At 64.6% G+C, this 55,505-nt stretch carries 59 protein-coding genes and 1 tRNA gene (1 of these 60 running past the window's edge); 38 read left to right on the top strand and 22 right to left on the bottom strand.

The features are described from left to right. Both AC3WN8_RS12340 and AC3WN8_RS12335 read right to left on the bottom strand, forming a co-directional pair. A protein-coding gene (locus AC3WN8_RS12340) for a PAS domain-containing protein (RefSeq protein WP_492669818.1) crosses the window boundary here: on the bottom strand, positions 1-1,085 show its 5' portion. It extends 406 nt beyond the left edge of the window; the window shows 1,085 of its 1,491 coding nt (coding positions 1-1,085); it begins with the start codon at positions 1,083-1,085; its stop codon lies off the left edge, out of view. Positions 1,086-1,170: 85 nt separating this feature from the next. Next, positions 1,171-1,656, bottom strand: coding sequence for an RNA pyrophosphohydrolase (locus AC3WN8_RS12335; protein ID WP_492669817.1), 486 nt, complete (start codon positions 1,654-1,656; stop codon positions 1,171-1,173). 270 nt (positions 1,657-1,926) lie between these two features. Between AC3WN8_RS12335 and AC3WN8_RS12330 the strand changes: the two genes are divergently transcribed. Both AC3WN8_RS12330 and AC3WN8_RS12325 read left to right on the top strand, forming a co-directional pair. Then, on the top strand, positions 1,927-2,280 hold the full coding sequence (locus AC3WN8_RS12330) for a hypothetical protein (RefSeq protein ID WP_492669721.1): 354 nt from the start codon (positions 1,927-1,929) through the stop codon (positions 2,278-2,280). Positions 2,281-2,282: 2 nt separating this feature from the next. Then, positions 2,283-3,164: a FecR family protein gene (locus tag AC3WN8_RS12325; RefSeq protein WP_492669720.1), complete on the top strand. Its 882-nt coding sequence runs from the start codon at positions 2,283-2,285 to the stop codon at positions 3,162-3,164. Here the strand turns inward: AC3WN8_RS12325 and AC3WN8_RS12320 are convergent. Next, positions 3,154-5,382, bottom strand: coding sequence for a CHASE2 domain-containing protein (locus AC3WN8_RS12320; protein WP_492669719.1), 2,229 nt, complete (start codon positions 5,380-5,382; stop codon positions 3,154-3,156). The genes AC3WN8_RS12325 and AC3WN8_RS12320 overlap by 11 nt on opposite strands. A gap of 365 nt (positions 5,383-5,747) precedes the next feature. Next, a complete protein-coding gene (locus AC3WN8_RS12315) occupies positions 5,748-6,734 on the bottom strand; it encodes an alpha/beta hydrolase (RefSeq protein ID WP_492669718.1) in 987 nt (328 codons plus the stop codon). Between the two features lie 54 nt (positions 6,735-6,788). On the opposite strand from AC3WN8_RS12315, the gene AC3WN8_RS12310 reads away from it, so the two are divergent. From AC3WN8_RS12310 to AC3WN8_RS12300, 3 genes are all read left to right on the top strand, one after another. Continuing rightward, complete coding sequence (locus tag AC3WN8_RS12310) at positions 6,789-7,691, top strand: histone deacetylase family protein (protein WP_492669717.1); 903 nt, start codon at positions 6,789-6,791, stop codon at positions 7,689-7,691. A gap of 134 nt (positions 7,692-7,825) precedes the next feature. Then, a complete protein-coding gene (locus tag AC3WN8_RS12305) occupies positions 7,826-9,700 on the top strand; it encodes a 2-oxoacid:acceptor oxidoreductase subunit alpha (RefSeq protein ID WP_492669716.1) in 1,875 nt (624 codons plus the stop codon). Between the two features lie 22 nt (positions 9,701-9,722). Beyond that, the gene (locus tag AC3WN8_RS12300) at positions 9,723-10,751 is read left to right on the top strand and encodes a 2-oxoacid:ferredoxin oxidoreductase subunit beta (RefSeq protein ID WP_492669715.1); all 1,029 of its coding nucleotides are present in this window, start codon (positions 9,723-9,725) and stop codon (positions 10,749-10,751) included. Positions 10,752-10,763: 12 nt separating this feature from the next. Here the strand turns inward: AC3WN8_RS12300 and AC3WN8_RS12295 are convergent, their stop codons facing one another. Next, positions 10,764-10,988: a hypothetical protein gene (locus tag AC3WN8_RS12295; protein ID WP_492669714.1), complete on the bottom strand. Its 225-nt coding sequence runs from the start codon at positions 10,986-10,988 to the stop codon at positions 10,764-10,766. Between the two features lie 76 nt (positions 10,989-11,064). Here AC3WN8_RS12295 and AC3WN8_RS12290 point away from each other — a divergent pair, with 76 nt between their 5' ends. The 3 genes from AC3WN8_RS12290 to AC3WN8_RS12280 are packed head-to-tail and all read left to right on the top strand — an operon-like array spanning position 11,065 to position 14,926. After that, entirely contained in the window at positions 11,065-12,420 is a 1,356-nt protein-coding gene (locus tag AC3WN8_RS12290) for a cryptochrome/photolyase family protein (protein WP_492669713.1), read from the top strand. A gap of 57 nt (positions 12,421-12,477) precedes the next feature. After that, positions 12,478-13,728, top strand: coding sequence for a class I SAM-dependent methyltransferase (locus AC3WN8_RS12285; protein ID WP_492669712.1), 1,251 nt, complete (start codon positions 12,478-12,480; stop codon positions 13,726-13,728). A gap of 16 nt (positions 13,729-13,744) precedes the next feature. Continuing rightward, positions 13,745-14,926, top strand: a complete 1,182-nt coding sequence (locus AC3WN8_RS12280) for a serine hydrolase domain-containing protein (protein WP_492669711.1) — start codon at positions 13,745-13,747, stop codon at positions 14,924-14,926. Positions 14,927-14,932: 6 nt separating this feature from the next. On the opposite strand, the gene AC3WN8_RS12275 is transcribed toward AC3WN8_RS12280, so the two are convergent. The 3 genes from AC3WN8_RS12275 to purF form a co-directional block, all read right to left on the bottom strand. Then, on the bottom strand, positions 14,933-15,265 hold the full coding sequence (locus AC3WN8_RS12275) for a PilZ domain-containing protein (RefSeq protein WP_492669710.1): 333 nt from the start codon (positions 15,263-15,265) through the stop codon (positions 14,933-14,935). A 69-nt stretch (positions 15,266-15,334) separates the two neighbouring features. Continuing rightward, positions 15,335-16,060, bottom strand: a complete 726-nt coding sequence (locus AC3WN8_RS12270) for an SDR family NAD(P)-dependent oxidoreductase (RefSeq protein ID WP_492669709.1) — start codon at positions 16,058-16,060, stop codon at positions 15,335-15,337. 94 nt (positions 16,061-16,154) lie between these two features. Then, positions 16,155-17,624 carry an amidophosphoribosyltransferase gene (gene purF, locus AC3WN8_RS12265; RefSeq protein WP_492669708.1) on the bottom strand — a complete coding sequence of 490 codons (1,470 nt, stop codon included), beginning with the start codon at positions 17,622-17,624 and terminating at the stop codon, positions 16,155-16,157. 126 nt (positions 17,625-17,750) lie between these two features. Here purF and AC3WN8_RS12260 point away from each other — a divergent pair, with 126 nt between their 5' ends. The 5 genes from AC3WN8_RS12260 (at position 17,751) to AC3WN8_RS12240 (ending at position 21,198) form a co-directional block, all read left to right on the top strand. Further along, the gene (locus tag AC3WN8_RS12260; RefSeq protein WP_492669707.1) at positions 17,751-17,924 is read left to right on the top strand and encodes a hypothetical protein; all 174 of its coding nucleotides are present in this window, start codon (positions 17,751-17,753) and stop codon (positions 17,922-17,924) included. A gap of 106 nt (positions 17,925-18,030) precedes the next feature. Next, positions 18,031-18,390 carry a phosphoribosyl-AMP cyclohydrolase gene (gene hisI, locus AC3WN8_RS12255; protein WP_492669706.1) on the top strand — a complete coding sequence of 120 codons (360 nt, stop codon included), beginning with the start codon at positions 18,031-18,033 and terminating at the stop codon, positions 18,388-18,390. Next, complete coding sequence (locus AC3WN8_RS12250; RefSeq protein WP_492669705.1) at positions 18,387-18,899, top strand: hypothetical protein; 513 nt, start codon at positions 18,387-18,389, stop codon at positions 18,897-18,899. The genes hisI and AC3WN8_RS12250 overlap by 4 nt, the downstream gene beginning before the upstream one ends. A 32-nt stretch (positions 18,900-18,931) precedes the next feature. After that, positions 18,932-19,366 (top strand): MerR family transcriptional regulator, encoded by a 435-nt coding sequence (locus AC3WN8_RS12245; RefSeq protein WP_492669704.1) that lies wholly within the window; start codon positions 18,932-18,934, stop codon positions 19,364-19,366. Between the two features lie 29 nt (positions 19,367-19,395). Beyond that, a complete protein-coding gene (locus tag AC3WN8_RS12240; protein WP_492669703.1) occupies positions 19,396-21,198 on the top strand; it encodes an acyl-CoA dehydrogenase C-terminal domain-containing protein in 1,803 nt (600 codons plus the stop codon). 111 nt (positions 21,199-21,309) lie between these two features. Here the strand turns inward: AC3WN8_RS12240 and AC3WN8_RS12235 are convergent, their stop codons facing one another. Further along, a complete protein-coding gene (locus AC3WN8_RS12235; RefSeq protein WP_492669702.1) occupies positions 21,310-23,376 on the bottom strand; it encodes a prolyl oligopeptidase family serine peptidase in 2,067 nt (688 codons plus the stop codon). Positions 23,377-23,549: 173 nt separating this feature from the next. Here AC3WN8_RS12235 and AC3WN8_RS12230 point away from each other — a divergent pair, with 173 nt between their 5' ends. Then, the gene (locus AC3WN8_RS12230; RefSeq protein ID WP_492669701.1) at positions 23,550-24,116 is read left to right on the top strand and encodes an OmpA family protein; all 567 of its coding nucleotides are present in this window, start codon (positions 23,550-23,552) and stop codon (positions 24,114-24,116) included. A 117-nt stretch (positions 24,117-24,233) separates the two neighbouring features. On the opposite strand, the gene AC3WN8_RS12225 is transcribed toward AC3WN8_RS12230, so the two are convergent. The 3 genes from AC3WN8_RS12225 to AC3WN8_RS12215 form a co-directional block, all read right to left on the bottom strand. After that, a complete protein-coding gene (locus AC3WN8_RS12225; RefSeq protein ID WP_492669700.1) occupies positions 24,234-24,728 on the bottom strand; it encodes a SixA phosphatase family protein in 495 nt (164 codons plus the stop codon). 3 nt (positions 24,729-24,731) lie between these two features. Next, positions 24,732-27,047 (bottom strand): ATP-dependent Clp protease ATP-binding subunit ClpA, encoded by a 2,316-nt coding sequence (gene clpA / locus AC3WN8_RS12220; RefSeq protein WP_492669699.1) that lies wholly within the window; start codon positions 27,045-27,047, stop codon positions 24,732-24,734. Positions 27,048-27,140: 93 nt separating this feature from the next. Next, a complete protein-coding gene (locus AC3WN8_RS12215; RefSeq protein WP_492669698.1) occupies positions 27,141-27,338 on the bottom strand; it encodes a DUF1192 family protein in 198 nt (65 codons plus the stop codon). Between the two features lie 87 nt (positions 27,339-27,425). Between AC3WN8_RS12215 and AC3WN8_RS12210 the strand changes: the two genes are divergently transcribed. The 16 genes from AC3WN8_RS12210 to AC3WN8_RS12135 all read left to right on the top strand — a co-directional run bounded on the left by AC3WN8_RS12210 (position 27,426) and on the right by AC3WN8_RS12135 (position 40,190). Continuing rightward, a complete protein-coding gene (locus AC3WN8_RS12210) occupies positions 27,426-28,430 on the top strand; it encodes an NAD(P)H-quinone oxidoreductase (RefSeq protein WP_492669697.1) in 1,005 nt (334 codons plus the stop codon). 1 nt (position 28,431) lies between these two features. Further along, positions 28,432-28,899 carry a hypothetical protein gene (locus AC3WN8_RS12205; protein ID WP_492669696.1) on the top strand — a complete coding sequence of 156 codons (468 nt, stop codon included), beginning with the start codon at positions 28,432-28,434 and terminating at the stop codon, positions 28,897-28,899. A 2-nt stretch (positions 28,900-28,901) separates the two neighbouring features. Then, entirely contained in the window at positions 28,902-29,522 is a 621-nt protein-coding gene (locus AC3WN8_RS12200; protein WP_492669695.1) for a glutathione S-transferase family protein, read from the top strand. A gap of 74 nt (positions 29,523-29,596) precedes the next feature. Beyond that, positions 29,597-30,466, top strand: coding sequence for a UDP-2,3-diacylglucosamine diphosphatase (locus tag AC3WN8_RS12195; RefSeq protein WP_492669694.1), 870 nt, complete (start codon positions 29,597-29,599; stop codon positions 30,464-30,466). Next, positions 30,463-31,491, top strand: coding sequence for a glycosyltransferase family 4 protein (locus tag AC3WN8_RS12190; protein WP_492669693.1), 1,029 nt, complete (start codon positions 30,463-30,465; stop codon positions 31,489-31,491). The genes AC3WN8_RS12195 and AC3WN8_RS12190 overlap by 4 nt, the downstream gene beginning before the upstream one ends. 37 nt (positions 31,492-31,528) lie before the next feature. After that, a complete protein-coding gene (locus AC3WN8_RS12185; RefSeq protein ID WP_492669692.1) occupies positions 31,529-32,152 on the top strand; it encodes a LysE family translocator in 624 nt (207 codons plus the stop codon). 138 nt (positions 32,153-32,290) lie between these two features. Beyond that, a complete protein-coding gene (locus AC3WN8_RS12180; RefSeq protein ID WP_492669816.1) occupies positions 32,291-32,962 on the top strand; it encodes a cell cycle transcriptional regulator TrcR in 672 nt (223 codons plus the stop codon). Then, positions 32,940-34,052, top strand: coding sequence for an MBL fold metallo-hydrolase (locus tag AC3WN8_RS12175; RefSeq protein WP_492669691.1), 1,113 nt, complete (start codon positions 32,940-32,942; stop codon positions 34,050-34,052). Before AC3WN8_RS12180 ends, AC3WN8_RS12175 begins: the two co-directional genes overlap by 23 nt. 31 nt (positions 34,053-34,083) lie before the next feature. Beyond that, positions 34,084-35,769 carry a long-chain-fatty-acid--CoA ligase gene (locus tag AC3WN8_RS12170; protein ID WP_492669690.1) on the top strand — a complete coding sequence of 562 codons (1,686 nt, stop codon included), beginning with the start codon at positions 34,084-34,086 and terminating at the stop codon, positions 35,767-35,769. Next, positions 35,766-36,062 carry a DUF1330 domain-containing protein gene (locus AC3WN8_RS12165; protein WP_492669689.1) on the top strand — a complete coding sequence of 99 codons (297 nt, stop codon included), beginning with the start codon at positions 35,766-35,768 and terminating at the stop codon, positions 36,060-36,062. Before AC3WN8_RS12170 ends, AC3WN8_RS12165 begins: the two co-directional genes overlap by 4 nt. Positions 36,063-36,156: 94 nt before the next feature. Next, positions 36,157-36,408: an exodeoxyribonuclease VII small subunit gene (locus tag AC3WN8_RS12160; protein WP_492669815.1), complete on the top strand. Its 252-nt coding sequence runs from the start codon at positions 36,157-36,159 to the stop codon at positions 36,406-36,408. A gap of 7 nt (positions 36,409-36,415) precedes the next feature. Next, on the top strand, positions 36,416-37,315 hold the full coding sequence (locus AC3WN8_RS12155; RefSeq protein WP_492669814.1) for a polyprenyl synthetase family protein: 900 nt from the start codon (positions 36,416-36,418) through the stop codon (positions 37,313-37,315). After that, positions 37,315-37,821, top strand: coding sequence for a pantetheine-phosphate adenylyltransferase (gene coaD / locus AC3WN8_RS12150; RefSeq protein WP_492669688.1), 507 nt, complete (start codon positions 37,315-37,317; stop codon positions 37,819-37,821). The genes AC3WN8_RS12155 and coaD overlap by 1 nt, the downstream gene beginning before the upstream one ends. 67 nt (positions 37,822-37,888) lie before the next feature. Beyond that, complete coding sequence (locus AC3WN8_RS12145; RefSeq protein WP_492669687.1) at positions 37,889-38,653, top strand: peptidylprolyl isomerase; 765 nt, start codon at positions 37,889-37,891, stop codon at positions 38,651-38,653. Further along, on the top strand, positions 38,653-39,678 hold the full coding sequence (gene queA / locus AC3WN8_RS12140) for a tRNA preQ1(34) S-adenosylmethionine ribosyltransferase-isomerase QueA (protein ID WP_492669686.1): 1,026 nt from the start codon (positions 38,653-38,655) through the stop codon (positions 39,676-39,678). Before AC3WN8_RS12145 ends, queA begins: the two co-directional genes overlap by 1 nt. Before the next feature lie 11 nt (positions 39,679-39,689). Further along, the gene (locus AC3WN8_RS12135) at positions 39,690-40,190 is read left to right on the top strand and encodes an EF-hand domain-containing protein (protein WP_492669685.1); all 501 of its coding nucleotides are present in this window, start codon (positions 39,690-39,692) and stop codon (positions 40,188-40,190) included. Between the two features lie 2 nt (positions 40,191-40,192). Here AC3WN8_RS12135 and AC3WN8_RS12130 read toward each other — a convergent pair whose 3' ends face one another. After that, on the bottom strand, positions 40,193-40,885 hold the full coding sequence (locus AC3WN8_RS12130) for a GNAT family N-acetyltransferase (RefSeq protein WP_492669684.1): 693 nt from the start codon (positions 40,883-40,885) through the stop codon (positions 40,193-40,195). Positions 40,886-40,923: 38 nt separating this feature from the next. Between AC3WN8_RS12130 and AC3WN8_RS12125 the strand changes: the two genes are divergently transcribed. Beyond that, a complete protein-coding gene (locus AC3WN8_RS12125; protein ID WP_492669683.1) occupies positions 40,924-41,373 on the top strand; it encodes a MarR family winged helix-turn-helix transcriptional regulator in 450 nt (149 codons plus the stop codon). 44 nt (positions 41,374-41,417) lie between these two features. Further along, positions 41,418-42,554 carry a tRNA guanosine(34) transglycosylase Tgt gene (tgt, locus tag AC3WN8_RS12120; protein WP_492669682.1) on the top strand — a complete coding sequence of 379 codons (1,137 nt, stop codon included), beginning with the start codon at positions 41,418-41,420 and terminating at the stop codon, positions 42,552-42,554. Positions 42,555-42,666: 112 nt separating this feature from the next. Here tgt and AC3WN8_RS12115 read toward each other — a convergent pair whose 3' ends face one another. The 3 genes from AC3WN8_RS12115 to AC3WN8_RS12105 form a co-directional block, all read right to left on the bottom strand. Continuing rightward, a complete protein-coding gene (locus AC3WN8_RS12115) occupies positions 42,667-43,206 on the bottom strand; it encodes a GNAT family N-acetyltransferase (protein WP_492669681.1) in 540 nt (179 codons plus the stop codon). A 4-nt stretch (positions 43,207-43,210) separates the two neighbouring features. Further along, positions 43,211-44,605: a DEAD/DEAH box helicase gene (locus AC3WN8_RS12110; protein ID WP_492669680.1), complete on the bottom strand. Its 1,395-nt coding sequence runs from the start codon at positions 44,603-44,605 to the stop codon at positions 43,211-43,213. 85 nt (positions 44,606-44,690) lie between these two features. Continuing rightward, positions 44,691-45,131, bottom strand: a complete 441-nt coding sequence (locus AC3WN8_RS12105) for a hypothetical protein (protein ID WP_492669679.1) — start codon at positions 45,129-45,131, stop codon at positions 44,691-44,693. Positions 45,132-45,217: 86 nt separating this feature from the next. On the opposite strand from AC3WN8_RS12105, the gene AC3WN8_RS12100 reads away from it, so the two are divergent. The 3 genes from AC3WN8_RS12100 (at position 45,218) to AC3WN8_RS12090 (ending at position 48,077) form a co-directional block, all read left to right on the top strand. Next, positions 45,218-46,663: an FAD-binding oxidoreductase gene (locus AC3WN8_RS12100; protein ID WP_492669678.1), complete on the top strand. Its 1,446-nt coding sequence runs from the start codon at positions 45,218-45,220 to the stop codon at positions 46,661-46,663. Positions 46,664-46,737: 74 nt separating this feature from the next. Further along, positions 46,738-47,508: a SapC family protein gene (locus AC3WN8_RS12095; protein WP_492669677.1), complete on the top strand. Its 771-nt coding sequence runs from the start codon at positions 46,738-46,740 to the stop codon at positions 47,506-47,508. Positions 47,509-47,510: 2 nt separating this feature from the next. Continuing rightward, entirely contained in the window at positions 47,511-48,077 is a 567-nt protein-coding gene (locus AC3WN8_RS12090) for a cytochrome b (protein ID WP_492669676.1), read from the top strand. A gap of 177 nt (positions 48,078-48,254) precedes the next feature. Here the strand turns inward: AC3WN8_RS12090 and AC3WN8_RS12085 are convergent, their stop codons facing one another. Continuing rightward, a complete protein-coding gene (locus tag AC3WN8_RS12085; protein WP_492669675.1) occupies positions 48,255-49,115 on the bottom strand; it encodes an N-formylglutamate amidohydrolase in 861 nt (286 codons plus the stop codon). A 135-nt stretch (positions 49,116-49,250) separates the two neighbouring features. On the opposite strand from AC3WN8_RS12085, the gene cpdR reads away from it, so the two are divergent. Together cpdR and AC3WN8_RS12075 are read left to right on the top strand one after the other, a co-directional pair. Further along, positions 49,251-49,628, top strand: coding sequence for a cell cycle two-component system response regulator CpdR (gene cpdR, locus AC3WN8_RS12080; protein ID WP_492669674.1), 378 nt, complete (start codon positions 49,251-49,253; stop codon positions 49,626-49,628). Positions 49,629-49,722: 94 nt separating this feature from the next. Further along, positions 49,723-49,797: transfer RNA gene (locus tag AC3WN8_RS12075), tRNA-Val, on the top strand. Positions 49,798-49,822: 25 nt separating this feature from the next. Here AC3WN8_RS12075 and AC3WN8_RS12070 read toward each other — a convergent pair. The 3 genes from AC3WN8_RS12070 to AC3WN8_RS12060 form a co-directional block, all read right to left on the bottom strand. Continuing rightward, positions 49,823-49,942 (bottom strand): DUF2474 domain-containing protein, encoded by a 120-nt coding sequence (locus AC3WN8_RS12070; RefSeq protein WP_492669673.1) that lies wholly within the window; start codon positions 49,940-49,942, stop codon positions 49,823-49,825. Beyond that, positions 49,942-50,946: a cytochrome d ubiquinol oxidase subunit II gene (gene cydB / locus AC3WN8_RS12065; protein ID WP_492669672.1), complete on the bottom strand. Its 1,005-nt coding sequence runs from the start codon at positions 50,944-50,946 to the stop codon at positions 49,942-49,944. The genes AC3WN8_RS12070 and cydB overlap by 1 nt, the downstream gene beginning before the upstream one ends. 160 nt (positions 50,947-51,106) lie before the next feature. Beyond that, positions 51,107-52,507: a cytochrome ubiquinol oxidase subunit I gene (locus AC3WN8_RS12060; protein WP_492669671.1), complete on the bottom strand. Its 1,401-nt coding sequence runs from the start codon at positions 52,505-52,507 to the stop codon at positions 51,107-51,109. A gap of 262 nt (positions 52,508-52,769) precedes the next feature. Between AC3WN8_RS12060 and AC3WN8_RS12055 the strand changes: the two genes are divergently transcribed. Then, the gene (locus AC3WN8_RS12055) at positions 52,770-54,074 is read left to right on the top strand and encodes an O-antigen ligase family protein (protein ID WP_492669670.1); all 1,305 of its coding nucleotides are present in this window, start codon (positions 52,770-52,772) and stop codon (positions 54,072-54,074) included. Here AC3WN8_RS12055 and AC3WN8_RS12050 read toward each other — a convergent pair. Both AC3WN8_RS12050 and cysC read right to left on the bottom strand, forming a co-directional pair. Beyond that, a complete protein-coding gene (locus AC3WN8_RS12050; protein WP_492669669.1) occupies positions 54,063-54,800 on the bottom strand; it encodes a 3'(2'),5'-bisphosphate nucleotidase CysQ in 738 nt (245 codons plus the stop codon). The genes AC3WN8_RS12055 and AC3WN8_RS12050 overlap by 12 nt on opposite strands. 3 nt (positions 54,801-54,803) lie before the next feature. Further along, on the bottom strand, positions 54,804-55,505 hold a 702-nt coding region (gene cysC, locus AC3WN8_RS12045; RefSeq protein WP_492669668.1), incomplete at its 5' end, for an adenylyl-sulfate kinase.

Genomic DNA, 55,505 nt, shown 5'->3' with positions numbered 1-55,505 from the left:
CCGAGATCCGAGCGCGACGCTTCGCTGTGCGGCCGCACGAAATCATGCGCCCGGCCAAGCGCGATCACGCGGTTGCGCAGATCGTCGGCAAGCGGCTTGATCTCCGGCCGATTGCGCGCGGACAGCGCGATCAGCCCGGCAATGACCGCGAAGATATTCTTGATCCGGTGGCTCAGCTCATGCGCGACGAGTTCGCGTTCCTCCAGCGTCTTCTTGTGGTCATGGATATCGGTGCAGGTGCCGAACCAGCGCGTGATCCGCCCGCTCGCGTCGCGCATCGCGATCGCCCGGCCCAGCGTCCAGCGATATTCGCCGCTGCGATGGCGCAGCCGATATTCGATCTCATAGGGTTCGCCGGTGGCGAGCGAATGGCGCCAGCGCTCCCACGCGCGCGCCTGATCGTCGGGATGGAACATGTCGTTCCAGGATTCGCCGTCGGTCGATCCCTCCGGCATGCCGGTGAAGTCGTACCAGCGCTTGTTGTAATAATCGTGATAGCCGTCGGGCAGGGTGGACCAGACCATCTGCGGCATGGTGTCGGCGAGGATGCGGAATTTCTCGACGCTTTCGGCGAGAATGGCGTCATAGCGCTCCAGCGCGCGAAGATGGCGGCGCGCCTCCAGCAGGTTCATGACCTGTGCGGCGAGGACGGTCAGGCCCTGTGCCTGAAGCGGCGTCAGGCCGGCACGCGGTACGCGATCGATCACGCAGAGCGATCCGAGCGGCACGCCTTCGGGCGAGGTCAGCGGCGCGCCGGCATAGAAGCGGATATGCGGATCGCCCGTGACGAGCGCATTCGCCGCGAAACGCGGATCCTCGGCCGCATCGGGAATGATCATGATCCCGGGGCCGAGCATGGCGTGTTTGCAGAAGGACATTTCCCGCGATGTCTGATCGGCTTCGAGACCGGCCTTTGCCTTGAACCATTGCCGATCGCCTTCGACCAGGCTGATCAGGGCGATCGGGGTCTCGCACAATGCGCCGGCAAAACGGACGATATCGTCGAACGCCGCTTCGGGCGCCGTATCCAGAACGTCATATTCGACGAACAGGGCGTCGCGATGGGCTTCGTTGAAGTCGGCGATGATTCCGCCTTTCGAAAATTGCGGCCAGGACGCTCGGATGACACAACCGCCGATCCATCACAACGGTTCCGCCGCACAGATGGGATCAGAGGGCCTTGAGATGCGGCGCGAACAGCGCGACCACCGCTTCATACAACGCGCGCTTGAAGGGCACGATCAGTATCGGCAGATCATCCGGATCGGCCCATTTCCAGGCGCGGAATTCGGGATGCTCCGTCGCGATGTCGATATCCGCATCCTCGCCGAGGAAGCGCATGAGGAACCAGGCCTGGCGCTGCCCGCGATACCGGCCTTTCCACACCTTGCCGATCAGGTCGGGGGGTAGATCGTAGAACAGATCCTCAGCCGATCGCGCGATGATCTCGACCAGATCGGGCGCGATACCGGTTTCCTCGCCGACCTCGCGGATTGCCGCCGCTTCTGCATCTTCACCTTCGTCGATCCCACCCTGTGGCATCTGCCAGGCCTCCAGGCTGTTATCGATGCGCTGGCCGACGAACACCTTGCCGTCGCGGTTGAGGAGCATGACGCCTGCACAGGGGCGATAGGGCAGGGACGTGGGGTCGATGATCTGCATGTGATTGCTGTCCATTCTACAGTCTTACTTCCGTCATTCCGGCTTTCGCGAGCAAATGTCGATTGGTCCTGGGCCGATTGGAGAAGCAGGCATTTCTCCAATATCACCCTGGGACGTACAACGGCCATGGCTCCATTTTCAGAAATCGCCGCCGCCGGCGCCGAACTCTGCCGCGTCGATCAACTTGACACTACCCAACCGGCATGATGTGCTGCTGGCAGCCGATGCTTTTGCCCGGCTCGGGGATTTGGGAGGGGACTTCCCATGTGGCTTCGTTGCCTGTCGGTGGTGGGGGCAGCGCTTCTGGCCTTTCCAGCGGTTGCGGAAACGCCCGAGCAGCTTGACCGGCTGGTTGTTGCGACCCCGGCTGCCGGCCTTGCATTGGCCAGGCAGGAGGCACAGGCGGGTAATCTGCTTCCTGCATTGTCGATCATAGAAAGCGTGCTGTTCGCGAAACCCAAAAACAAGGAGGCGCGGCTGATGCATGCGACTCTCTTGTGCCGGCTCGATGACCTGGCAGGCGCGGCAGTCCATATCGCCCAGCTGAAAAGGAAGGATTATCCGCGAGCCGACTGGCAGGAGATGATGACGATCTGCGGCGCGAAGAATTCAGACTGAGCATGGGATCACTTCCTCGCCCGGCAAAATTGGCTCTGACTGTTGCAGTATCGCTCGCAAGTTTCGGCGGCATGGTGCACGCGCAATCGGCAACGGACGCCATAGGCATCGCATCGGCAATCCTGGGCGATGTTCGCTACACCAACAATCGTGTGACAAAAGCTGCGAAGATGGTGCTGCGTCAGCGTGTCCTGCTGGGTGATCTGGTCCAGACCGGCAAGGGCAGCCAGCTGCAAATGCTCTTGCTGGACCGGGCCACCTTTTCGATCGGCGCCAATGCCCGCATCCGGATAGATCGTTTCGTGTACGATCCGGCACGCGGGCGCAGCATAGGCGCAACCGTGGCCAAAGGGGCTTTCCGATTCATGTCGGGCCGGCCCAATGCAGGCGCCAACGGCGCCAGCAGCATCAGTTCGCCTGTTGCGACAATTGGCATCCGGGGAACAATCGTCGAAGGCGTGGTTGGAAAGGCCGCCTTGCAGATTGCTGCCGATGAGGTGCCGAACTTCAAGGCCTTGTCCAGCGATGCTGCAAACGCGACGCTGGTTGTGTTGCGCGGCCCGGGTGTGCACAGCGAGGGCGGCCTGACGCCCGGCTTTGTGAGCGTTTCGTCCTCTGCGGGCAGCGTCGATCTGACCCAGCCGATGCAGGCAAGCTATGTCCCGCGCGCGGGCGCGATGCCGATCGGGCCTTTCGTCATCTCGCCCAAGGGGCTGGTCAAGGTCGAACGGGAAATATTCCCCGCGAAATACAAAGAGAGCGGTCTCTGGAAAGGGTTGCTGGCTGCCGGCGCGCTTGTGGCCGTTCCGGCCCTGCTGGGCCGCGATCGCACCAACTGCCCGCCGCATTCGCCGCAGGACAATCGGAAAACACCTACTTGCTAGCCGCCTGAGCAACACCGTCCCAGCCGGCGCCTGGCGGGTTGGATGACAGGATTTCGATACGTTGCCGATAAATCATGTATAACCGGCGCAAGCCGAAGTGCTCGGCCTGTGCCTTGAGCGCCGACAAGCTGTTCCCGGCCACCGCCCATTGCTGCGCGCGATAGGCCGTGAGCATTGCGCAGTGTTCAACGGCAAAATCCCGGAAAGCCGAATTTTGAGCCAAAAGCTCATCGCCCAGCAAGGCGAATACCCGGACGGGCCGATCGCGCCCGACCACGCGCACCAGATCCAGTTCGATCAGCGCGAAGCCCGGCAGATGTTCGGCAAGATCTTCGCCCAGTGCAATGGTGACGCCATATTCCTTCGTCAGCCCCTCGATCCGTGAGGCCAGATTGACCGCATCGCCCAGCAGCGAATAGCTCAGCCGCTGCGACGATCCCATATTGCCGACACAACAGGCGCCCGAATTCAGGCCGATGCCGATCTTCAGGTCATCAGGCCAGCGCGCGCCCTCGATAGCGGGCGCCCGCATGTTGAGCGCCTGCAATCCTTCAATCATCGACAGGGCTGCGCGCGCGGCATTCACATGATGCTCGGGATCGTCGAGCGGTGCATTCCAGAACGCCAGAATTGCGTCGCCCATGAACTTGTCGACGGTCGCTTTCCGCGCGAGCAGCAAATCGCACATCGGCGTCAGGAAAGCGATCAGCAAGGCAATGATCTGGCGCGGTCCCAATCCCTCCGAAATACGCGTAAAACCGCGTATATCGCAAAACAGGACGGTCATATCGCGCTCTTCGCCACCCAGTTCCAGCTTGTCGGGATCCTCGGCAATCCGGCGGACCATCTCCGGGGACAGATAGCGGTCGAAGGCGCTGTGGATATAGGCCCGGCGGCGCTCTTCCCGATAGAAAATGATAGCCGTCTGGACGACATATACGGCGGCGGTGACCAGCATGGGCCATGTCGGATCGAACAAATAGCCTTGGCGGGTAAACAGCAGCCAACTCGCGGCCATCGTGGCGCCGGCAGCCACGAACGCGATGGCCGCTCCCAGAACTGATCCCAAAGCCGGCAGGAAGAACGCCAAACTCACGCCCAGCAGGAGGATGAGTGACCGTTCCGCTCCCGTCGCCCAGTCCGGGCGCTGGAGGAACTGGCCCAGAATAATCTGCTCTATCGCCTGAGCATGGACGGCGACGCCCAATTCTCTCTCTCTCACCGGCGTGGAGACCAGGTCGCGCAGGCCGGCGGCCCCCGTTCCGACGAGTATGATGCGGCCTTGCAATTCGTTTCGCAGTGCATCGCCCGACAGGTCGCCGGAGATCAAACGCCAGGCGGGAATGCTCGCGACGGCATCGTTCGGCCCGGTAAAATGCATCCATAAGCTGCCTGATGCCGTCGTCGGCGCTTCAAATTCGCCCACCTTGATTGCCGTCACCTGTCCGGCCGCACGGCCCGCTTCGCCGCTCGCGTCACTTGTTCGCACCTGGATCGATTCCGCCCCCTGTGCGACGCGCAAAGCCTCGAGCGTCAGTGACGGCACCAGGCCCTTTTTCGAGTTCGCGACCAGCGGTATCTGGCGGACGACGCCGTCGCTGTCGGCGGCCAGGCTGACGAAGCCCGCGCCGCGAGCGGCGGCCATCAACGCGGGAAGGGGTTCGGTGGCGCGTCGAAAATATGGCACGGCCTTGTCCGGCGGCGTTCCCGCAATCGCAAAGCCTGCCTTTGGCTCGCTGATACCGCCATCGCGATCGTTGAGCAGGAAATATCCTGCGACCACCGGCGTGCGCGCAAAGCTGTGCGCCAGTTGCGCGTCATGGTCGGGCAATGCGTCAATTGCCTCGGCGAGGACCCGGCTGCTGCCCGCATCGCGCATTTGCCTGGCGATGAGATGCGGCGATGTCCGGTCCGGCTCCGAGAATACGATATCATATACGATGGCGGACGCGCCGGCATCGGCAATGACGTCGTTCAACCGGGCCAGATCGGATCGCGGCCAGGGCCATTGGCCCAGGCGGCGGATGGATTCCTCGTCGATGTCCACGATCCGGACCGGCGCGTCCTGCCGTTCGCGCGGCGCCGCCTTCTGGAAGCTGTCGAACAGGAGCATTCCGGCACGCTCAACGGCAGGAACGCCAATGAAATTGAGTGCGAGGGCAAGCGCCGTGACGACGAGTCCGGCCAAAACCGGCCAGCCGCTGCGCCGCAACGACATGTGCCATCGCATCAGCACATTTGGCGCCCGTCCCAAACCATCCTGCTCCTGACCCGTCTCTTTACCTGTTGTCGGTCGACAACAGGGCAAGCCCGTTCAGGCTAGAGCCTGATCGCTTGAGGTGGAAGCGCTTCGCGCTTCCGCCGATGGCGTGAAACGCAGTTCGGCGAAGCCAATCAGGCTCTATTCAGATGGTTGAGACCAAGATTGGCTTCGCCGAACTGCGTTTCACACTTCAGATTGATCCAATCTGAAGTGATCTTGGTCTAGTCCAGCTTCGCATATGAAGTCGATAGGATGGAGGCCGCTCAGGGTGACACGCCCGGAGATACATCAGTTTTGCCTGTACCAACGGCAATCCGATCTCACCCCGCCGCCTGCGCCATGACCCGGTTTGCTTCCGCCTCGACGACGATGTCCTTGAGCACCGCAAGTGCGCCGGCGATGTCGCCTCTGGTCGAAGGGATGACCTTGGCCAGGTTGACGAAGCCATGGATGTTGCCGACGGCTTCGCGGAAAGTGACGGGCACGCCCGCCGCGGCAAGCGCGCCGGCATAGGCGCGGCCCTGATCGCGCAGTGGATCGAGGCTGGCGGTGAGCACCAGCGTCGGCGGCATGCCGGCCTGGCTGTGGAGCAGCGGATCGGTGCGGGCATGGCCGGCGGTTGCGGCATAGGCGTTGGTGAACCAGGCCATGCTGTCCCTGGTCAGCAGGAAGCCGTCACCGAACTGCGCGAACGACTCGTATTTGGCGACTTCGTCCACGACGGGATAGATCGGGAATTGGGCGATCACCGGAATTGCCGCGGGCGCGTCGCGCAGTGCCATCGCGGTGACGATGGTGAGATTGCCGCCCGCGCTGTCGCCGGCAAGGATCAGGCCGGTCGCGACCCGGCCCAGTTCGCCCGGATTTCCCGCCACCCAGCGCGCCGCCGCTTCGCAATCATCGGGGGCGGCCGGCCAGGGATTCTCGGGCGCCAGCCGATAATCGACCGCGATCACGGGGATATCGAGCAATCGGGCGGCTTCCGCGCAAAAGGGTTCATGCGTGTGGAGATCGCCGATCACGAAGCCGCCGCCGTGGAAATAGACCAGCGCCGGCCCCGGTTCGCGGCTGGCGCGCGCGTCGAACAGGCGCGCGGGAATCGGGCCGGCGGGGCCGGGAATCGACAGGTCGCGGATCAGCGCGAGGTCTCCGACGGGCGCGTCGGTGACGTCGCGCATCGCCCGCGTCATTTCGCGCGCGGTCTCGGGCGGCAGTTCATGGGTCTTGGGACCGGGAACATTGTTGAGGAAATCGAGGAATGCGCGGGTGTCCGGGCGGACAAAGGGAGTGTCTGAAGCTGCGGACAACGCGATTCTCCTTTGCTCATTGGCCGCAGGGGCGGCGCGCCCTAGTTAGGCACAGTGCTTCATGTCGTCCATCACCCCGATTATATGACCCCCGCGCCGCCCGGCAGCCTGTTTCCATGGGACAAATACGGGCTGGTGATGGATGCCATCGTCGAAAGCGGCGTCGCGCATCGCATCCATCTGCCCGAACCGATGCCGCTTTCGCAGATCGCCGCGGTGCATGATCCGGACTATGTGGCCGAGGTTGTCGAACTGCGGGTGCCCGCCGCGAAGGCGCGACGGATCGGCTTTCCGGTGACCGAGCGGGTGGCGCGGCGCGCGCAGATGACGCCCGGCGGAACCTGGCAGGCGGCCAGGCTTGCGCTGACACATGGCTATGCCGCCAATGCCGCGGGGGGCAGCCATCATGCGCTCCACGATACCGGGGCCGGCTATTGCGTGTTCAATGATCTGGCGATCGCCGCCAACCGGCTGGTCGCCGAGGGTGACGCGCAGCGCATCCTGATCGTCGACTGTGATGTGCATCAGGGTGACGGCACGGCGTCACTTCTGGCAGGACGCCCTGAATTCGCGACATTTTCCGTTCATGCCGAGAAGAATTTCCCGGTGCGGAAGGCGCGTTCGACGGTCGATGTCGGGCTGGCGGACGGAACCGGCGACGATGCCTATCTCGAGGCGCTGGCGCGGTATCTGCCGCCGCTGGTCGCGGATTTCGCGCCCGACCTGATCCTCTATCAGGCGGGCGTCGATCCGCATGCCGAGGATCGGCTGGGGCGGCTCGCGCTCAGCGACGCGGGGCTGGCGGCGCGCGATCGTTTCGTGGCGGAACAGGCGCAACGCCGCGCCATTCCGGTCGCCAGCGCATTGGGTGGCGGCTATGGCACCGACCGGATGGCGATCGCCCGCCGGCATGCCGCGACGATGGTCGCGATGGCCGGAATTCTGTCGACTTCGTGACGTCGGACCCCCGGCTTCGCCTCCCGCGAAGCCCTGATTGCCCGCGCCGCCATTATTTCTACTTTGCGACAATGCGGTGAGGGGCCTAGAACGGTCGACGAAGCTCAATAAGAATAAGCAGGACGTTCGTAGATATGGCATCCGCCGCACATGAGGTGACCCCGCGTGAGGCCGCCTCCCATCCAGTCCCCGAAGCCGTCGTTGTACGTTTCGCGGGAGATAGCGGAGACGGGATGCAGCTGACCGGCGGTCAGTTCACGCTCTCCACCGCGCTTGCGGGCAACGATCTTGCCACTTTCCCGGATTTCCCCGCCGAGATCCGCGCGCCGCAGGGCACGTTGTTCGGCGTTTCCGCCTTTCAGATCAATTTCGGATCGACCGAGGTCGATACGGCGGGCGATGCGCCCGACGTGCTGATCGCGATGAACCCGGCCGCGCTCAAGACCAATGTCGGTGCGCTCAAGGAGGGCGGGCTGATCATCGCCGATGAAGGCGAGTTCGGTGCGCGCAATCTGGCCAAGGCCGCCTATGAGGCAAACCCGCTCGACGATGGTTCGCTGGCGCGCTGGCAATTGATGAAGCTCAATATCTCGCAGCTCACCCTGGAAGCCGTGAAGCCCTTCGGGCTCGGCAACAAGGAGGCGCTGCGCTGCAAGAACATGTGGACGCTGGGGCTGGCGCTGTGGATGTTCGGGCGCGATCGCAAGCCCATCGTAGACTGGCTCAACACCAAATTCGCCAAGGCGCCGACATTGGCGGAAGCGAACGTCGCCGCTCTGAATGCCGGTCATGCCTATGGCGAGACCGCCGAGCTTTCCGGGCCGATGCAGCAGCATTTCATTGCGCCTGCTCCCGTCGCACCCGGGCTTTACCGTACCGTGACGGGCGCGGAATCGATCTCGCTGGGGCTGGTCGCCGGCACGCAGCTCGCCGGACTGCCGATGTTCTTCGGTGGCTATCCGATCACGCCGGCCTCGGCGATCCTCCATCATCTGTCGCGGCTCAAGGAATATGACGTCACGACTTTCCAGGCGGAGGACGAGATCGCGGCGATCGCAAGTGCGATCGGTGCATCCTATGCCGGATCGCTCGGCGTCACGTCGTCGTCTGGGCCGGGCATTGCGCTCAAGGGTGAGGCGATCGGGCTCGCGATCATGACCGAGTTGCCGCTGGTGATCGTCAATTCGCAGCGCGGCGGTCCGTCGACGGGCCTGCCGACCAAGACCGAGCAGTCGGACCTGTACCAGGCGGTCTATGGCCGCAACGGCGATGCGCCGATGCCCGTGATCGCCGCGCGCAGCCCGGCCGACGCGTTCGATTGCGCGATCGAGGCGGTGCGGCTGGCCACGCAGTTCATGACGCCGGTGATGCTGCTGACCGACGGCTATATCGCCAATGCGGCCGAACCGTGGAAAGTGCCCGATATGAGCGGCTATGCGCCGTTCCCCGTCGCTTTCCAGGATGAAGCGCCCGACGGCAAGCTGCTGCCCTATAGCCGCGACGAGAAGCTCAAGCGCCCGTGGATCAAGCCGGGTACACCGGGAATGATGCATCGCATCGGCGGCATCGAGAAGCAGGTGGATACTGGCCATATCAATTACGAGGCCGCCAACCACCAGACGATGACCGATATCCGGCAGGACAAGGTGCTGGGCATCGCCGACCATATTCCCGAGCAGGAGGTCACGCTGGGCGAGACCAGCGGCAGGCTTGCCATTGTCGGCTGGGGGTCGACCTTTGGCCCGATCCATCAGGCGGTGCGGCGCATGCGCGCCCGCGGCCATGACGTGCATCATATCCATATTCGTCATATCTGGCCGTTGCCGCGTAATCTTGGTGATCTTCTAAAGAGTTATGACAAGATTCTTGTGCCGGAAATGAACACGGGGCAGCTCAAGACGGTGTTGCGCGATCAATATCTGGTCGATGCCCGGCCGCTCAACAAAGTGTCCGGCCAACCGTTCCGCATCGCCGAAATCGAAGCGGCAATCGAAAGTGCGCTCGGCTGAGCCAGCCGACAGAGGATCTGCCATGAACGAGATGACCAAACTCACCATCAAGGATTTCGAGACCGACCAGGAGGTGCGCTGGTGCCCGGGTTGCGGCGATTACGCGATCCTGAAGGCGGTGCAGCGGACGATGCCCGAACTGGGCGTCAGGCCGGAGAATACGGTGTTCATCTCGGGCATCGGCTGCTCGAGCCGCTTTCCCTATTATATGGAGACCTATGGCTTCCACACGATCCACGGACGCGCGCCGGCGATCGCGACGGGGGTGAAGCTCGCCAATCCGGAACTCGACGTCTGGATCATCACCGGTGACGGGGACGCGCTCTCGATCGGCGGCAACCACACCATGCATCTGCTGCGCCGCAACCTCGACTGCCAGATTCTGCTTTTCAACAACGAGATCTATGGCCTTACAAAAGGCCAATATTCTCCGACGAGCCGCATCGGCACACGCAGCCCGTCAACGCCCTTTGGCTCGGTGGATCGTCCGGCGAGCCCCTGCGGCTTCGCGATCGGATCGGGCGCGCGGTTCGTGGCGCGGGCGATCGACACGCACAAGAACCTGCCTCAGGTGCTGAAAGCGGCGCATGCGCACACGGGCGCCAGCTTCGTCGAGATCTTCCAGAATTGCATCGTCTATAATGACGACGTCTTCGCCGCATTCACCGACAAGGCCAACGCGCCGGCCAACCAGATCTGGCTGACGCAGGGCGAACCGATGCTGTTCTCGGGCGGCACCAAGGGGCTGACGCTCGATCGCGAGGCGCTGCGGCTGAGCGTGGTCGACGTCGTCGATGGCGACTGGCAGGCGGCCGGGGTGATCGTCCACGACCAGACCAACAAGGGGCTGGCGCAGATGCTGGTCGAGATGACCGTCGAGCACGGCTTCCCCGTGGCATTGGGCGTGATCTACGATCATCCGCGGCCGACCTTCGAGCGCGCCGTCGCCGCGCAGAATGCCGAAGCCGCAAAGGGCAAGGTGGCCGACCTGCAGAAACTGGTCAGCAAGGGCCAGACCTGGCAGGTGGAGAAGGAACCGCACGTCATCTGACGTGCTCGGCGGTCAATCCCCGGTCTTCGCGTCCTTTTTCCGATCGTTCCGGCTCGCCATCAGATAGAGGATCGGTGAAATCCCGGCGATCACGCCCATGACTGTGCCGATGATCCGGCCGCGTTCCGCCGCGGCGTCGGGCGTGTTGCCGGGCATGCCCGCGATGTACAGATAGAATCCGGCGAGCAGCAGTTCGATCAGCACGACAGCGGCGATCGTGCGTGTGCGGTACGACATCCCATTTCCCCCAATGAAACCGCTTCGCTTTTAACATCGTTACGGTTTCGGGTCGATCGAACGAGGAGGAGGGCACGTGACGAGCATCGTCTGGTTCAGGCAGGATCTCCGGCTCTCGGATCAGGCGGCCTTGTCCGCCGCCGCCGCGGACGGGGCGGTGATTCCTGTCTATGTGCTCGACGATGTCGGTCCGGGCGATTGGCGGATGGGCGGTGCGCAGCGCTGGTGGCTCCATCACAGTCTCAAGGCGCTCGATCGCAGCCTGCGCGATATCGGGCTGCGGCTGATCCTGCGTCGCGGCGATGCGGCGACGGAGATCGCGCGCGTCGCGCAGGAAGCCGGCGCCGACCGGGTGCACGCGATACGGCATTACGAGCCATGGTGGATCGCGGCGCAGGCCACGCTCTCGGACAGGCTCGATGTTAGCCTTCATGACGGCAATCAGCTGGCGCCGCCCGACAGCATCGCGACCGGAACAGGCGGGCGCTACAAGGTCTTTTCCGCCTTCTGGAAGGCGCTTGGCGAGCGTATGCCGCCGCCCGCGCCGCAACCGGCGCCCGGGACTGTCGAGGGCCCCGGCATATGGCCGGATAGCGACTCGCTGGAGACGTGGAAGCTATTGCCGGCGGGTCCCAACTGGGCCGGCGGCTTTATGGATTGGTCGCCCGGTGAGGATGGCGCGAACAAGGCCTTGGATGGCTTCATCGACGAGGCGGGCGATTATCTGCAAAGGCGCGATCTGCCGGCGGTCGAGGGGACGTCACGGCTGTCGCCGCACCTCCATTTCGGTGAAATCTCTCCGGCCACCGTCTGGCACCGCCTGGCGCGCCGTGCCGGATTCCTGCGCGAACTTGCCTGGCGCGACTTCTCCGCCGGCGTGATCGCAGCGAGCCCCGACTATGCCGAACGCAATGGCCGGCAGGCCTTCGATCGCCTGCAATGGCGGACGGGGAAGGGCGCTGACGCCGATTTCGCGGCCTGGGCGCGGGGACGCACCGGCTATCCGATCGTCGATGCGGGGATGCGCCAGCTCTGGACGACGGGCTGGATGCACAATCGGGTGCGGATGATCGCGGCCTCCTTCCTGGTCAAGCACCTGCTGATCGATTGGCGGCGGGGTGAGCGCTGGTTCTGGGATACGCTGGTCGACGCCGATTTCGGCAACAATGCGGTCAACTGGCAATGGGTGGCGGGGACGGGCACCGATTCCAACATGTTCGGCCGGATCATGGCGCCGCTCGTCCAGTCCGGGAAATTCGATGCGGGCGACTATATCCGGGAATGGGTGCCCGAGCTGCGCGGACTGGACGACGATGCGATCCATGACCCCGAATCGGCCCGGACGCTTCCGGCGGATTATCCGGCAAAGATCGTCGGCCATCGCGAGGGGCGGGAGCGCGCCCTGGCCGCGGCCGCGAAGATACGCGGCTGAAGGGCGCGATATGCTGGGCGATTGAATTGCCCCTTCATCGCGGTAAAGTTGCGACCAATGGATGGGGCGCAGCAATGGGATGGCGGCAATGCCGCGACGACGGTCGCGAGCCGTCTGGCCGCGCCTCTCTACCATCGCATGCTCGATCGGATCGACCAGGGACTGGAAGCCGGTACGATTGAAGTCTCGCTGCCCGACGGCAGCTACAGGCATCTGGGTGGTCGGGCGCCGGGGCCTGTGGCGGTCGTCGAGCTGAAACGCTGGACGGCGCTGCTGCGGCTGGTGCGTTCGGGATCCGTCGGCTGGTATGAGGCGTGGCAGCGCGGCGAATGGGCCAGCCCCGATCCGGTTCCGCTGTTCGATCTGTTCATGCGCAATCGCGTACCGCTTGGCGAAGTCGGGCGCGCGCAGGGACTGTCCCGGTTCGCGAAACGGATCGGCCATATGCTGCGGCGCAATCATCGCCGCGGTGCGCGCCGCAACATCGAATTTCACTATGATCTCGGCAATGATTTCTATAGCTTGTGGCTCGATTCTACGATGACCTATTCGAGCGCAATCTTCGCCGAACCGGTCGGCGCGGACGAACCGCTCGAAATCGCGCAGACCCGCAAGATCGAAGCGCTGCTGGGCCGGCTGGATCTGAAGTCGGGGGAGAGGCTGTTCGAGATCGGATCGGGCTGGGGCGGGCTGGCCGAGGTGGCCGCGCGCGATCACGGCCTCGACGTCACCGGCATCACCCTGTCGCCCAGCCAGAAGGCCTTTGCCGATGAGCGGATCGCGGCGGGGGGGCTGACGCGCCATGCACGGTTCGAACTGGTCGACTATCGCGATGCCCGCGGCCAGTATGACGGGCTGGCCAGCGTCGAGATGGTCGAGGCGGTGGGGCGTGAATATTGGAGCGACTATCTTGCGGCGATCCATCGGCTGCTGAAGCCCGGTGGACGTGCGGCGATCCAGTATATCATGATCGCCGACGAGATTTTCGATGCCTATGCCGCCAGCGTCGATTTCATCCAGCGCTACGTCTTTCCCGGCGGGCTGCTGCTGTCGGAGCGCGTCTTCCGGGGCCTTGCCGAACGGACGGGCTTTGAATGGCGCGATCGCAGCGGTTTCGGCCTGCATTATGCCGAGACGCTCCGTCGCTGGCGCGAACGGTTCGATGCGGTCGTCGAGTCCGGTCGACTTCCGGGTAAATTCGACAGTAATTTCATAGGATTGTGGCGATATTATCTGATGTATTGTGAGGGTGGATTCCGCGGAGGCGGGATCGACGTGGCCCAAGTGACGCTGATCAAGGCGCAATAACGCACGAGGGGGCGGTATGAAGATTTGCTTCGGCCTGATCCTGCCGGTGGCTTTGCTTGCCGGAACCGCCCTGCGCGCCGATGCACCGGTGCAGGTGACCGCGGAGAATGCCGGGCGATTGCGGCAGGCGGGTGCGGAAATCCTGTTCTGGAGCCAGGCCGAACGTGACGATCGTTTTCCGCATATGGAAAAGCTGTTCCCCGGCGATGTCGCGCGGCATTCGGACAGACCCTATCCCTTGCCAAACGGCAAGCCGCTCGATCTGGGTCCTGGCGATCCCGCCGGCGCCTATATGGCGGCGAACAATGTCGCGGGACTGATCGTCGTCCAGGACGGCAAGGTGCGGCTGGAGCGCTATGCGCGCGGCTATTCGGGTGCCGGCCGCTACACCAGCTTTTCGGTCGCCAAGTCGCTCACCTCCACGCTTGTCGGCGCCGCGGTGCAGGACGGCCATATCAAGTCGATCGAAGATCCGGTGACGCGCTACATCCCGGAACTGGCCGGGAGCGGCTATGACGGCGTCACCGTGCGCCAGATATTGACGATGACATCGGGCGTACGCTGGAACGAGGATTATACCGATCCCAATTCCGATGTCGCTTCGATGTACAAGGTGCCCCCCGGACCGGGCGAGGATGCGACGGTGGCCTATCTGCGCACCTTGCCGCGCGAGGCCGCGCCGGGCAGCAAATGGGTCTACAAGACGGGCGAGACCAACCTGATCGGCGTGCTCGTCACCAGGGCGACGGGAAAGACGCTCGCCCGATATGCCGAAGAGAAGATCTGGAAACCCTTCGGCATGGAACGCGACCTGTTCTGGATGATCGATGCGGGCGGCCAGGATATCGGCGGTTGCTGTATCTCGGTCTCGTTGCGCGACTATGCGCGGATCGGCCAGTTCGTGCTGGGCGACGGCATGGCGGGCGGCAAGCGTGTCGTGCCCGGGGGCTGGTTCGCTGCTGCAACGCGCGCGCAGGCGGATACCGGCCGGCCCGGATCGGGCTATGGCTATCAATGGTGGACCAATGAGGACGGCAGTTTCCAGGCGCAGGGGATTTTCGGCCAGCTCATCTACATGGACCCGGCGCGCAAGCTGGTGGTCGCGATGTCGAGCGCCTGGCCCAAGGCGACCGATCTGACGCTCGGCGCCGCGCGGATGGCGTTCGTCCGGACTGTCGCGGCAGCGGCAGCCAGATAGCGGATATCAGCCCCGGTGGCGGGACAGGATCAGGTCGAGCACGGCCTGATTGAGCAGGTTGGCGAAGGCGCAGCCGATCGTCGCCCCTCTGCTCCAGACCACTTCCGCCTGCTGACTGCCGAGTCCCGGAAGGGTCAGCCAGCAAAGCGTGCCCGGACGAAGGCCGTTGAACGTCTCGCAGGCGAAGCCCGAGATCGAGAGATTGTTCACGATGACCGGGACGGCGCTCGATCCCGATGGGCGCAACATCGACGGAATCCTGATTTTGACCCGCGGTGCGCAGCGATCTTCCTGCGCGGCCAATGCATATGGACCGACAGGGTTGGAATTCGAGATCATCGCAAGCCTCCCCCTTGCTTGACAGATCGGGGAGGATCGCACGCGGGCCCTGTGATCAGATTGAGAAAGTCAGTTAATTCTTTCCCACAATCCGGTCTCGAAATCCTCGTCCGCAAGCGCTGCGATCCGTTGCGCGACGACCTCCGGCGACTTGACCGTCGTGGGATCCTCACCTGGAAAGGCTTGGGCGCGCATCGCAGTTGCGGTGGCGCCCGGATCGATGATCGCGACGCGAATCGGCGACAGGTTCTTCACTTCCTCGGCGTAGGCGGTGACCAGCGTGTCCAATGCCGCCTTGGACGCACCATAGGCGCCCCAGAAGGCGCGCGGGGTGCGGCCGACGCTCGACGTGACCGCGATCACGCGGCCCGCCGTGCTGCGCTTGAGCAGCGGATCGAAATTGGCGAGCAGGGCCTGCGACGCGAGCAGGTTGAGCGTCAGCAGCTTGTTGAATTCCTTGGCATCGATCGTCGTCACCGGGCCGAGCGAGCCGAGCATGGCGGCATTGATGACCAGCATGTCGAGCGCATTCCAGCGGCCCGAGATCGCGGTAGCCAGCCGCGCGATGCTGTCGCCGTCGGTCAGGTCGAGCGGTGCGATGGTGGCATTGCCGCCCGCGGCGTGGATGCGTTCCTCCACGGCTTCCAGCGCGTCGGCGGTGCGCGCGGTCAGCACGACATGCGCGCCGCGCGCGGCCAGAGCCTCTGCGGTCGCGGCGCCGATGCCGCGGCTGGCACCGGTGACCAGAGCGAGCTTTCCGGTGAGATCGGACATATCGTCATCCATAATCGTCATGCTTAACTCGTTTCAGCATCCATGGCCGTCACGAGCATCGAGCGGGTGGAGAATTGGACCCTGAAACAAGTTCGGGGTGACGGCGCAAGCGCCGTCAGTTGACCCGTTCGGCGAGCAGCGAGAACTGATCCTCGGGCGCGAGATCGTCCTGGTCGGTCAGCGTCGTGGGATAGTCGCCGGTGAAGCAGGCGTCGCAATATTGCGGCCCGATATCGGCGCGCTGCGCCTCACCCAATGCGCGATAGAGACCGTCGATCGAGACGAAGGCCAGGCTGTCGGCATGGATGAAGTCGGTCATTCCCGGCACGTCGAGCTGGGCCGCGAGCAGCTTGGCGCGCTCGGGCGTATCGACGCCGTAGAAGCAGCTGTGCCGGGTCGGTGGGCTGGCGATGCGCATATGGATTTCCTTGGCACCGGCATCGCGCATCATCTGGACGATCTTGAGGCTGGTGGTGCCGCGCACGATCGAATCGTCGATCAGCACGACGCGCTGGCCGCTGATCAGCGCGCGATTCGCATTGTGCTTCAGCTTGACGCCGAGATGGCGGACCTTGTCGCCCGGCTGGATGAAGGTGCGGCCGACATAGTGCGAGCGGATGATGCCGAGCTCGAACGGAATGCCCGATTGCTGGGCATAGCCGATCGCGGCGGGAACGCCCGAATCGGGGACGGGGATGACCAGATCGGCATCGACCGGTGCTTCGATCGCGAGCTGCGCGCCGATCGCCTTGCGCACCGAATAGACCGACGAACCGTCGACGATCGAATCGGGCCGCGAGAAATAGACATGCTCGAAGATGCAGGGACGCGCGGCGCGCTTGCCGAAGGGGTGGACCGACTCGATCTCACCGTCGCGTACCAGCACCAACTCGCCCGGCTCGATGCTGCGGATATAGTCGGCGCCGACCACGTCGAGCGCGACGGTTTCCGACGCGAAGATGATCGAGGTGCCCAGCTTGCCCATGACGAGCGGGCGGATGCCCAGCGGATCGCGGCAGGCGATCATGCCCTCCGGCGTCATGCAGATCAGCGAATAGGCGCCTTCGATATGGCGCAGCGCGTCGATGAACTTGTCGAGCAATGTCCGATAGGTCGAAGTCGCGACCAGATGGATGATCACTTCGGTGTCGGAGGTCGACTGGAAGATCGAGCCGCGGCGGACCAGGTCGCGCTTGAGCTTCATCGCGTTCGAGATATTGCCGTTATGCGCCACGGCAAAACCGCCCGAGGCGAGGTCGGCATAGAGCGGCTGGACGTTGCGCAGCGCGGTTTCGCCAGTGGTGGAATAGCGGACATGGCCGCAGGCATTGTGGCCGGGCAGGCCGCGAATCACTTCGTCGCGGTCGAAATTGCCCGCGACATGGCCCATTGCGCGATGAGTGTGGAACTGATCGCCATCGAAACTGGTGATGCCCGCGGCTTCCTGGCCGCGATGCTGGAGCGCGTGGAGACCGAGCGCGGCCATCGCCGACGCGGTCTCGGCACCGGCGATGCCGAATATGCCGCATTCCTCGCGGAGCGTGTCGCCGTCTTCCGGGCCTTCGAAGGGATTCGTTGTGAGCATCGATTCGCCTGCGCGATGAATGGTCGAGCGCATATAGGGTGGCGAACCTGCTTTGTCGCCCTTTCCCGGCATTTTTGCGTGGAGCCGATCTCCAGGGCCGTGCGTTGGTCCGGCGGAGACAAGGATATGGAGAAGAAGCAGGACGCGCCGACGGAGAGCGAAATCCTCATGGAGGCGCTGATTTCTCAGGGTTGCACGGTCGAGGAAGCGCAGCGCATCGTGCGCGCCGGCGAGGTGCGTCGCGTGCGGCGCATGTCCTGGGGTGCCGACAAGGATCAGAAGCCTGTGACGCGGCATTGATGCGATGATCCGAGGATAGGCATGGCAGGCGGCTGGTTTTCGACCTTGCATGCGCTTCGGCTGAAAACCGGCTCCCACTTTTTCGCGCGATGCTCTAAATCGCGGCATGACCAGCGAACGCGAGAGCGGCGAGACGCTCGATCCGAAATTCGACGCAAACGGGCTTGTGACCGCGGTGGTGACCGCGCGTGATGGCGGGCTGTTGATGGTGGCGCATATGAATGCCGAAGCGCTGGCGCTGACCGAGGCGACCGGCGAAGCCCATTTCTGGTCGCGCAGCCGCGGGCGGTTGTGGAAGAAGGGTGAAACCTCCGGCCATGTGCTGCGCGTCGTCGAGATGCGGATCGACTGCGACCAGGATGCGATCTGGATCGTCGCCGATCCCGCAGGGCCGGCCTGCCATACCGGTGAGCCGAGCTGTTTCTATCGCAGGATCGTCGATGGCCGGCTGGAGCGGGTGGATTGAGGGCGGCGCTCGCACTCTGCCTGTTGCTTGCCGGCTGTTCGCCGGACATGCCCGTGAACAACGGCGCCGAGAGCGACCTGGAAAATGCCGCGATCGCCGCGGGGGCGATCCCCGATCCGGGGACCGCGCCACTGGAAGGGCTTTACGAGCGGAGCGGCGACGGCGGGCCGGACCGCGTTTGCCTTTTGCGTGAAACCGGTGAATCCTATCGTATCGGGATCGATGTGCTGTTCGGCGACGAGACCGAATGCCTGGCGCGGGGCCGCGCCGTGCGGGCGGGGGAGCGCGTGACGATCACGCTCGAGGGCAAGGGCGAATGCCGGATCGAAGCACGCTTCGACGGGCGGGAGGTTGCGATGCCCGGATCGCTGCCCGACGGATGCATGCACTATTGCACCAAGCGCGGTTCGCTTGCCGGCTTCGTGCTTGGCCAGTCGAGTGCTTCGCCCGTCGATGCGGCTTCGGTGCTTGGGCGCGACGGCAAGTTGCTATGTGCTTCGCCCACTTGACGTTAACGTGAACGTCAAATACCTTTGGCCGCATGGCTTATGCTTCGACTCATGCAACGCTCGACACGCCGGACGTTCGCGACCGGCACGTCTATAGCATCTCCGACCTGTCCGAAGAATTCGGCGTGACCGCACGCGCGCTGCGCTTCTACGAGGATGAGGGGCTGATCGCGCCGATGCGGCGCGGCACCACGCGCATCTACACCAAGCGCGACCGCGCGCGCCTGGCCTGGATCCTGCGCGCCAAGCGGGTGGGCTTCAGCCTGTCCGAGATCCGGGAGATGATCGATCTCTACGATCTGGGTGACGGGCGCCATGTCCAGCGGCGCGTGACGGTCGAGAAATGCAACGACCGGATCGCGCTGCTCAAGCGGCAACGGCTCGATATCGACGCGCAGATCGACGAATTGACCCGCTTCGTGACGATGGTCGAGAAAGCGGACGCGAAAAGCGAAGCCAGGGCCTGAAAGCAGGCGGACATTTACGGAGAGTTTGGATGCCGATCTATTCAGCGCCGGTGCGCGATACACGTTTCGTCCTGGATTCGGTGATCGGGCTCGATCGCCATGCCAATCTGCCCGGTTTCGAGAATGCCGGCGCGGACATGGTCGAGGCGGTGCTGGGCGAGGGCGCCAAGTTCGTCGAGGATGTGCTGTTTCCGCTCAACCAGTCGGGCGATGCCGAAGGGTGCACGCGCCATGCCGACGGTTCGGTGACGACGCCGGCGGGCTTCAAGGACGCCTATGACCGGTTCGTGGCGGGGGGCTGGACGACGCTGTCGGCGCCCGAGGAGTTTGGCGGCCAGGCGCTGCCGCACGTGATCTCGACCGCGTTCGAGGAATATCTGATCAGCGCCAACATGGCCTTCGCCATGTATAACGGCCTCACCATGGGCGCGGTCTCCGCGATCCTGGTCAAGGGCTCGCCCGAGCAGAAGGCGAAATATCTCCCCAAGATGGTCGCCGGCCAGTGGGGTGGGACGATGAATCTGACCGAGCCGCAATGCGGCACCGATCTGGGCCTGATCCGCACACGCGCCGAGCCGCAGGCAGATGGCAGCTATGCGATCACCGGCACCAAGATCTTCATTTCGTCGGGCGAGCACGACCTGACCGAGAATATCATCCACCTGGTGCTTGCGAAGACGCCCGGCGCGCCGGAGAGCAGCAAGGGCATCAGCCTGTTCATCGTGCCCAAATTCCTGGTCAACGACGATGGCTCGCTCGGCGATCGCAATGCGGTGAGCTGCGGCTCGATCGAGCACAAGATGGGCATCCACGCCAATTCGACCTGCGTGATGAATTATGACGGTGCCACCGGCTGGCTGATCGGCGAGGAGAATAAGGGGCTGGCCGCGATGTTCATCATGATGAACGCGGCGCGGCTGGGCGTCGGCCTGCAGGGCCTGTCGCAGGGCGAGCTCGCCTATCAGAACGCCGTGCAATATGCGCATGACCGGCGCCAGGGCCGCGCGCTGACCGGCCCCGCCGAACCGGGCGAGAAAGCCGACACATTGTTCGTCCATCCCGATGTCCGCCGCATGCTGATGGAGGGCAAGGCGCTGACCGAAGGGCTGCGCGCGCTTTGTCTGTGGGGCGCGCTCCAGGTCGATCTGGCGCACAAGGCCGCGACCGAAGAGGAGCGCCAGGCGGCCGACGACCTGATCTCGCTGCTGACGCCGGTGATCAAGGGCTATGGCACCGACAAGGGTTACGAGATCGCGACGACCAGCCAGCAAGTCTATGGCGGGCATGGCTACATCGCCGAATGGGGCATGGAGCAATATGTCCGCGATGCGCGGATCGCGATGATCTACGAAGGCACCAACGGCGTCCAGGCGATGGATCTGGTCGGCCGCAAGCTGGCGCAGAATGGCGGTCGCGGAATCCAGCTCTTCTTCAAGATCGTGGGCGAGGAAGTCGCGGTCGCGAAGGGCAATGCGAAGCTCGCCGATCTGGCCGGTGCGCTGGAAAAGGCGCTCGGCCAGCTCCAGGCGGCGACGATGTGGCTGATGCAGAACGGCCTGACCAATCCCAACAATGCCGGTGCGGCGGCGGTGCCCTATCTCCATCTGATGGGGATCGTGGCGGTCGGCATGATGTGGCTGCGCATGGCGACGGCGGCGAGCGCCGCGCTCGATGCCGGCAGCGGCGATGCCGCGTTCATGGAGGCGAAGCTGGTCACTGCCCGCTTCTTCGCCGAACGCATCATGCCCGATGCGGGCGCGCTGCGCCGCAAGATCGAGGGCGGCGCGGAAAGCCTGATGGCATTGCCGGTCGAGGCTTTCGCGCGGGGGTGATGATCTATCTTTCTGGTGTCATTCCCGCGAAAGCGGGAATCTAGAGGATGTCGACCATCGAGCTCTATGACTCTGGATTCCCGCTTTCGCGGGAATGACAGGGGGCGGGGCCTAGTTCCCCGCTGGCGCCGTCTTCCCCGTCCGATATTTGTCGAACCATGCCAGGATCGCCGACGCCTTTGCCGCCGCCTGTGACGGGCGCGCGGCGATGCTGCCATGGCCGGCCTCGGGCACCTTCACCAGCGCGGTCGGTACGCCGCGGAGCTGGAGCGCCGAATAATATTGCTCGGCCTCGCTGACCGGCGTGCGATAATCCTGGCTGCCGACGACGACGAGCGTCGGCGTCTTGACATTGCCGACCAGCGACAGCGGTGAGCGGCTCCAATAGCCCTGCGGATCCTCCCAGGGCAGTTTGCCGAACCAGTATTTGGCGAAATAGGGGGTATTGTCCGCGGTCAGCACGAAGCTGGCCCAGTCGATCACCGGCTTCTGCGTCGCCGCGGCCTTGAAACGGTCGGTCTTGCCGACGATCCAGGCCGTCAGCACGCCGCCGCCCGATCCGCCGGTCACGAACAGATTGTCGGGATCGGCGACGCCCGCGGCGATCGCCGCGTCGACGGCGGCGATCAGATCGCCATAGTCATCGGCGGGGTAGCTCTTGTCGATCAGCCGCGCGAATTCCTCGCCATAGGAGGTCGAACCGCGCGGGTTGGTGTAGAGGACTGCATAGCCCGCGGCGGCATAAAGCTGGACGTCGGTCGAGAAAGCCGGGCCATAGGCGCTGTGCGGACCGCCATGGATTTCGAGGATCAGTGGCACACGCTGGCCCGCGACATGGCCGGGCGGAAGCGCCAGCCAGGCGGGCACCGTCCGGCCATCGGGCGCGGTGACCGCGAGCTCGCGGACTTCGGCCAGTGCCTTGCCGCTCAGGAAATCCTCGTTGAGCCGGGTCAGCCTGCGGGTGTTGCCGCCGCTCGCCAGCGATACGTCGGACGGGCGGAGCGCAGTGCCGCTGGTGAAGGCGATCGCGCCACCCTTCGATACGCTGAACTCGCCGCCGCTATAGGGGCGATCGAGGCCGCTGCCGGTCAGGCCCGTCGCGACCGGGCTGATCGTGCCGTCGAGCGCGATGCGTGCGACGCGGTTCGATCCGCGATCGTCATAAAGCGCGTAGATCGATCGATTGTCCGCTGCCCACAGGATCTTGTCGATGCTCCGGTCGAGCCCGGCGGTCAGCGATCGGGCGCCGCTGCCGTCGCGGTTCATCACGTAGAGCTGGGTGTCGCGATAGCTGTAACCCTTGTCGTCGAAGCCGAGATAGGCGATGCGGCTGCCGTCGGGCGAGACCGCCGGATCGCTGTCGGGCCCGTCGCGGCTGGTGAGCGCGCGGATCGCGCCGGTGGCGACGTCGAGCGCCTGGATCTCGCTGTTGACCGGATTGCGCTGCCAGTCGCCGGTGCGAACAGCGCTGAACAGCAAGGTCTTGCCATCTGGCGTCCAGGACAAGGGGCCATTGTCGTGCCAGGGGCCGAAGCTGAGCTGGCGCGGTGCGCCGCCCTCGGCCGACACCAGGAAGATATGGTCGAAGCCGGGCTTCACATAGCCGCCGCCATCCTGGCGATAGACGACCTTGTCGATCACCTCGAGCGGCGGCGCCCAATTGGCGCCTTCGGGCTTGGCGGGGGCCTTGCCGAGTTTCATCCCGTCGTCGGGCACGGTCATCACATAGGCGATGCGACTGCCGTCGGGCGCCCAGGCGATCGCGCTCGGGCTGTCGGGCAGGCCGGTGACGCGCGCCGAAGCGCCGGTTTCCATCCAGCGCACGAACAGCTGGGCGCCGCCGCCTTCGCCGGTCGAAACATAGGCGAGGCGCTTGCCGTCGGGCGACCAGCGCGGCTGGCTGTGCGCGCCGGGGCCGGTGATCAGCGGCGCCTGGGCACCGGTGCGCACATCGATCAGCCAGATGGTCGGCCGTGTGCGATCGGTCATGACATCGTTCGAGCGGCGGACATAGGCGATCCGGGTGCCGTCAGGGCTGATCTGCGGATCGCTGGCTACTTCCAGACCGAAAAGGTCGCTGCCCTGGATGGTCCGGGCGGGGCCGTCGGCGGGCGCCGCAAGCGCCGGGATCTGCGCGGTGGCGAGAAGCAGGGAGAGGCAAAGGGCGCGGCGCAGCATCAGGGGTCTCCGGCAGGACTGTGATGCCGGCAACATGCGGCTTTCCGACGAGAGCGCAAGGGCGGCGCGTGCTGAAATGAATCGGGTCCGGAGGTGAAAACGCTTGTCAGCATCATGTTGCAACTCCTAGTCTGGAAACGACTATGTGCGTCCAATCCGGGGATATTTGGGCAATGATGTTGCGTCCGTATCGTTCATTGGTGCTTGTCGTGCCGCTCCTCGCAGTCGCTGCATGCGGGCGGGGTGAAAAGGCGCCCGATGCGAATGCCCAGGCATCGGTGGCGGTGGAATCGCGTACGGAGCTGATCGGGCTGCCCAATGGCGCGACCATCACCGTCGAGCGGGGCTCGGTCGGCCAGCAACTCGCGACCTATCTGGCCTCGACCGACCCCGCGCCGCGCAGCTTCCAGATCGGCGGCGATCAGTTCGCCGACTGGTCCGCGACCGCGCGTCCCGAGGTGCGGGCGATGGTGCCGGGGCTGGTCGAACTGCTCAAATCCTATCCCGCAGTGCGGCTGCGCATCGTCGGCCACACCGACAATGTCGGGGATGCTGCCGCGAACCTGAAACTTTCGCAGGATCGCGCCGAGACCGCCAGGCGCCATCTGGTCGATGCGGGTATCGCGGAGGCGCGGATCGAGGTGGAAGGGAAGGGGCTGACCCAGCCGATCGCCAACAATACGACCGTCGAGGGGCGGGGGCGCAATCGGCGGATCGAGCTGATCGTGATCGCGAAATAGCGCGGCTCGCATAGATCGAGCGGCTGATGCAGCCATGCCTTCGGCAATTTTCGTCATTGCTTCGCTACGCTCGCAATGACGATGTGAGTTTGATTAGTAGGCTGCGGTAAGCCACTTTCAGGGGAAGGGCAGCACGAATTCCGTTGCCATGCCGCCACGGCGCGGCACGCGCCAGATCTGGCCATAGCGCGTGTGCGGGATTTCCCGCGGGCCGACGGCGCCCATGCGGCGGATCAGGTCGGGCACGGTGTTGCTGTGGCCGACGATCAGCACCACGCCGCGCGCGCGCTTGACGCGATCGAGCAATCGATCGGGATCGCCCGCATCATAGGTTTCCAAAGGAATGCCGAGCCGGCGGGCGAGCGGCGCCGCTGTCTCCATCGCACGGCGCGTCGTGCTGGCGAACACCGCGCGCGGGCGATCGCGGAACCATGTGGCGAGGCGATCGGCCTGCCGCTTGCCCGCTGGCGACAGGCCGGGATCGTCACCGCCCCCGGCCTGCTGCTCCAGATGGCGCATGATATAGACATCGTCGGCCGACTGGGCCGCTGCCCCGGTGGGCAGTAGCGCCAGCGTGGCCAGTAGCAGCAGCGATGCCGTGCGCCGTTTCACGCCCTATGCCTTCGCTTCGGACTTCGTCTTGCCGCCCTTTTTCGGCTTTTTCGGCGCCGCGGGCGTCACTTCGAAGGCCAGCGCATCGTCCTTCAGATGGACGCTGACTTCGCCGCCATGGACGAGCTTGCCGAACAGCAATTCCTCGGCCAGCGGCTGCTTGATCTTCTCCTGGATCAACCGACCCATCGGGCGGGCGCCATAGAGCTTGTCATAGCCGCGAGCGGTGAGCCATTTCTTGGCGTCGTCGTCGAGCGTGATGTGGACGTTGCGGTCGGCAAGCTGGAGCTCGAGCTGGAGGATGAACTTCTCCACCACGCGGCTCACCACTTCGGTCGGCAGATAGCCGAACGGCACGATCGCATCGAGGCGGTTGCGGAATTCGGGGGTGAACATCCGCTTCACCGCTTCCTCGCTCGCATCCTCGCGGCTGACATTGCCGAAGCCGATGCCTTCGCTCGCCATGTCCGACGCGCCCGCATTGGTCGTCATGATCAGCACGACATTGCGGAAATCAACGGTCTTGCCGTGATGGTCGGTCAGCCGGCCATTGTCCATCACCTGGAGCAGGATGCCGAACAGGTCGGGATGCGCCTTCTCGATCTCGTCGAGCAGGAGCACGCAATGCGGCTGCTGGTCGATCGCGTCGGTCAGCAGTCCGCCCTGATCATAGCCGACATAGCCGGGAGGCGCGCCGATCAGCCGTGAAACGCTGTGGCGTTCCATATACTCGGACATGTCGAAACGCTGGAGCGGGATGCCCATGATGCTGGCAAGCTGGCGAGCAACCTCGGTCTTGCCGACGCCGGTGGGGCCGGAGAACAGATAGTTGCCGATCGGCTTGTCCGGATCGCGCAGGCCCGCGCGGCTGAGCTTGATCGCCGAAGACAGTTTCTCGATCGCCGCATTCTGCCCGAACACGACGCGCTTGAGATCGGTCTCCAGGCTGGCAAGCGTCGCCTTGTCGTCGGTCGAAACCGATTTGGGCGGGATGCGCGCCATCGTCGCGACGACCGCTTCGATCTCCTTGGGCGTGATCGTCTTCTTGCGCTTGTTGGGCGGCACCAGCATCTGCATCGCGCCGACCTCGTCGATCACGTCGATCGCCTTGTCGGGCAGCTTGCGATCGTTGATATAGCGCGCCGACAGGTCGACCGCCGCCTTGATCGCATCGGGCGTGTATTTGACGTTGTGATGCTCCTCGAAGGCGGAACGAAGCCCCGCCAGGATCTTCACCGTGTCCTCGATCGTGGGTTCGTTCACGTCGATCTTCTGGAAGCGGCGCAGCAATGCGCGATCCTTTTCGAAGTGATTGCGGAACTCCTTGTAGGTGGTCGATCCGATGCAACGGATCGTACCGCCCGACAGCGCGGGCTTGAGCAGGTTGGACGCGTCCATCGCCCCGCCGGAGGTTGCGCCGGCGCCGATCACCGTGTGGATCTCGTCGATGAACAATATGGCGTGGGGAAGCTTTTCCAGCTCGTTCACCACCTGCTTCAGCCGCTCCTCGAAATCGCCGCGATAACGCGTGCCCGCAAGCAGCGCGCCCATGTCGAGCGAGTAGATGACCGCGGGCAACAGCACTTCGGGCACGTCGCCTTCGATGATCTTGCGCGCCAGCCCTTCGGCGATGGCGGTCTTGCCGACGCCAGGATCGCCCACATAGAGCGGGTTGTTCTTCGAGCGGCGGCAGAGGATCTGGACGGTGCGGTCGACTTCCGCCGAGCGGCCGATCAGCGGATCGACCTTACCGTTCCTGGCCTTTTCATTGAGATCGACGCAGAATTGCTTGAGCGCGCTTTCGCCCTTCTGCTTGCCGTCGGCCTTGGTGGTCTTTTCCTCCTCGGCGCCTTTCACTTCGCGCGGCTCGGGCGTGGCATTGCCCTTGCCGACTCCGTGGCTGATGAAGCTGACCGCGTCGAGCCGGCTCATATCCTGCTGCTGGAGGAAATAGACAGCATAGCTTTCACGCTCGGAGAAGAGCGCGACGAGCACATTGGCGCCCGTCACTTCGTCGCGGCCCGATGACTGGACATGGAGGATGGCGCGCTGGACGACGCGCTGGAAGCCGCTGGTGGGGGAGGGGTCGGTCTCTCCCTCGACCTTGAGCGCTTCGAGTTCATTGTCGAGATAGGTGGCGACCGCGTCGCGCAGCTCGCCGACATCGACGCCGCACGCGCTCATCACCTGGCCGGCATGTTCGTCGTCGATCAGCGCGAGCAGGAGATGCTCCAGCGTGGCATATTCGTGGCGCCGGTTGGACGCGGCCTCGAGCGCCTTGTGAAGCGTCTTCTCAAGCGCGCTGGCGAAGGATGGCATGATCTTTCACTCCGATGCGGGGCGAGGGAACGCCGCCCCGGTAGAACCCTATGTCGGGATTGCGGCCGCCTTCATCAAGAATGGCCGCGTCGTTCATCGCTTGAACAGCGATTCCGCGCTGGCGCGGTGGGCGGATGCGCTGGCGCGCTTCGCTTCGACCCGTGCGATCTCGCGTTTCAGCGCCTCGACGCGTTCGTCGAGTTCCTCGACCGAGAACGGATCGAGGTCCTGTTTCGCGAGCAAGGTGAGCGGGTCGCCAGGCCGCTTCGAAAAAACTTCGTCGAGGTCCATGCGCCAAGCGTTGACCGAAACCGTCCGACTGTCAATAAAGCGCGCGCTTTTCATGGTAAAAGACGCCGTAAGCGAGGGGGGACCAGAATGGCCGCGCTGCCCGAGACGATGATTGCGATCGATCCGGCCGAACCGGGCGGACCAGAGGTGCTGCAGCCCGTCCAACGCCCCGTGCCACGGCCGGGCGCCGGCGAAGTGCTGATCAGGGTCGAGGCTGCCGGTGTGAATCGGCCCGACATTGTTCAGCGGCTGGGGCATTATCCGCCGCCCAAGGGTGCGTCGACGGTTCCGGGACTGGAGGTTGCGGGGCGGGTCGTCGCCACCGGAGATGCCGCCGGCGCTGACATGATCGGCCAGCCGGTCTGCGCGCTGCTCGCGGGCGGGGGCTATGCCGAATATGCGGTGGCGCCGGTCGGCCAGTGCCTGACCGTGCCGCCGGCGATCACGATGGTCGAGGCCGCGGCGATTCCGGAGACCCTGTTCACCGTGTGGACCAACGTTTTCGAACGGGCCTATGCGGTCGAGGGCGATACGGTGCTGGTTCATGGCGGCACCAGCGGAATCGGCACGATGGCGATTTCGCTCGGCAAGCTGTTCGGGCTCAACATGATCGTCACTTGCGGCTCGGATGAGAAATGCGAGGCGGCCAGGGCGCTTGGCGCGGATATCGCCATCAACTACAGGACCGAGGATTTCGTCACCAGGGTTCGCGACGCGACCGGCGGGCGTGGCTGTAATGCCGTCCTCGACATGGTCGGCGGCGACTATCTCCCGCGCAACCTGCAATGCCTTGCCGAAGATGGCCGTCACGTGTCCATCGCCACGCTCGGCGGCGCATCGGCGCAAGTGCCGATCATGCAGGTGATGCTCAAGCGGCTGACGCTCACCGGCTCGACGCTGCGCGCGCGTTCGGTCGAGTTCAAATCGCTGGTCGCCGACGAGCTGTCGCGCAGCGTCTGGCCGCACGTCGCCGAAGGCCGGCTGAAACCGGTGATCGACATGACCTTTCCGCTCGTCGAAGCGGCCAAGGCGCATGAACGGATGGAAGCCGGCGATCATGTTGGTAAGATTGTGCTTTTGACAGGGGGGTAACATGCGTTTCGGGGGGATGTTGCTGGCGGTCGCGGCCGTGCTGACGGTTGTGGCGCCGGCGGAGGCGCGGCGATCGGCCATGTCGAACACACCGGAGATCGCGCTGGTCGCCGATCTGCCCAATGATTCGCGTTTCGAGGCCTATGGCCCCAATGGCGATACGGTGACGCTCGATCTCGGCTGGTCCTATCGTGAGTTCAGCGCATTGTGGATGCCCTTTGCCGCATGGAAGGAAGCCGGCTTCGTCTTCTATTCGCGCGGGGCGGACGGGCAAACCAATCTGGCCCCGGCAACGCGTCGCGAGCTGGCGGCGATCAAGCAGCTCACCGGCATCGATTACGAGGCCGATTATGCCTTTCCCTATTGGCGCTATTATTGGGGCTGGATCCCGCTCGCGCTGGTGATCGGCCTGATCGGCTGGCGCTGGCGTCAGGAGCAGAAGCGCAAGGATGCCGAAGGGATCATGTGACCATGACCGAGAAGCTGATCCTCCATGAATATGCCCAGTCGGGCAATTGCTACAAGATCAGGCTGACCGCCGCGCATCTCCGCCTGCGGCTCGAACGGGTCGAATATGACATCATGAAGGGCGAGACGCGGACGCCCGAATTCCTGACCAATATCAATCCGGTCGGCCGCATCCCGGTGCTCCAGGTCGGCCGCCGGTTCCTCGCGGAAAGCAATGCTGCCTGTTTCTATCTGGCCGACGGTTCGCCGCTGATCCCCGAGGATCGTTTTGCCCGCGCCGACATGCTGCGCTGGATGTTCTTCGAGCAATATCATCACGAACCCAATGTCGCGACGGTGCGTTTCTGGGTGATGTTCGTCGGTGGCGATGCGCTCAGTGAAGTCCAGCGCGCGCAGTTGCCGGCCAAGCGGCTGGCGGGCGAGGCCGCCCTGCAGCAGATGGACGATCATCTGGCGCTCAGCAACTGGTTCGTCGGCGAAACGCCGACGCTCGCCGACATCTGCCTCTATGCCTATAGCCATGTCGCCGAGGAAGGCGGGTTCGATCTGTCGCTCTATCCCCATGTTCGCGCATGGCTGGATCGGATCGCGGCGCTGCCCGGCCATGTTGTCATGGAAGCGTAATCGCTTCGGCGTTCAAACTGTAACAGAAAATCGCGATTGCTCCCGGACAAGGTCAACGTCCGGGGGAAGAGTTCATGGACGCGGTCACACGCCTTGTCGCCGATGGTGAAATATTCGATTTCCATCGGTCCGAACCGACGATCCCGGAACCTTGCCGGAGCCGGAAACGGCAATGCTATCGTACGATCTGGATCTCGGACATCCATTTGGGAACACGTGGCTGCAACGCCGATATGCTGATCGATTTTCTCGACAGCACCGACAGCGAGACTTTGTATCTCGTCGGCGACATCATCGATGGCTGGCGATTGAAGAAGCGTCTCTACTGGCCGGCGGCGCATAACGACATTGTCTGGCGGATCCTGAAGCGCGCCAAGCGCGGCACGCGGATCATCTATATCCCGGGCAATCATGACGAGGTGCTGCGCCCTTATGCCGGGCTGAATTTCGGCGGCGTCGAGATCCGCCGCAACGCGATCCACGAAACCGCAGACGGCCGCCGGCTGCTTGTGCTGCACGGCGACGAGTTCGACACGATCATGCTCGCGCATCGCTGGCTCGCCCATGTCGGCGACTTTGCCTATGAATTGATGATGAAGCTCAACTATGTGGTCAACCGCGCGCGCACCGCGCTCGGGCTGCCCTATTGGTCACTTTCGAAAATGGCCAAGCACAAGGTGAAGAACGCCGTCGAGTTCATCTCCAAATTCGAGGAGATCGTCGCGCACGAAGCGGGGCAGCGCGGCGTCGACGGTGTCGTCTGCGGGCACATTCATACCGCGGAGATCCGCGATATTGCGGGCGTCGCTTATTATAATGACGGCGACTGGGTGGAAGGCTGCACCGCGCTGGTCGAAGATTTCGACGGGCGGATGGAGGTGCTGCACTGGGCCGACGAGATCGCGACGCGCAACAGCCGCGACGTCGCGCGGATCGCGGCATGAGGATCGCGATCGTCACCGATGCCTGGGAGCCGCAGGTCAATGGCGTCGTCCGTACGCTGAAGGCGGTGCGCGAGGAGCTGGAGGGGCAGGGGCATATTCTCTGCGTGATCTCCCCCGACCTTTTCTATTCGCTGCCATGTCCGACCTATCCCGAGATTCGGCTGGCGATGGCGCGCACCGTGACGGTGGGATCGATGATCGCCGATTTCGCCCCCGACGCGATCCATCTGGCAACAGAGGGGCCATTATGCGTCGCCGCGCGGCGCTGGTGCCTGAGGCGGAACATCCCCTTCACCACTGCCTATCATACCCAGTTTCCCGACTATGCCGCCAAGCGCACGGGCATGCCCGCCGAATGGTTCTGGCGCTACATCCAATGGTTCCATGCGCCGTCGAGCGCGGTGCTGGTATCGACGGCCTCGGTCCGCGCCACGCTCCGCGCGCATGGTCTCGAGCGACTGAGCCATTGGGGGCGCGGCGTGGATCTGTCGTGCTTCCGGCCGGATGCACGGCATCCCGACCTGTTCGCGAATCTGCCGCGCCCGATTCAGCTCTATGTCGGCCGTGTCGCGGTCGAGAAGAATATCGAGGCTTTTCTCGACAGCGGCGTATCGGGCACCAAGGTGGTGGTTGGCGATGGGCCGGCGCGTGCCGCGCTCGAAGCCGCGCATCCGGAGACGGTGTTCCTGGGGGCATTGTCCGGCGCCGCGCTTGCGGGCGCCTATGCCGGCGCCGATGTCTTCGTCTTTCCCAGCCGGACCGACACGTTCGGCCTGGTGATGATCGAGGCGCTGGCGTGCGGAACACCGGTTGCGGCCTATCCGGTGACCGGTCCGATCGATGTGATCGACGAGAGCATCGGCGCGATGGATGACGATCTGGACGTTGCGATCCGTCGGGCGCTGACGCGCGATCGGGCGCATTGCGCGGCCTATGGCGCGCGCTTCACCTGGTCGGCGAGCGCGGCCGAATTCCGCGATGCGTTGGTTCCGATCGTCGAAGAGAGGTTGGCGGTGGCCGCCTGATCATAATCTTGCCCGCTTCCAGCGCTATCGGGGGTGGATGGATGCCGCCCATTCGATCATCGCCTTCACGGCCGCCGCCGCCCTGCTGACCGTCACGCCGGGTATCGACACGGTCATGGTGCTGCGGAGCGTGGCGGGCGGCAATGCGCGTCAGGGCGTGCATGCGGCGATCGGCATCGGCCTGGGTTGCCTGGCCTGGGGCGCCGCGGCGGCGTTGGGTCTGGGGGCGGTTCTGGCCGCATCGGAACTGGCCTTCGCCATACTCAAATTCACCGGCGCGGCCTATCTGGCCTGGCTGGGCGTGAAGCTCATTGTGCGGCCGCGCGATCGCCTGGCCATCGAGAATGCGGTGGACGGAGATGCGCGGCAGGCGCTGCGGCGCGGGCTTCTGACCAATCTGCTCAATCCCAAGGTCGGCATCTTCTACATCACCTTCCTGCCGCAATTCGTGCCGGCCGGGGCGGATATGGTGGCGTTCTCGTTTCTGCTTGCCTGTATCCACGTCCTGCTCGGGTGGCTCTGGTTCGGCGTGCTGATCGCAGCCGCGGTCCCGTTCGGGAGATTCCTGTCGCGCGGGCCAGTCGTGCGCGCGCTCGATCGCATGACCGGCGGCATCTTCATTGCCTTCGGGCTCAGGCTCGCGCTGGCGCGGCAGCCCTGATTCCGGACGTTGCGCGCGCCATGGCGATGAAACTTGCCCTTGGCGGGTTTCGGCACTAGATCGGATCCATGTTTCCGGCCGCTCCCGATGGGGCGGCCCTTATTTTATCTGGAGAGTTTCGCCGTGGCTCAGCCGCTCATGCCCCATGCGACCGCATCCTGGCTGGTCGACAACACTTCGCTCAGCTTCGAGCAGATCGCCGAATTCTGCGGACTGCATATCCTCGAGATCCAGGCGATCGCCGACGACACCGCCGCCACCAAGCTGACCGGCCGCGACCCCGTTCGCGCGCATGAGCTGACGATGGAGGAGATCGAGAAGGGGCAGGCCGATCCGGGCTATACGCTGAAGATGCAGAAGGGCCCCGATCAGATCCGCCGCACCAAGGGGCCGCGCTATACGCCGGTTTCCAAGCGTCAGGACAAGCCCGACGGCATCGCCTGGATCATCCGCAATCATCCCGAGATCTCGGACGGCGCGATCGGCAAGCTGATCGGCACCACGCGCACCACCATCCAGGCGATCCGCGAGCGGAGCCACTGGAACATCGCCAACATCATCCCGAAGGACCCGGTAACGCTGGGCCTGTGCTCGCAGCGCGAGCTCGATGCGCTGGTCACGCGCGCCGCCAAGAAGGCCGGCATCGAAGCGCCGACCGACAACCGCATCGACGGCGACCGTGCCGCGCTGATCGAAGAGCTTCGCGCCGAACGCGATGCGGCCGCCCGCGAAGCGGAAGCGGCGCTGAACGCCGAGGAGGCGCCGCCCGCTCCCGTCGAGCTGACGCGTGACTCGCTCTTCAAGCGATAACGCCGCGCCCGACATGTCGCCCGATGCGTCACTGACGCAGGACGAGAGCTTTGTCGGGACCAGTTTCAGGGGGCTGACCTATCCTCTCGGGCGCTTTGCCCCGGAGCCCGGTACGCTGCACGAGCTCGCCACGGGCGTGAAATGGGCGCGGATCCGCTTTCCCGGATCGCTCGGCCACATCAATTGCTGGGTGCTCGACGATGGCGACGGCGTCGCGATCTGCGATACCGGCGTGGACATCCCGATTTGCCGCGAGGATTGGGACGCGGTCTTTGCCGGCCCGCTGGCGGATGTGAAAGTCACCCGCGTGATCGGCACTCATTTTCATCCCGATCATATCGGCCTGGCGGGGCGACTGGCGGCACGCGACGGCGGACGGATCTGGATGACGCGGGGCGAATGGCTGACCGCACAGCTTTCGCGCGCCGATGCGCGCGATACCTTGCCCGACGATGTGGTCGCGATGCGTCGTGCCGCGGGGTGGAGCGACGATCAGATCGACGCTTCCCGCAAGGAAGGCTGGGGGCGGATGCAGCAGATGGTTGCGCCGCTGCCGACGGGCTATCGCAGGATCCAGGATGGTGAGGCGATCGCGATCGGCGGGGCCCAATGGCACGTCGTCACCGGCTGTGGCCACAGCCCGGAACATGCCTGCCTGATCAACGATGCGCAGGGCCTCATGATCTCCGGCGATCAGGTGCTGCCGCGGATCAGCTCGAACGTGTCGTTGGGGGCGGCCGAACCGGAAGGCGATCCGCTGGGCGACTGGCTGGCCTCGATCGACAAGTTGCTCGGCCTGCCCGATGATCTGCTGGTGCTGCCTGCCCATGGCGAGCCGTTCCGGGGGCTGCATGCGCGACTGCAAGCGCTGCGGGGAGAGCATGAGGAGCGGCTGGACGAACTGGCCGTGTTCCTGGAAGAACCGCGTCGCGCGGTGGATTGTTTCGTGAAGCTGTTCCGGCGCGTGATCGACCAGAGCGTGCTCGGCCTTGCCTCGGGCGAGGCGTTGTCGCACCTTCGCCATCTCGAAGTGACGGGCCGCGCGGTTCGTGAGGTGCGTGACGGGGTGTGGTGGTTCCGCGCCGCTTGACGCTGAGGGGGTGCCGCTTACACTGATGTCAATGAGCGCCGAGCCCCCGATCTGGACAACCCATTACGATCACCCGGGTGCATGGGATCGCAGCTTCGCGCCGCTTTCCCTGCCCGCCATGCTGGAAGCGAGCGCGGAGCGCTGGCCGGATGCGCCGCTGATCGATTTCATGGGGCGGCGCTACAGCTATGCCGAGACGCTGGATGGCGCCAATCGCGTGGCATGCGGACTGGCGAAGCTCGGTATCGCGTCGGGCGACAGGGTCGGGCTCTTCCTGCCCAATGTCCCGCACTATCTGGCCGCCTATTATGGCGCGCTGAAGCTCGGCGCGACGGTGGTCAATTTCTCGCCGCTCTACACCGCCGATGAACTGGCCCATCAGGTAGAGGATTCGGGCATCAGGCTGCTCTTCACCCTGTCGGCGACGGCATTGCTGCCCACCGCGCTCAAGGTGATGGAGCGTTCCCGGCTGGAGCGGATCGTGGTCGGATCGGTGGCGGGTGCACTGCCGGCGGGCAAGTCGCTGCTCTATCGGATGTTCCGGCGTGCCGAAGTGTCCGCGCGTCCGGCGGATCCGCGTATCACCAGCTTTTCCGCGCTGATCGCGAATGATGGTGTCTGTGTGGCGCCGTCGATCGATCCGGTGCGCGACGTGGCATTGATCCAATATACCGGCGGGACGACCGGTACACCCAAGGGTGCGATGCTCACCCACCAGAATCTGACCGCCAATGCGCGGCAGGTGAATGCGATCGATCCCTGGCAGGACGAGGCCGATCGGATCGTCGGCGTGCTGCCCTTTTTCCACGTCTTCGCCAACACCTGCGTGCTCAACCGGACGGTGCAGCGCGGTGGCATGATCGCGATGCTGCCGCGCTTCGATGCCGCGCAGACGCTCGCCCTGATCGAGCGGATAAAGGCGACGGCGTTGCCGGGTGTGCCCACAATGTACCAGGCGCTGCTCGATCATCCGCATGTCGAGCGCACCGACTTTTCGTCGCTGCGCGTCTGTATCTCGGGTGGCGCGCCGTTGCCGGACGCGCTCAAACAGCGTTTCGAGGCACGGACGGGCGCGCGCGTTGTCGAGGGCTATGGGCTGACCGAAAGCGCGGGGGTGGTCTCGACCAATCCATATGACGGCGCCGGCAGGTCCGGCACGATCGGCCAGCCGATACCCGGCACCTTCGTGAAGCTGGTCGACAAGGAGGATCCGCGCAAGCCGCCTGCGGCTGGAGAACCTGGAGAGATCGTGTTTGCCGGACCGCAGGTCATGAAAGGCTATTGGCAGCGCCCCGACGCCGATGCCGAGGTCTTTGTCGACGGCTATCTGCGGACCGGCGATGTCGGCGAGATCGATGCCGATGGCTATATCCGCATCGTCGATCGGCTGAAGGACATGATCGCGGTCGGCGGATTCAAGGTGTTTCCGAGTCAGGTGGAAGATGTGCTTTATCGTCACCCGGCGGTGAAAGAGGCGCTTGTGATCGGAATTCCGGACGAATATCACGGCGAAGTGCCGAAGGCGTTCGTGACGCTTAATGGCACGGTGGGGGTAAGCGGAGAGGAATTGAAGGCCTGGCTGAATCCGCAGCTCGGCAAGCATGAGCGCGTCGCCGCGGTCGAGGTGCGGGAAAGCCTGCCCAAGACGCTGGTCGGCAAGCTCAGCCGCAAGGAGCTGGTGGAGGAGGAGCGGGCGAAGCGATCGGGTGGAGCATGACCGTTTACGCAGTTGCGTTGATCACCATCGATGACCGTATCACCTACAAGCGTTACCAGAGAAACTTCGGCGCCGTTTTCAAGAAGTTTCAGGGCAAGGTTCTGGCGATGCGGGACAAACCCCGCGTCGTCGAGGGCGAATGGGTGGGTGACAAGGTCATCATCATGGCATTTCCCGACGAGGACGCCTTTGAGGCGTGGCGCCTCTCGCCGGAGTATCTGGAAATCGTGGGAGACCGTTTTTCGTCGACCACCGGGCCCGTCTTGCTCGTCGATGGCGATCCATGGTCCTGAGCGGGGCCTGGTTCGATCCCCGGCATGCGGGTTCCGGGTTGCGTTCGCGCAGCTTTGCTTGACCCCACCCGGCCCACTCAGCCATAGCGGCACCATGGGTGAAACGACCACTGAAGACCTTGCGGGCCTCTCCTTCGAGGATGCGCTGAAGCGGCTCGAGACGATCGTCTCGCGGTTGGAGAGCGGTGAGGCGTCGCTCGACGAATCGATCACTCTCTATGCGGAGGGGGATCGGCTTCGCGCGCAATGCGAGAAGCGGCTTTCCGATGCGCAGGCCCGGATCGAGAAGATCAGCCTGGGTGCCGACGGTCGACCGGCCGGGACGACGCCCTTCGATGCTGGCTGATTCCGCGATGGCCGGCGCCACGCTCAACCTGAAGCTGGCGATGGAACGCGTGGCGGTCGATATCGACCGCCAGTTCGACCTGTTGTTGCGCGTGCCCGACGATCCCCGCAAGCCGCTGTACGAAGCCATGCGCCATGCCGCGATCGGCGGCGGCAAGCGCATCCGTCCGCTGTTGACCGTGGCGACCGCCGAATTGTTCAACGTCGATCGGCAGCGCGCGATCCGAACCGCGACCGCGATCGAATGCATTCATGTCTATTCGCTGGTCCATGACGATCTGCCCGCGATGGACGATGACGATATGCGTCGCGGCAAACCGACCGTTCACAAGGCGTTCGACGAAGCGACCGCGATCCTGGCGGGCGATTCGCTGCACGCGCTCGCCTTTGAGATGCTGGGCGACGATGCGACGAGCCCCGATCCGTTCGTCCGTTCCGAACTGATGCTCGAACTGGCGCGCGCCAGCGGCCCCAGCGGCATGGCCGGCGGGCAGATGATGGATCTTGCCGCCGAACATGGTGGCTTCGACCTGCAGACCGTCACGCGCCTGCAGCAGATGAAAACCGGCGCGCTGATCGGCATCGCGGTGGAAGCTGGCGCGATCCTGGGGCGCGTGCCGCCCGAGGGACGGACCGGGTTGCGCGGTTATGCGCGGGACCTTGGCCTGGCATTCCAGATCGCCGACGATCTGCTCGACGTCGAGGGTGACGAAGCCGTGGCGGGCAAGGCGCTCAACAAGGATGCCGCCGCGGGCAAGGCGACTTTCCTGTCGCTGCTTGGGGTCGATCGTGCGCGCGAACAGGCCGCGGCGCTGGTGACGCAGGCCGTCGATCATCTGCGCAGCTATGGCCCGGAGGCCGATCTGCTTCGCGCGCTTGCGCGCTATGTCGTTGAAAGGGATCGCTGATGACCGACCGCGTTGGAGTGTATCCGGGAACCTTCGATCCGGTCACCCTGGGCCATATGGATATCATCCGCCGCGGCGCGAAGCTCGTCGACCGGCTGGTGATCGGGGTCACGACCAATCCGTCAAAATCGCCGATGTTCTCGGTCGAGGAGCGTATGGCGATGGTTCAGCGCGAAGTGGCGGGAATTGGCGGGGCAATCACCGTCGTCTCGTTCGATTCGCTGCTGATGGACTTCGCCGAGCGCGAAGGCGCGTCGATGATCGTCCGGGGGCTGCGCGCCGTCGCGGATTTCGAGTATGAATATCAGATGGCGGGTATGAACCAGCAGCTGAACGATCGGATCGAAACGGTCTTCCTGATGGCTGACGTCTCGCTCCAGCCGATCGCGTCGCGGCTGGTCAAGGAAATCGCGATCTATGGCGGCAACATCTCGCGTTTCGTGACACCCTCGGTCGAGACCGAGGTGCGCGCGCGCGTCGAGACGATCGGGCGCAAGGGGAGCTGACGCGTTCAGCCGCGGCTCAGCCTTGCACTTTCATGGACCGGAACAGATTTTGGGATCGAGGACAAACATGCGTTCGAAGCTTTTTCTGATCGCGCTCGCCGGGTTGATGGCGGTCGCTCCGGCGACGGCGCAGCAACCCGAGGCCGCGCCGGCACCGCCGGTGCCCGAAGCTGCGCCCACGACGCCAGCGCCCGAAGCCGCGCCCGCGACGCCGGCACCCGAAGCTGCTCCGGCTGCGCCACCCGCACCGCCTGCGCCACCGCCGGTCAACCTGACTGTGCCCAAGCCCGCGCCCGCGCCTGAGACCGATCAGGGGAATATCCTCTATCTCGATCTTTCGACCGGCGGACGCGTCACCATCCAGCTTCGCCCGGACATTGCGCCAGCGCATGTCGAGCGGATCAAGACCCTGGTCAATCGCGGCTTCTATAATGGCGTGATCTTCCACCGGGTGATCGACGGCTTCATGGCCCAGACCGGTGATCCGACGGGGACCGGGACGGGCGGATCCGACCTGCCCGACGTCAAGTCCGAGTTCAGCCTGCTGCCGCACCTTCGCGGCACGGTTTCCGCCGCGCGCGCCGACAGCCCGGACAGCGCCAACAGCCAGTTCTTCATCATGTTCATGCCGCGCGGCGCGCTCGACCGGAAATACACCGCTTTCGGGCGGGTGATCGCGGGCATGGAATATGTCGATGCGATCGAGCGCGGCGAACCGCCGGCCAATCCGAGCAAGATCGTGCGTGCCTCGATGGCGGCGCAGGGCGTGCCTGCGCCCGCCGCCGCTGCCGTGGCGCCGCCGGCGCAAGAGGCGCAGACCCCGCCCAAATAATGCGCGTCGACCTGTTCGATTTCGCGCTGCCCGCCGAACGCATCGCGCTTCGCCCCGCCGATCCGCGTGACAGCGCGCGGATGCTGGTGGTCGATGGCGCCGGCATGGCCGACCAGCAGGTGAGCGACCTGCCGGGACTGCTTCGGGCCGGCGACATGCTGGTGTTCAACGATACCCGCGTGATTCCCGCCCAGCTCGAGGGGCGGCGCGGCGAGGCACGCATCGGCGCGACCCTCCACAAAAGGGAAGGGCCACGGCGCTGGCGCGCGTTCGTCCGCAATGCGAAGCGGCTGCATGAGGACGACGTAATCGACTTCGGCGCCGGCGTTTTCGCGACGGCCTCCGCGCGCGGCGCCGATGGCAGCTTCGCACTCGACTTTGCCGGTGACGAGCCGGTCGAGCTGCTGCTGGAACGTGCCGGACGCATGCCTTTGCCGCCCTATATCGCCGCGCGCCGCACCGCCGATGCGCGCGATGCCGACGACTATCAGACGATGTTCGCGCGCGAGGCGGGGGCCGTCGCGGCGCCGACGGCCGCACTGCATTTCACGCCTGCGCTTGCCGAGGCGCTTGCGGTGGCGGGAATCGAAGCGGCGACGCTGACATTGCATGTCGGTGCGGGGACGTTCCTGCCGGTCAAGGTCGACGACACCGACGATCATGCCATGCATGCCGAATGGGGGCGGATCGACGCACCGACCGCCGACCGGCTGAACGCCGTGCGGGCGGGTGGCGGTCGGCTGATCGCGGTCGGCACCACCTCATTACGGCTGATCGAAAGCGCGGCCGATGCGGACGGTGTGATCCGGCCGTTCGAAGGCGATACCGCGATCTTCATCACGCCGGGCTATCGCTTTCGCGGGATCGACGGGCTGATGACCAATTTCCATCTTCCCCGATCGACCTTGTTCATGCTGGTGTCGGCACTGATGGGGCTGGATCGGATGCGGTCGGCCTATGCGCATGCCATCGACCATGATTATCGCTTCTACTCCTATGGTGATGCCAGCCTGCTGCTGCCGTGAAAGGATCGTCGATGCGCGCGTTTGCCCTGCTGATTCCGCTGCTCGCGATAGCGGCCGTTGCGGGGGCCAAGAAGGCGCCTGAACCGACGCAGCCGACGCGTCCGACACTGTCGGCGACACCCGTCGCGGTGATGATCGCCGGCTTCGATGCCGATGGCGATGCACGCGTGACGCGTGCGGAGTTCGATGCTGGCGTCGTGCGGTCGTTCAAGGCCGGCGATCGCAATGGCGATGGGCTGATCTCGCTGCTCGAGCTCGGGCCATGGTCGGAGATGTGGCTGGGCAATGCCTATGCGCTGCCGGGGCAATTCGATCTCGACAGCGATGGCGACGACAAGGTGTCGCCGGAGGAATTCCGCGCCGAATTCGGTCGCCGCTTCGACGCGCTGGACAAGGACAGGGACGGGGTGCTGGTGCGATCGGAACTGATCGTGCTGACGATGCCGCGCCTGGATCCGCGCGAGGAGCGTCGCGGGCAAAAGCCTGCCACGACGCAACCGCCCCGCAAATAAGGTCAGCCTGGCCCCAGCACCACCATGTTGACCGGGGTTCGCAGCCGGAAACCGAGTTTTTCGTAAAGCGCGATGGCGGTCACGTTGCTGGCATAGGTGTGGAGGAACGGAATTTCCCCACGCGCCAGGATCCGCTGGGCGACCACGCGCATCAATGCGCCGGCATGGCCCTGGCCGCGATGGTCCGGATGCGTGCAGACGCCGCTCACTTCGGTGAAGCCGTCGATCTTCATCCGCTCGCCCGCCATGGCGATCAATTGTCCGTCACGCCGGACGCCGATGAAATCGCCCAACCGGTGGGTCAGGGTGGTGAAGGGGCCTGGCCTGGTCAACTGGGCAAGCGCCAGCATCTCGGGCGCGTCGGCCTCGTCGAGCGGCAGGAAGTCGATCGACTGCGATGACGGCACGATATGTTCGGCGACCATCTGATGCAGCAAGGCGGTGCGCAGCACGGCCGCATCGTCCGGCGTCGGCAGATCGCCTGCGCCGACCAGCCAGAGTTCCCCGTCGGCCGGAATCAGCGCGGTCAGCGCGTCGAGGCTGTCGGACGAGGCATTGGCGGGCGCGCCGAATGGGCCGTAGCGCGGATCGAGGCGAAGTGCGCAGGCATCGCCCTGCGCAAAGGGCGACCAGCCGGTGGTGAGTGCCGACCAGACGGGGCGGTCGAGCGGATGGGAGTCGGGAATGTCGTTCATTAGTTGACAATGGCAACTATTTTGCGCCAGTCAACCCCATGACCGAAACACAGCAAGACACGATCCGGACGCTGAGGGCGTTCAACCGTTTCCACACGCGGATCTTCGGTGTGCTGGACGCATCCTATATGGGCAGCGGCCTGTCGCTGGTCGAAGCGCGCGTGCTGTATGAAGTCGCACGGCAGGAACCGGCGCTGGCCTCTGGCGTTCGCGCGGAACTGGGTATCGATCCGGGCTATCTCAGCCGGATCGTCGCGCGCTTCGAAGCGCGCGGGCTGATCGTGCGGGGGCGCGGCAGCGATGCCCGGCAGCGCCCGATCATGTTGACCGAGCCGGGCCGGGCATTGCTCGAATCGATCGATGCGGACGTCCACCGCCAGGTCGCGGGGAGTATCGCCCATCTGGACGCGGCGGAACGTGCCGCACTGACCGAGGCATTGCGGACGGTTACCGAACTTCTGGGCAGCCGTGGAAATAAGACGGGCTGAGAGCCATTCCGTTTGGGACAGAGCGCGGTTAAGGACGCCGGACCATGACGGACCGTTTCTCTTTCACCATCGCCGCCACTGACGGCAAGGCGCGCACCGGCGCGATCCGCATGCAGCGCGGCGAGATCCGCACGCCGGCCTTCATGCCCGTGGGCACCGCCGCCACCGTCAAGGCGATGAAACCCGCCGATGTGCGTGCCGCGGGCGCCGACATCATCCTGGGCAATACCTATCATCTGATGCTGCGCCCCGGTGCCGAGCGCGTGGCGCGGCTGGGCGGGCTCCACGCCTTCATGGGCTGGGACCGGCCGATCCTGACCGACAGCGGCGGCTATCAGGTGATGAGCCTGTCCGATCTGACCAAGGTGACCGAGGAAGGGGTGAGCTTCAAAAGCCATCTCGACGGATCGCGGCATATGCTGAGTCCCGAACGCTCGATGGAGATCCAGCGATTGCTCGGCTCCGACATCGTCATGGCGTTCGACCAGCTCGTGCCGACCACCTCGACGCCCGAACAGCAATTGGCGGCGATGGAGCGATCGATGCGCTGGGCTGCGCGCTCGCGCGCGGGCTTCGACGCGGGCGGCGCGCATGCCGAGGGTGCGGCGCTGTTCGGCATCCAGCAGGGCGCACTCGATCAAAGGCTGCGCAAGTCATCTGCCGATGCGCTGATCGATATCGGCTTCGACGGCTATGCCGTTGGCGGGCTCGCAGTGGGCGAGGGGCAGGCGGCGATGTTCGGCTGCCTCGATTTCGCGCCGGGACAATTGCCCGTCGACAAGCCGCGCTATCTGATGGGTGTCGGCAAACCCGACGATATTGTCGGCGCGGTCGAGCGCGGCATCGACATGTTCGATTGCGTGCTGCCGACGCGCAGCGGACGGACCGGGCAGGCTTTTACCTGGGACGGCCCGATCAACATCCGCAACGCGAAATTCGCGGAGGATCTGACGCCGCTCGACCCCGAGTCGCCGACCGCCGGATGGTCGAAGGCCTATCTCCACCATCTCGTCCGCTCCGGCGAGATATTGGGCGCCATGCTGATGACCGAGCATAATCTCTGGTTCTACCAGCGGCTGATGGCGGGCCTGCGCACGGCGATCGCCGAAGGGCGGCTGAAGGCGTTCGCGGATGGTTTCCGGGCGCGCTATGGCGCGCGCGGGGCTGTGCAGGACGATTAGAAGGCAACTTGATCATCATTCCAGCGAAAGCCGGAATCTCGCTTCTTCTTTCAATCCTTGGTCCAGATAAGTGAGCTTCCGGCTTTCGCCGGAATGACGGATTTTGACGGGATCAATCCCGAGCCAGCGACTTCCCCATCCGGATCAGCGGGACCGGGACGCCATCGATCGGTGGGCTCTGGGTATGTTCGATCGCCGTATAGCCGCAGGCACTGTAGAGCCGCTCTCCTGCAAGCGTGGCCATCAGTTCGACCCGTGAAAAGCCATGTGCGGCGGCGGCGCGTTCGCACAGATCCAGCACCAGCCTGCCGACACCGCGGCGGACGAAATCGGGATGGGTGTACATGGCGCGGATTCTCGCTGCGTCGGCGGCGGGATCGAGGAGCGCCGCATCGCGGCCCGGCGAATGGTCGCCGCCATAGAGCGTGGTGCGCCGGCTCCAGCCACCGCAGCCGGCGATGCGGCCCTCGGCTTCGATGATCACATAGCTGCCATCATCGATCAGCTGGGTGTCGAGGCCCATCACCGCATGGCTGGCGCGGACCTGATCGGGATCGAGCACGTCGGTCTGAAGCTGCTCGATCGCGGCGGTCATCAGCGCGCGCAATGCCGGAATATCCTCGGTACGCGCCCAACGATGCGCCAGAGGCATGGGATTAATCGCCCAGTTTGACGCTCAGGAAGCTGGGCATCGGGCCGTTCCAGCCATCATCGGGCTCGTCATCGCGCACGGGCGGGCGCGAAGTGCGAGGCGGCTTGTTCTCGACACGGGGTGGCTTGCTCTCGGCGCGGGGCGCTTCCCCTTCTTCGCGGCGTGGGCGTTCGGCCTTTGCTTCGGTCCGGTCGGCCGCTTTTTCCCGGCGGGGCCTTTCGGGCTTCGCCCGCTCGCGCTTCGGCTCTTCGCGCTTCGGTTCCGCACGGCTCTCGCTTGCCCTGGCAGGCTTGCCGAAGCGCTCGATCTTCAGGCCGGTCAGCTTCTCGATATTCTCGATCGCTTCGGCATCCGCAGCGGTTGCCAGCGTATAGGCGATGCCCGTCGCGCCGGCGCGGCCGGTGCGGCCGATGCGGTGGATATAGTCGTCGGGATGCCAAGGCGCGTCATAGTTGAAGACGTGGCTGACACCCTTGATGTCGAGGCCGCGCGCCGCGACGTCCGACGCGACCAGGATATTGATCGTGCCCGCCTTGAACCGGTCGAGCTCGGCGATCCGGTCGCGCTGCTCCATGTCGCCATGAATCTCGCCGGCAGCGAAGCCGTCGCGCTTCAGGCTGGTGGCGAGTTCGCGCACCGTGGTCTTGCGGTTGCAGAAGATGATCGCCGTGCTGACTTCCTCTTCGCGGAGCAGATCACGCAACGTCTCACGTTTCTTGCGCGAATCGGTCTCGACCAGGAATTGCTTGATCGAGGTGTTCGCGGTGGCGGGCCGCGAGACCTCTACCGATTTGGGGCTGCTGAGGAACTTGTCCGCCAGCTTCTTGATCGGCGGCGGCATCGTCGCCGAGAAAAGCAGGGTCTGCCGGTTCTTGGGCAGCTTGGTGCAGATCTCTTCGATATCGGGGATGAACCCCATGTCGAGCATGCGATCAGCTTCATCGATGACGAGCAGGTCGCAGCCGGTGAGCAGGATCTTGCCGCGCCCGAACAGGTCCATGAGCCGTCCCGGCGTCGCGATCAGCACGTCGACGCCCTTCTCCAGGGCCTTTTGCTGGTCGCCCATCGAGACGCCACCGATCAGCAGCGCCATCGAGAGCTTGTGATATTTGCCGTATTTGTCGAAGTTTTCGGCGACCTGGGCCGCGAGTTCGCGGGTCGGCTCGAGAATCAGCGACCGCGGCATGCGTGCGCGGCTGCGCCCTTCACCGAGGATGTCGATCATCGGCAAGACGAAAGCGGCGGTCTTGCCGGTCCCGGTTTGGGCAATGCCGATCAGGTCCTTGCCCATCAGCACCGAAGGGATCGCCTGCTTCTGGATCGGCGTGGGCTGATCATAGCCCGCTTCGGTCACGGCACGGAGGAGTTCGTCGGACAAGCCGAGATCGGCAAAGCTCATTTTCGTTCCGGAAGGTTCGGGGTAGCGAAAAAAGCGCCGCCCAGCGCCGGTGCGGGTGGCGGAAACATGCGTGATTGTCAAGTTTTCAGCGGTCGGGAACCAGGGCCTTGAAGCTGTTTATCTCACATTGCCCGCCGGAACGTGCGTGGATCGTATCCCGATCGGCGCAGATGCGCCCGTCGCGGGTCGGTTTGATGTAGAATCCCGAATAGAAATCGAGCGCCGGACAATTGCGATCGAGCCGCGCGCGCAGGCGGGTTCCGCCGCGCAGGATCAGGTCGACGCTGTCGTTGGCGGTGACTGCGGCGCCGGCCAGTGCATTGAGCGATACGCAACGCGGCGCCTTCTTTTCCTTCCACTTCGCGGGTTTTGCGGGGGGCGCGGACGGACGGGTCGGCACGCGGATGATCACGCGTTCGCGGATCGTGATCTGCGCGTAGCGTTCGGGCACGGCGACGGCTGCGCCGGATTGCGCAACAGTCCCGCTTCCCGCGAGCAACATTGCCGCGAGCGACAAGATGGTCATTCAATCGCACTCATTTTCGCTGTCGCCCTTGCACCATCCCGGTTGAACGCGCCATGAATTCTCGCGCACCAGCAAGGGCCGAACCAATGACGCATCCAATTCCTGGCCTCGCCGCATTGCGCGATCTGCTCGGTCCCAAGGGGTTCACCAACGATCGTGACGCGATCGCGCCCTGGCTGAACGACTGGCGCGGCCGTTTCCATGGCGAAGCGCCGGCATTGCTCAGCCCGGCCGATACGGCGGAAGTGGCCGCGATCTTGCGTATCGCGGACGCGCATCGGATCCCGCTGGTCCCCCAAGGCGGCAATACGAGCATGGTCGGCGGGGCGACACCGCCCGAGGATGGGTCCGCCGTGATCCTGTCGATGCGGCGGATGAACCGGATCCGCAGCCTGTCGGCCGAGGAGGGCGTCGCCGTGGCGGAAGCAGGGGTGATCCTCGCCACGCTGCACGATGCCGCGAACGATATCGCCATGCGCTTTCCTCTGACTCTGGGCGGCAAGGGGTCGGCAACGGTCGGCGGGCTGGTCTCGACCAATGCCGGTGGCACCCAGGTGCTGCGCTTCGGCACGATGCGGGCCCTGACTCTGGGGATCGAGGCGGTGTTGCCCGACGGCACTGTGTTCGCCGGGCTCAATCCGCTCAAGAAGGACAATCGCGGCTATGATTTGCGGCATCTGCTGATCGGCGCCGAAGGGACGCTCGGGATCGTCACGGCGGCAAGCCTGAAGCTCGTGCCGGCGATCATCGATCGCGCGGTCGGCTGGATCGGCGTCGACAGCCCGCATCAGGCACTGGCGCTGCTGCGGCATCTGGAAGCGCGAGCCGCCGACGCGCTGGAGGGATTCGAGATCGTAAGGGCCGATTCGCTGGCGCTGGTGCTGAAACATATTCCCGGCACGCGCGCACCATTGGCCGGCGAGCATCCCTGGCACGTGCTGATCGAACTCGTCCGCTCCGATTCGCGCGAGGAGCCTCCTGCCGCGCTGCTCGAACGCCTGCTTGCCGATGCGCTGGAGGCTGGATTGTTTCGCGATGCGACGATCGCGGCGAGCGAAGCGCAGGCGGATGCGTTCTGGAAGCTGCGCGATTCGCTGTCGGAGGCGGAACGGGCACATGGGCCGGCGGTGCAGCACGATATTTCGGTGCCGGTGGCGGGAATGCCCGATTTCATGATCGATGGGGCTTTGGCGGTCGAGGCACGTTTTCCCGGCGTCCACGCCACCGCCTTCGGCCATCTCGGCGACGGCAACGTCCACTTCCATGTCCGCGCGCCGGCGGGGGCGCCGGCGGGCTGGGCAATGGGGGCGGGCAAGCCGATCAGCGCCTATGTGCACGATCTTGTCGTCGCGGCCGGCGGATCGATCTCCGCCGAGCATGGTATCGGCCAGATGAAGCGCGACGAGAATGCGCGATTGGCCGATCCCGCGCGATTGACTGCGCTCCGCGCGATCAAGGCCGCGCTCGATCCACGCAACCTCATGAACCCCGGGAAGCTCGTGCCGCTTGCAACCGACGCGGCTGCACCATAAACGGCCACGGTTATTTCGTCCGCGGGGGACGCGGTCATCCATTCAATCGCAAAAATGTTTCAGGAGAATATCGAATGGCCAGCGTGCCGACTGCAAATGCGCTTCCGGTTCTGTACCAGGATCTCGTGCCGCTTTCCTCCAACGAGCACAAGGATTGGAAGGCGCGCCAGGTCGATGCGGCTCCCTGGCTCAACGGCCAGCATGCCTTTCCGGTGACCGTCGACGAATTTCCGATGGCGCAGCGCTATTTCCCGATCGTCTTCACGGCGGGTGAGAACCCGGTGCCGCTGGCGTTGATGGGCCTCAACGAAGGCGTCAATATGCATGTTGACGCCGAGGGCAAGCTGACCAACCGGGTCTATGTGCCCGCCTATATCCGTCGCTATCCTTTCCTGCTCGCCCGGCTCCGCCCCGAAAGCGACGAGCTTTCGCTGTGCTTCGATCCTTCGGCGGGCGTGATCGGTGAATTCGAAGAGGGGCAGCCGTTGTTCGAAGACGGCCAGCCGACCGAGGTCGTCAAGAACATCCTCGGTTTCACCGAGCAATGGGAACAGAGCTGGCAGAAGACCGGCGCCTTCGTGAAGGAGCTCGAGACCCACAAGCTGCTGATCGACGGTGAGGTCGCCATTCAGCCGCAGGGTGCCGAGCAGCCCTATATCTATCGCGGCTTCCAGATGGTCGACGAGAACAAGCTGCGCGAGCTGCGCGGCGACGTGCTGCGCAAGATGAATGCGAGCGGCCTGCTGCCGCTGATCTATGCGCATCTCTATTCGCTCGGCCTGATGAGCGAGCTGTTCCAGCAGCAGATGGAGGCGGACAAGGTTCCGCCCCAGGTCGCGGCCTGACCATGCACGGGCAGGCCGAGGTCCCGGCGGCGCGATCGACCTATTCGCGCGTCGCCATATGGCTCCACTGGAGCATCGGCCTGCTCGTCATATCCAATATCGCGATCGTGCTCCTGCACGAAAGCTTCGAGGGTCTGGGCCGGACCATGATGGGCTGGCACAAGGCGATCGGCATTCTCGTGCTGGCGCTCAGCCTCGTCCGGGTCGCGTGGCGGCTGACGCATCGACCGCCGCCGCTTCCCGCAATGCGCATGTGGGAAAAGGGGCTGACCAACCTCGTCCATTTCGCTTTCTATCTGCTGATCATCGCCATTCCGCTGAGCGGCTGGCTCTGGATGTCGGCCGCTGAAACCCCTCGTCCGATCTCGTTCTTCGGCCTGTTCGTGGTGCCGATGCTGCCCGTGGAGCAGAGCAAGTCCCTTGCCGAGTCGTTCGGAGAAGCCCACGAAATCATGGGGCTAGCGACGATTGCGCTGATTCTGCTGCATGTCGCGGGTGCCCTGAAGCATCATTTCCTTAGTGGAACGAACCTGCTTGGGCGCATGATTCCGGGACTTCGCACCCGCTGAACGACGATTTAGAGCATTTCGTCGATATCAATGACTTGAAAGCAAATCCCGGGCAGCCTATCTTGCTGTTGGTGAGGTGCCGTGTCCCCCCTTTCGCGGCGCAACACTCGCACACCTTCGGGTGTGCTCCTCCCTGAACCTTGGCCACCTCGTGCCTAATAGCACGAGGTGGTTTTTTTATTCGGCGGCGATGGCGGCGGTTGAGCCGAGTGCTTCGTCGGCGAGCGCGCGTGCCGTTTCGAGCACCAATGCGCGGCAATCCGCCAGCCCGACGCCCGGACCATCGAGCGCCCGATCGAGATAGAGGCTGCGGTCGATCTCGAGCTGGATTGCGTGGACGCCACGCATGGGGGCTCCATGGACGGCAAGGATATGTCCGCCGGCATAGGGGCTGTTCTGCACGCAGAGATGGCCCGCGGCGCGGGCAACCTCGTCCAGCGTGGCGGCGAAGCGTGCTGCGGCGCTGCGGCCGAACAGGTCACCAACCACGATCCGTGGCCGATCGTCGCTTCCGGGCAATGGCGGCATCGAGTGGACGTCGAGCAGCACCGCGATACCGAAGCGTTGCCGCGCCGCGCCGATCAGCGCGGCCAGCCGCGCATGATAGGGGGCGTGATCCTCCGCGATGCGTCGATCGAGATCGGCGCGCGACAGGCGATGGCGCAGGATTTCGCCATGGCCGCGCAGGCGGCGCGGGATCAGGCCCAGCCCGCCGCTGACCTTGGCGGAGCGCACCACCGCGTGACGGGGGGCGGGGGGATCGATCATGTCGGGATCGATTTCGCGGATGTCGCGATTGAGATCGATCCAGGCGCGCGCGCGCGTTGCGACGAGCGCGGTGAAGCCGGCCGCGACCGCATCGTCGATCAGCAGGTCGGCATGGCGATCTTCCAGCGGCCGGAGTGCCGTCGAACACAGCCTGCTCATCGCCAGCAGCGCATCCGGATAATCGCGCCCGGCGTGCGGCACGGAAAGGATCACCGGCGATGCCGGCACCTCGGAGCCATGCTGGATAAAGGGCCTGATCGGCGGGTTCATCGTGGAAAGGCTAGTCGGCGGTCCGGCGACGCGCAATGCGGCATTCCAAGCAAAAGCTGGAAAATCTTAAGGGGTATGGGCATAAGAGAGGTATGCGGAAACGGCGATGGTCGCTGTGGGGCCGTGGGGAGTGCGATGATCCGGATCTTGCTGGCTGAGGACGACGACGTGATGCGTCAGTATCTGACGCGCGCGCTGGAGAAGTCCGGCTATGCGGTGACTGCGGTCGATCGCGGCACTGCGGCGGTGCCTTTGCTCGAATCGGACAGTTTCGATCTGCTGCTGACCGATATCGTCATGCCCGAGATGGACGGGATCGAACTCGCCCAGCGCGCCAGCGTGCTGGCGCCCGAGATGCGCGTGATGTTCATCACCGGCTTTGCCGCGGTCACGCTCAAGGCGGGCAAGACGGTTCCCCAGGCCAAGGTGCTTTCCAAGCCCTTTCACCTGCGCGATCTCGTGATGGAGATCGACCGTATGTTCGATGTCGGGAGCGCCGCGGGCCTGACCTGAGGCTCGTGTGTCGATTTTGTCTTTCCCGGGGTTGCGCGGGTGGCGCTCGCTCGCTAGAGACGCGCCTCCGAACACCGAAACGGTGTCGGCGTGTGGGCGTGTAGCTCAGTGGTAGAGCACTGTGTTGACATCGCAGGGGTCGCAAGTTCAATCCTTGCCACGCCCACCATTTTCCCTTCCTTACCCCAAAAATGTCACGGCCTGAGCCACCAGCGCAGGCCATAGGCGACGGCGCCGAGCGCGGCGACGCTTCCCGACCAGATCAGCGCCATCCAGCCCAGCCGCTGCCACAAGGGGGCGGAGGGCTCATCCATCAATGATAGCCCTCATGGCCGACCTTGCCGCGGAACACCCAATAGGAAAAACCGGTATAGGCGAGGATGATCGGCACCATGATCCCGGCGCCGATCAGCATGAAGACCTGGCTCTTCTCCGGAGCGGCGGCGTCCCAGATCGTGATCGAATCGGGCACGACATAGGGGAACATGCTGATTCCAAGACCGGTGAAGCAGAGCAGGAAGATGAAGAGCGTCAGCAGGAAAGGCGCGGTTTCGTGGCGCAGCTTGAGCGCGCGGAAGAACAGGGCGCTGGCGACCGCCACCAGCAGCGGGACCTGCGCACTGAAAAGCACGTTCGGCATCTCGAACCAACGCTGCCAATAGGTGCCCTCGAGAAAGGGCGTGGCCAGGCTGACCGCAACGATCGCGGCGAGCGTCGCCGGGCCGAGCCGCCAGGCCAGGCGCCAGGCATGCGCCTGAAGCCCGCCTTCGGTGCGCCAGATCAGCCAGGTCGCGCCGAGCAGCGCATAGGCGATGACGGTGCCTGCGCCGGTCAGCAGCGTGAAAGGCGTCAGCCAGTCGAGCCATCCGCCGGCATAGTGGCGATCGGCGACTTCGATTCCCTGGAGGATCGCGCCGAGCGTGATGCCCTGCGCGAACGCCGCCATGAAGGATCCGCCCGTAAAGGCGAAATCCCACAGCGCGCGGTGCCGTGGATCGCGCCAGCGGAATTCGAAGGCGACGCCGCGAAAGACGAGCGCGAGCAGCATCGCGATGATCGGCGGATAAAGTGCTGGCAGCACGATCGCATAGGCGAGGGGAAAGGCGGCCATCAGTCCGCCGCCGCCGAGCACCAGCCAGGTCTCGTTGCCGTCCCAGACCGGCGCGATCGAATTCATTGCGGTGTCGCGTTCCTGTCCCACGCCGAAGACGGGAAAGAGGATGCCGATGCCGAGATCGAAGCCGTCCATCACGACATAGGCGAAAACCGCGAAGGCGATGATGAACGCCCAGATGACGGTGAGGTCGGGGTTTATCATAGCCGGTCTCCCGTCAGTCGGAGCTGTGCGCCAATCCCATCCTCCCCCGTCATTCCAGCGAAAGCTGGAATCCATACGGTGCTTGAAACGGTGGTGAAGCCGGGGAGATCGCATGGATTCCAGCCTTCGCTGGAATGACGCGGGTGAAGAATGTCGCGCCTCATTGTCCGCCCTCCGTGACCGGTCCTGGTGTAATCCCTGCCGTACGGATCGGTGCGCGATCGGGCTCGCTTTCGCCGCTGTGCGGCGGCTTGTGCATCAGCTTCAATATGTACCAGGTGCCGAAGCCGAAGACCGCGAAATAGACGATGACGAAGGCGAGCAGGGATGCGCCGACCGCGGGTGCGGCGAGCGGACTGACCGAGTCTGCGGTGCGCAGCAGGCCATAGACGGTGAAGGGCTGGCGGCCGACCTCGGTGGTGACCCAGCCCGCGATCACCGCGACGAAGCCCGACGGCCCCATCACCAGCGCGAAACGATGAAGAAGGCGCCAGTCGTAAAGCTTACGCGCCGCGCGCGCGGCCAGGCTCCACAGACCGAGTCCGAGCATCAGGAAGCCGATCCCGACCATGATGCGGAACGACCAGAAGACGATCGCGACCGGCGGTTCGTCGGCATCGGGAATCGTATCGAGCCCCGCGAGCGGCGCATCCAGGTCGTGCTTGAGGATCAGCGACGACAATTTGGGGATCTCGACGGCATAATCGACACGGCCGGCCTTCTGATCGGGCAGGCCGAACAGGATGAGCGGTGCGCCATCGGGGTGACTCTGGAAATGCCCCTCCATCGCCATGACCTTGGCCGGCTGATGCTCCAGCGTGTTGAGGCCGTGCATGTCGCCCGCGAAGATCTGCACGGGCGCGACGAGCGCCGCCATCCACATCGCCATCGAGAACATCTTGCGTGCGTGCATGTTCTGACGGTCGCGCAGCAAATGCCATGCGCCGACCGCGCCGACGACGAGGGCAGTGGTGAGATAGGCGGCGATGACGGTGTGGACCAGGCGATAGGGGAAGCTGGGATTGAAGATGATCGTCCACCAGCTTTCGCCCGGCAGGAACTGGCCATTGGCGCCGACGACATGGCCGACGGGCGTCTGCATCCATGAATTGGCCGACAGGATCCAGAATGCCGAGATGAATGTGCCGATCGCGACCAGCACAGTCGCCGCGAAATGCAGCCGCTTTCCGACCTTCTGCATGCCGAACAGCATGACGCCGAGGAAACCGGCCTCCAGGAAGAAAGCGGTCAGCACCTCATAGGCCATCAGCGGCCCGATCACCGGTCCGGTCCTGTCCGAGAAGACCGACCAGTTGGTGCCGAACTGATAGGACATGACGATGCCGGAGACGACGCCCATCGCGAAGGCGATGGCGAAGATCTTGAGCCAATATTTGAAGAGGTCGAGATAGAGCGGCTTGCCGGTCTTCAGCCAGAGCCCCTCGAGCACCGCCAGATAGCTGGCGAGGCCGATCGAAAAGGCCGGGAAGATGAAATGGAAGCTGACGGTGAAAGCGAACTGGATACGGGCGAGAAGCAGCGCATCGGCATTGTCGAACATTGGACCTGCCCCCGGGAGGACGGCCCCTGATCGCAGGTCAGGGGTCGGAAGAGATGCGGCCTCTTCACCCGATGCTCATGCGCCTGCGGGGTTGGAAACTCAACTATGTGCAGGGCAACTCCGGACAGGTGGGACAAAATGCCCTGCATCGCCGCAGCGCCGGTGGGGCGGAGGCGAGCAGGGGATTGTAAGCAAATCTCAATCGATTCATGGTGAAAGCACGGTAAAGGATTTCCGCATATACCGTGGCCGGGGGGCGTCGATGGACCAGATTCTCAAATCGCCCATCACGGGCCATGCACGAACGGCAAAGACGGTGCAGACGCCGGTTCTGCTTGCTCTCGCCACGCTCCCGGTCATGCTGGCAATCGCGACGTGGGATCCCGCGCAGACCGGTCGGGCGATGCAGAATGTGACGGCCTATCTCCACTTGCCGGTGCTTGCCGTCGAATTCATCGTGGTCCTGGTTGCGCGGCATTTCGGCTTCAATCCGTTCCTGTCCGTCTGGCGCTGGCCGATCTGGGCACGTGCCATGTTGCTCGCCCTCATCGGGATCGCGACCGGCAGTGGCCTGTTCCTCGCGCCGATGCCCGTTGCCGCGTTCATTCCGACGCTGTGCATGTTGCTCCACCTGCTTTTCGGCCTCGCGCTTTTCGATCTTGCGACGCGTTGGGATATCGCGCCCGAACAGCATCGTCGTTTCTGGCTGTGGGTGGCCGGCGCCTCGACCGGCTATGTCTTGATCCTGGCTCTGCTGGTGTCGTCGATTCCCGATCCCGACAGCTTCGATTGGGGACACCTTGGTCTTGCCGTCGTGAACGTGCGGCAGATCGGCTTCTATTGCATCGTCGGCGCCTGTGCGGCGCTGGGATATGCGGCGATCGCGCAAAACCGCCTGTCTTATTGGGGAGGGGTCGCGATGGCGTCCGTCATGATCGGCGCCGATATCTGGTCGGGAACCCGGGGGGCATTGGTCGCGATCCTGGGCGCATTCATGCTCGGCGCGGCAATGCTGCCGGCGCTCAGGTCAGTGCGTAGTATTGTGGCGCTCCTGATCAGCGGCGGGCTGGGAACCGGCCTGTCCTTTGTCCATCATGCACCCCATCCTTTTTACGGCCTAGCGAGAATTCTCGGAACGGCAGTCGCATCCTCGGCGGATGAGGCGGGAAGCGGACGGGTGACGATGTGGCTGGCCACCTTGCGGGAAATCGCGGTGAGCCCGGTCTTCGGTCATGGTGCCGGCCAATTCAGGATCATCGTACCCGAAGCTGCCGGGGTCATGAACAGTCCGCACAATGCCATTCTCCAGATCGCCTTCCAATGGGGGATAGTCGGCGCAATCTGCTTCTTCGGGCTGTTCTGCGCCCCATGGTTGCGGTTCATGCGCCGGGCATGGGGCGGGCCGGATGTGCTTGTCCCGGCCTTTCTGGTCGCGACCGCGCTGCTGATCTTCTCTCTCTACGATGTCGTGGCCTATTATCCCTATCCGATCGTCATGATCGCGACGGGTATCGTTCTGGTCCTCACGCTGAAGCGTCAGGCGCCGATCACGGAATCAAGCGCCTGAGGCGAGAGTCCGGACCATTTCCAATATCTCGGTCGCCCGGTGGCGATGGCAGATCAGCAGGTCCGGAAGCCAGGGGTCTTCACAATTATAGACGAGCGTGCTGCCGTCGACGCGAGAGACGTGCAAGCCTGCGGCCAGGGCAACCGCGGCAGGCGCGCAATTGTCCCATTCATATTGGCCGCCGGTGTGGAGATAGATGTCCGCCTCACCGCGCAGCACCGCCATCGCCTTGGCGCCAGCGGATCCCATCGGCACCAGCGTCGCGCCGAGCCGTTCGGCGACAGCCAGGGCCTCGGCGGCGGGGCGCGTCCGGCTGACCAGCATGCGCAGCGGCGCGGCTTCGGCGATGAGTGCGGGCGGGCGATCGGATGCGAGCGTCAGACCGAGCGCGGGCAGGGCGACCGCGCCGGCGACCGGATGGCCATCGACGGCAAGCGCGACATGCACCGCCCAATCGTCACGCCCTTCCGAATATTCGCGGGTGCCGTCGAGCGGATCGATCACCCATGTCCGCGAATAGCCGCAGCGTGCGGGATTGTCCTTTTCCTCTTCCGACAGGATGGCGTCCAGCGGCCGCTCGGTCCGCAGCCGATCGAGGATCAGCCGGTTCGCTGCCCGATCGCCGTCATCACCCAATGCCTTGCCGCCAGCATGGCCGTCACGAAGGTCGAGCAGGAGCTTGCCGGCCTGTTCGGCCAGGCTGTGGGCCAGTTCGGCGTCAGTCATGGGTCACAGTTCCGGGCTCCATACGCCCACGATACGCTCGACGATCAGTTCCGCGGCGGCCTCGGGCGACATAAGCGTGGTATCGATGCGGACCTCGGGCATCTCCGGCGCTTCATAGGGCGAATCGATGCCCGTGAAGTTCTTGAGCTGGCCGGCGCGCGCCTTTTTGTAGAGCCCTTTGACGTCGCGCGCTTCGGCTTCGGCAAGCGGGGTGTCGACGAAGATCTCGATGAATTCGCCGGCCGGGAGCATCGATCGCACCATTTCGCGTTCGGCGCGGAAGGGCGAGATGAAGGCGGTGAGCACGATCAGCCCGGCATCGGTCATCAGCTTGGCGACTTCGCCGACGCGGCGGATATTCTCGACCCGATCGGCATCGGTGAAGCCGAGATCCCGGTTCAGGCCATGGCGGACATTGTCGCCATCGAGCAGGAAGCTGTGCTTGCCCAGCGCGTGCAGCTTCTTCTCGACGAGATTGGCGATGGTCGATTTACCCGAACCAGAAAGCCCGGTGAACCAGAGCAGGCGCGCCTGTTGACCTTTCTGGCTGGCATGCGCCTCACGCGTGACGTCGATCGCCTGCCAATGGATATTCTCGCCGCGCCGGAGGGCGAAGTGGATCATGCCAGCGGCGACGGTGGCATTGGTCATCTTGTCGATGAGGATGAAGCCGCCGAGATCGCGGCTGTGCGCATAGGGCTCGAA

The organism is Sphingobium sp. FW305-3-2-15-F-TSA7, from assembly GCF_058787155.1.
This window is presented reverse-complemented; position numbering and strand designations above follow the sequence as displayed.

Coding starts and splice junctions, on each gene's coding strand:
- AC3WN8_RS12285 (WP_492669712.1), top strand. CDS start 12,478: ATGGATGGGGCGCAGCAATGGGATGGCGGCAATGCCGCGACGACGGTC.
- AC3WN8_RS12110 (WP_492669680.1), bottom strand. CDS start 44,605: ATGAGCTTTGCCGATCTCGGCTTGTCCGACGAACTCCTCCGTGCCGTG.
- AC3WN8_RS12330 (WP_492669721.1), top strand. CDS start 1,927: ATGTGGCTTCGTTGCCTGTCGGTGGTGGGGGCAGCGCTTCTGGCCTTT.
- AC3WN8_RS12100 (WP_492669678.1), top strand. CDS start 45,218: ATGACGCATCCAATTCCTGGCCTCGCCGCATTGCGCGATCTGCTCGGT.
- AC3WN8_RS12155 (WP_492669814.1), top strand. CDS start 36,416: ATGGCCGGCGCCACGCTCAACCTGAAGCTGGCGATGGAACGCGTGGCG.
- coaD (WP_492669688.1), top strand. CDS start 37,315: ATGACCGACCGCGTTGGAGTGTATCCGGGAACCTTCGATCCGGTCACC.
- AC3WN8_RS12200 (WP_492669695.1), top strand. CDS start 28,902: ATGACCGAGAAGCTGATCCTCCATGAATATGCCCAGTCGGGCAATTGC.
- AC3WN8_RS12275 (WP_492669710.1), bottom strand. CDS start 15,265: ATGATCTCGAATTCCAACCCTGTCGGTCCATATGCATTGGCCGCGCAG.
- AC3WN8_RS12050 (WP_492669669.1), bottom strand. CDS start 54,800: ATGACTGACGCCGAACTGGCCCACAGCCTGGCCGAACAGGCCGGCAAG.
- AC3WN8_RS12085 (WP_492669675.1), bottom strand. CDS start 49,115: ATGAACCCGCCGATCAGGCCCTTTATCCAGCATGGCTCCGAGGTGCCG.
- AC3WN8_RS12210 (WP_492669697.1), top strand. CDS start 27,426: ATGGCCGCGCTGCCCGAGACGATGATTGCGATCGATCCGGCCGAACCG.
- AC3WN8_RS12070 (WP_492669673.1), bottom strand. CDS start 49,942: ATGGATGAGCCCTCCGCCCCCTTGTGGCAGCGGCTGGGCTGGATGGCG.
- AC3WN8_RS12170 (WP_492669690.1), top strand. CDS start 34,084: ATGAGCGCCGAGCCCCCGATCTGGACAACCCATTACGATCACCCGGGT.
- AC3WN8_RS12295 (WP_492669714.1), bottom strand. CDS start 10,988: ATGTCGTACCGCACACGCACGATCGCCGCTGTCGTGCTGATCGAACTG.
- AC3WN8_RS12320 (WP_492669719.1), bottom strand. CDS start 5,382: ATGTCGTTGCGGCGCAGCGGCTGGCCGGTTTTGGCCGGACTCGTCGTC.
- AC3WN8_RS12105 (WP_492669679.1), bottom strand. CDS start 45,131: ATGACCATCTTGTCGCTCGCGGCAATGTTGCTCGCGGGAAGCGGGACT.
- AC3WN8_RS12165 (WP_492669689.1), top strand. CDS start 35,766: ATGACCGTTTACGCAGTTGCGTTGATCACCATCGATGACCGTATCACC.
- AC3WN8_RS12235 (WP_492669702.1), bottom strand. CDS start 23,376: ATGCTGCGCCGCGCCCTTTGCCTCTCCCTGCTTCTCGCCACCGCGCAG.
- purF (WP_492669708.1), bottom strand. CDS start 17,624: ATGCTCACAACGAATCCCTTCGAAGGCCCGGAAGACGGCGACACGCTC.
- AC3WN8_RS12090 (WP_492669676.1), top strand. CDS start 47,511: ATGCACGGGCAGGCCGAGGTCCCGGCGGCGCGATCGACCTATTCGCGC.
- AC3WN8_RS12125 (WP_492669683.1), top strand. CDS start 40,924: ATGACCGAAACACAGCAAGACACGATCCGGACGCTGAGGGCGTTCAAC.
- AC3WN8_RS12180 (WP_492669816.1), top strand. CDS start 32,291: ATGCCCCATGCGACCGCATCCTGGCTGGTCGACAACACTTCGCTCAGC.
- AC3WN8_RS12115 (WP_492669681.1), bottom strand. CDS start 43,206: ATGCCTCTGGCGCATCGTTGGGCGCGTACCGAGGATATTCCGGCATTG.
- AC3WN8_RS12195 (WP_492669694.1), top strand. CDS start 29,597: ATGGACGCGGTCACACGCCTTGTCGCCGATGGTGAAATATTCGATTTC.
- AC3WN8_RS12135 (WP_492669685.1), top strand. CDS start 39,690: ATGCGCGCGTTTGCCCTGCTGATTCCGCTGCTCGCGATAGCGGCCGTT.
- AC3WN8_RS12215 (WP_492669698.1), bottom strand. CDS start 27,338: ATGGACCTCGACGAAGTTTTTTCGAAGCGGCCTGGCGACCCGCTCACC.
- AC3WN8_RS12185 (WP_492669692.1), top strand. CDS start 31,529: ATGGATGCCGCCCATTCGATCATCGCCTTCACGGCCGCCGCCGCCCTG.
- AC3WN8_RS12245 (WP_492669704.1), top strand. CDS start 18,932: ATGGCTTATGCTTCGACTCATGCAACGCTCGACACGCCGGACGTTCGC.
- AC3WN8_RS12145 (WP_492669687.1), top strand. CDS start 37,889: ATGCGTTCGAAGCTTTTTCTGATCGCGCTCGCCGGGTTGATGGCGGTC.
- AC3WN8_RS12205 (WP_492669696.1), top strand. CDS start 28,432: ATGCGTTTCGGGGGGATGTTGCTGGCGGTCGCGGCCGTGCTGACGGTT.
- AC3WN8_RS12060 (WP_492669671.1), bottom strand. CDS start 52,507: ATGTTCGACAATGCCGATGCGCTGCTTCTCGCCCGTATCCAGTTCGCT.
- AC3WN8_RS12280 (WP_492669711.1), top strand. CDS start 13,745: ATGAAGATTTGCTTCGGCCTGATCCTGCCGGTGGCTTTGCTTGCCGGA.
- AC3WN8_RS12260 (WP_492669707.1), top strand. CDS start 17,751: ATGGAGAAGAAGCAGGACGCGCCGACGGAGAGCGAAATCCTCATGGAG.
- AC3WN8_RS12190 (WP_492669693.1), top strand. CDS start 30,463: ATGAGGATCGCGATCGTCACCGATGCCTGGGAGCCGCAGGTCAATGGC.
- AC3WN8_RS12325 (WP_492669720.1), top strand. CDS start 2,283: ATGGGATCACTTCCTCGCCCGGCAAAATTGGCTCTGACTGTTGCAGTA.
- clpA (WP_492669699.1), bottom strand. CDS start 27,047: ATGCCATCCTTCGCCAGCGCGCTTGAGAAGACGCTTCACAAGGCGCTC.
- AC3WN8_RS12230 (WP_492669701.1), top strand. CDS start 23,550: ATGATGTTGCGTCCGTATCGTTCATTGGTGCTTGTCGTGCCGCTCCTC.
- cydB (WP_492669672.1), bottom strand. CDS start 50,946: ATGATAAACCCCGACCTCACCGTCATCTGGGCGTTCATCATCGCCTTC.
- AC3WN8_RS12305 (WP_492669716.1), top strand. CDS start 7,826: ATGGCATCCGCCGCACATGAGGTGACCCCGCGTGAGGCCGCCTCCCAT.
- AC3WN8_RS12130 (WP_492669684.1), bottom strand. CDS start 40,885: ATGAACGACATTCCCGACTCCCATCCGCTCGACCGCCCCGTCTGGTCG.
- hisI (WP_492669706.1), top strand. CDS start 18,031: ATGACCAGCGAACGCGAGAGCGGCGAGACGCTCGATCCGAAATTCGAC.
- queA (WP_492669686.1), top strand. CDS start 38,653: ATGCGCGTCGACCTGTTCGATTTCGCGCTGCCCGCCGAACGCATCGCG.
- AC3WN8_RS12160 (WP_492669815.1), top strand. CDS start 36,157: ATGGGTGAAACGACCACTGAAGACCTTGCGGGCCTCTCCTTCGAGGAT.
- cpdR (WP_492669674.1), top strand. CDS start 49,251: ATGATCCGGATCTTGCTGGCTGAGGACGACGACGTGATGCGTCAGTAT.
- AC3WN8_RS12240 (WP_492669703.1), top strand. CDS start 19,396: ATGCCGATCTATTCAGCGCCGGTGCGCGATACACGTTTCGTCCTGGAT.
- AC3WN8_RS12055 (WP_492669670.1), top strand. CDS start 52,770: ATGGACCAGATTCTCAAATCGCCCATCACGGGCCATGCACGAACGGCA.
- AC3WN8_RS12300 (WP_492669715.1), top strand. CDS start 9,723: ATGAACGAGATGACCAAACTCACCATCAAGGATTTCGAGACCGACCAG.
- tgt (WP_492669682.1), top strand. CDS start 41,418: ATGACGGACCGTTTCTCTTTCACCATCGCCGCCACTGACGGCAAGGCG.
- AC3WN8_RS12095 (WP_492669677.1), top strand. CDS start 46,738: ATGGCCAGCGTGCCGACTGCAAATGCGCTTCCGGTTCTGTACCAGGAT.
- AC3WN8_RS12270 (WP_492669709.1), bottom strand. CDS start 16,060: ATGACGATTATGGATGACGATATGTCCGATCTCACCGGAAAGCTCGCT.